Annotated in this window: 52 protein-coding genes and 2 pseudogenes (2 of these 54 cut by a window edge); 22 read left to right on the top strand and 32 right to left on the bottom strand. The window is 64.3% G+C overall.

Annotation, left to right across the window (positions count from 1 at the left end):
• On the top strand, window positions 1-408 hold the 3' portion of the coding sequence (locus N5I32_RS18995) for a DeoR/GlpR family DNA-binding transcription regulator (RefSeq protein ID WP_261497523.1). Its footprint begins 396 nt before the window's first position; the window shows 408 of its 804 coding nt (coding positions 397-804); its start codon lies beyond the left edge, outside the window; its stop codon occupies window positions 406-408.
• A gap of 56 nt (window positions 409-464) precedes the next feature.
• On the opposite strand, the gene N5I32_RS19000 is transcribed toward N5I32_RS18995, so the two are convergent.
• Genes N5I32_RS19000 through N5I32_RS19030 form a run of 7 tightly spaced genes read right to left on the bottom strand, consistent with a single transcriptional unit; the run spans window position 465 to window position 11,403 of the window.
• On the bottom strand, window positions 465-1,454 hold the full coding sequence (locus tag N5I32_RS19000; RefSeq protein WP_261497525.1) for a choline kinase family protein: 990 nt from the start codon (window positions 1,452-1,454) through the stop codon (window positions 465-467).
• An 18-nt stretch (window positions 1,455-1,472) separates the two neighbouring features.
• The gene (locus tag N5I32_RS19005) at window positions 1,473-3,887 is read right to left on the bottom strand and encodes a GcvT family protein (protein WP_261497526.1); all 2,415 of its coding nucleotides are present in this window, start codon (window positions 3,885-3,887) and stop codon (window positions 1,473-1,475) included.
• Between the two features lie 52 nt (window positions 3,888-3,939).
• Complete coding sequence (locus N5I32_RS19010) at window positions 3,940-5,877, bottom strand: ABC transporter permease (protein ID WP_261497527.1); 1,938 nt, start codon at window positions 5,875-5,877, stop codon at window positions 3,940-3,942.
• On the bottom strand, window positions 5,874-6,929 hold the full coding sequence (locus N5I32_RS19015) for an ATP-binding cassette domain-containing protein (protein ID WP_261497528.1): 1,056 nt from the start codon (window positions 6,927-6,929) through the stop codon (window positions 5,874-5,876). Before N5I32_RS19015 ends, N5I32_RS19010 begins: the two co-directional genes overlap by 4 nt.
• Before the next feature lie 57 nt (window positions 6,930-6,986).
• Window positions 6,987-7,916, bottom strand: a complete 930-nt coding sequence (locus N5I32_RS19020; protein ID WP_261497529.1) for an ABC transporter substrate-binding protein — start codon at window positions 7,914-7,916, stop codon at window positions 6,987-6,989.
• Between the two features lie 53 nt (window positions 7,917-7,969).
• Complete coding sequence (locus tag N5I32_RS19025) at window positions 7,970-10,417, bottom strand: GcvT family protein (protein ID WP_261497530.1); 2,448 nt, start codon at window positions 10,415-10,417, stop codon at window positions 7,970-7,972.
• A 41-nt stretch (window positions 10,418-10,458) separates the two neighbouring features.
• Window positions 10,459-11,403 carry a choline kinase family protein gene (locus tag N5I32_RS19030; protein WP_197647685.1) on the bottom strand — a complete coding sequence of 315 codons (945 nt, stop codon included), beginning with the start codon at window positions 11,401-11,403 and terminating at the stop codon, window positions 10,459-10,461.
• Window positions 11,404-11,625: 222 nt separating this feature from the next.
• Here N5I32_RS19030 and N5I32_RS19035 point away from each other — a divergent pair, with 222 nt between their 5' ends.
• The 3 genes from N5I32_RS19035 (at window position 11,626) to N5I32_RS19045 (ending at window position 14,247) form a co-directional block, all read left to right on the top strand.
• The gene (locus N5I32_RS19035; RefSeq protein WP_261497531.1) at window positions 11,626-12,408 is read left to right on the top strand and encodes a DeoR/GlpR family DNA-binding transcription regulator; all 783 of its coding nucleotides are present in this window, start codon (window positions 11,626-11,628) and stop codon (window positions 12,406-12,408) included.
• 151 nt (window positions 12,409-12,559) lie between these two features.
• Window positions 12,560-13,321, top strand: a complete 762-nt coding sequence (locus N5I32_RS19040; protein ID WP_261497532.1) for an electron transfer flavoprotein subunit beta/FixA family protein — start codon at window positions 12,560-12,562, stop codon at window positions 13,319-13,321.
• Window positions 13,321-14,247, top strand: coding sequence for an electron transfer flavoprotein subunit alpha/FixB family protein (locus tag N5I32_RS19045; protein ID WP_261497533.1), 927 nt, complete (start codon window positions 13,321-13,323; stop codon window positions 14,245-14,247). The genes N5I32_RS19040 and N5I32_RS19045 overlap by 1 nt, the downstream gene beginning before the upstream one ends.
• Window positions 14,248-15,148: 901 nt before the next feature.
• Here N5I32_RS19045 and N5I32_RS19050 read toward each other — a convergent pair.
• Window positions 15,149-15,477: pseudogene (locus N5I32_RS19050) on the bottom strand (IS110 family transposase); the annotation flags it as partial.
• A 388-nt stretch (window positions 15,478-15,865) separates the two neighbouring features.
• Here N5I32_RS19050 and N5I32_RS19055 point away from each other — a divergent pair.
• Window positions 15,866-17,239, top strand: coding sequence for an efflux transporter outer membrane subunit (locus tag N5I32_RS19055; RefSeq protein WP_261497534.1), 1,374 nt, complete (start codon window positions 15,866-15,868; stop codon window positions 17,237-17,239).
• Window positions 17,240-17,245: 6 nt separating this feature from the next.
• Here the strand turns inward: N5I32_RS19055 and N5I32_RS19060 are convergent, their stop codons facing one another.
• From N5I32_RS19060 to N5I32_RS19100, 9 genes are all read right to left on the bottom strand, one after another.
• Window positions 17,246-18,589, bottom strand: a complete 1,344-nt coding sequence (locus N5I32_RS19060; RefSeq protein ID WP_261497535.1) for an HlyD family type I secretion periplasmic adaptor subunit — start codon at window positions 18,587-18,589, stop codon at window positions 17,246-17,248.
• Window positions 18,582-20,351 (bottom strand): type I secretion system permease/ATPase, encoded by a 1,770-nt coding sequence (locus tag N5I32_RS19065; RefSeq protein ID WP_261497536.1) that lies wholly within the window; start codon window positions 20,349-20,351, stop codon window positions 18,582-18,584. The genes N5I32_RS19060 and N5I32_RS19065 overlap by 8 nt, the downstream gene beginning before the upstream one ends.
• A 290-nt stretch (window positions 20,352-20,641) precedes the next feature.
• Window positions 20,642-21,331, bottom strand: coding sequence for a hypothetical protein (locus N5I32_RS19070; protein WP_261497537.1), 690 nt, complete (start codon window positions 21,329-21,331; stop codon window positions 20,642-20,644).
• 98 nt (window positions 21,332-21,429) lie between these two features.
• On the bottom strand, window positions 21,430-22,281 hold the full coding sequence (locus N5I32_RS19075; RefSeq protein ID WP_261497490.1) for a TniQ family protein: 852 nt from the start codon (window positions 22,279-22,281) through the stop codon (window positions 21,430-21,432).
• Window positions 22,218-23,141 (bottom strand): TniB family NTP-binding protein, encoded by a 924-nt coding sequence (locus N5I32_RS19080; protein ID WP_369414360.1) that lies wholly within the window; start codon window positions 23,139-23,141, stop codon window positions 22,218-22,220. The genes N5I32_RS19075 and N5I32_RS19080 overlap by 64 nt, the downstream gene beginning before the upstream one ends.
• A complete protein-coding gene (locus tag N5I32_RS19085) occupies window positions 23,101-24,732 on the bottom strand; it encodes a TnsB C-terminal domain-containing protein (protein ID WP_261497492.1) in 1,632 nt (543 codons plus the stop codon). The genes N5I32_RS19080 and N5I32_RS19085 overlap by 41 nt, the downstream gene beginning before the upstream one ends.
• Window positions 24,733-24,923: 191 nt before the next feature.
• Entirely contained in the window at window positions 24,924-27,248 is a 2,325-nt protein-coding gene (locus tag N5I32_RS19090) for a heavy metal translocating P-type ATPase (RefSeq protein WP_261497588.1), read from the bottom strand.
• A gap of 162 nt (window positions 27,249-27,410) precedes the next feature.
• Complete coding sequence (locus N5I32_RS19095) at window positions 27,411-27,797, bottom strand: DUF302 domain-containing protein (protein WP_261497538.1); 387 nt, start codon at window positions 27,795-27,797, stop codon at window positions 27,411-27,413.
• A gap of 208 nt (window positions 27,798-28,005) precedes the next feature.
• The gene (locus tag N5I32_RS19100) at window positions 28,006-28,509 is read right to left on the bottom strand and encodes an EF-hand domain-containing protein (protein WP_261497539.1); all 504 of its coding nucleotides are present in this window, start codon (window positions 28,507-28,509) and stop codon (window positions 28,006-28,008) included.
• A gap of 181 nt (window positions 28,510-28,690) precedes the next feature.
• Here N5I32_RS19100 and N5I32_RS19105 point away from each other — a divergent pair, with 181 nt between their 5' ends.
• Both N5I32_RS19105 and N5I32_RS19110 read left to right on the top strand, forming a co-directional pair.
• Window positions 28,691-29,416, top strand: coding sequence for a response regulator (locus N5I32_RS19105; RefSeq protein ID WP_439648225.1), 726 nt, complete (start codon window positions 28,691-28,693; stop codon window positions 29,414-29,416).
• Window positions 29,413-30,816: an ATP-binding protein gene (locus N5I32_RS19110; RefSeq protein ID WP_261497541.1), complete on the top strand. Its 1,404-nt coding sequence runs from the start codon at window positions 29,413-29,415 to the stop codon at window positions 30,814-30,816. The genes N5I32_RS19105 and N5I32_RS19110 overlap by 4 nt, the downstream gene beginning before the upstream one ends.
• A 78-nt stretch (window positions 30,817-30,894) precedes the next feature.
• Here N5I32_RS19110 and N5I32_RS19115 read toward each other — a convergent pair whose 3' ends face one another.
• Window positions 30,895-31,854, bottom strand: a complete 960-nt coding sequence (locus tag N5I32_RS19115; protein WP_261497589.1) for a hypothetical protein — start codon at window positions 31,852-31,854, stop codon at window positions 30,895-30,897.
• A 155-nt stretch (window positions 31,855-32,009) separates the two neighbouring features.
• Here N5I32_RS19115 and N5I32_RS19120 point away from each other — a divergent pair, with 155 nt between their 5' ends.
• From N5I32_RS19120 to N5I32_RS19130, 3 genes are read left to right on the top strand one after another with little or no spacing between them, the layout of a single operon-like run.
• A complete protein-coding gene (locus tag N5I32_RS19120; protein WP_261497542.1) occupies window positions 32,010-33,671 on the top strand; it encodes a TnsB C-terminal domain-containing protein in 1,662 nt (553 codons plus the stop codon).
• Between the two features lies 1 nt (window position 33,672).
• Window positions 33,673-34,554 carry a TniB family NTP-binding protein gene (locus N5I32_RS19125; protein WP_035714025.1) on the top strand — a complete coding sequence of 294 codons (882 nt, stop codon included), beginning with the start codon at window positions 33,673-33,675 and terminating at the stop codon, window positions 34,552-34,554.
• Window positions 34,551-35,552 carry a TniQ family protein gene (locus N5I32_RS19130; RefSeq protein WP_261497543.1) on the top strand — a complete coding sequence of 334 codons (1,002 nt, stop codon included), beginning with the start codon at window positions 34,551-34,553 and terminating at the stop codon, window positions 35,550-35,552. The genes N5I32_RS19125 and N5I32_RS19130 overlap by 4 nt, the downstream gene beginning before the upstream one ends.
• A 26-nt stretch (window positions 35,553-35,578) precedes the next feature.
• Here the strand turns inward: N5I32_RS19130 and scpB are convergent, their stop codons facing one another.
• From scpB to N5I32_RS19155, 5 genes are all read right to left on the bottom strand, one after another.
• Window positions 35,579-36,187: an SMC-Scp complex subunit ScpB gene (scpB, locus tag N5I32_RS19135; protein WP_261497544.1), complete on the bottom strand. Its 609-nt coding sequence runs from the start codon at window positions 36,185-36,187 to the stop codon at window positions 35,579-35,581.
• 2 nt (window positions 36,188-36,189) lie between these two features.
• On the bottom strand, window positions 36,190-37,077 hold the full coding sequence (locus N5I32_RS19140) for a DUF1403 family protein (protein ID WP_035714019.1): 888 nt from the start codon (window positions 37,075-37,077) through the stop codon (window positions 36,190-36,192).
• Window positions 37,078-37,234: 157 nt separating this feature from the next.
• Window positions 37,235-38,290, bottom strand: a complete 1,056-nt coding sequence (locus tag N5I32_RS19145; RefSeq protein ID WP_261497545.1) for a TniQ family protein — start codon at window positions 38,288-38,290, stop codon at window positions 37,235-37,237.
• Entirely contained in the window at window positions 38,287-39,222 is a 936-nt protein-coding gene (locus N5I32_RS19150) for a TniB family NTP-binding protein (protein WP_261497546.1), read from the bottom strand. The genes N5I32_RS19145 and N5I32_RS19150 overlap by 4 nt, the downstream gene beginning before the upstream one ends.
• A complete protein-coding gene (locus N5I32_RS19155) occupies window positions 39,219-40,598 on the bottom strand; it encodes a TnsB C-terminal domain-containing protein (RefSeq protein ID WP_261497548.1) in 1,380 nt (459 codons plus the stop codon). The genes N5I32_RS19150 and N5I32_RS19155 overlap by 4 nt, the downstream gene beginning before the upstream one ends.
• Before the next feature lie 368 nt (window positions 40,599-40,966).
• On the opposite strand from N5I32_RS19155, the gene N5I32_RS19160 reads away from it, so the two are divergent.
• On the top strand, window positions 40,967-42,079 hold the full coding sequence (locus N5I32_RS19160) for a tyrosine-type recombinase/integrase (protein WP_261497549.1): 1,113 nt from the start codon (window positions 40,967-40,969) through the stop codon (window positions 42,077-42,079).
• A 499-nt stretch (window positions 42,080-42,578) separates the two neighbouring features.
• Here N5I32_RS19160 and N5I32_RS19165 read toward each other — a convergent pair whose 3' ends face one another.
• From N5I32_RS19165 to N5I32_RS19190, 6 genes are all read right to left on the bottom strand, one after another.
• On the bottom strand, window positions 42,579-43,307 hold the full coding sequence (locus N5I32_RS19165) for an MOSC domain-containing protein (RefSeq protein WP_261497550.1): 729 nt from the start codon (window positions 43,305-43,307) through the stop codon (window positions 42,579-42,581).
• Entirely contained in the window at window positions 43,304-43,999 is a 696-nt protein-coding gene (locus tag N5I32_RS19170; protein ID WP_261497551.1) for a glutamine amidotransferase, read from the bottom strand. The genes N5I32_RS19165 and N5I32_RS19170 overlap by 4 nt, the downstream gene beginning before the upstream one ends.
• Window positions 43,996-44,460 carry a thioredoxin domain-containing protein gene (locus tag N5I32_RS19175; RefSeq protein ID WP_261497552.1) on the bottom strand — a complete coding sequence of 155 codons (465 nt, stop codon included), beginning with the start codon at window positions 44,458-44,460 and terminating at the stop codon, window positions 43,996-43,998. The genes N5I32_RS19170 and N5I32_RS19175 overlap by 4 nt, the downstream gene beginning before the upstream one ends.
• A 54-nt stretch (window positions 44,461-44,514) precedes the next feature.
• The gene (locus N5I32_RS19180) at window positions 44,515-45,264 is read right to left on the bottom strand and encodes a hypothetical protein (RefSeq protein ID WP_261497553.1); all 750 of its coding nucleotides are present in this window, start codon (window positions 45,262-45,264) and stop codon (window positions 44,515-44,517) included.
• Complete coding sequence (locus tag N5I32_RS19185; protein WP_261497554.1) at window positions 45,264-45,509, bottom strand: hypothetical protein; 246 nt, start codon at window positions 45,507-45,509, stop codon at window positions 45,264-45,266. Before N5I32_RS19185 ends, N5I32_RS19180 begins: the two co-directional genes overlap by 1 nt.
• 89 nt (window positions 45,510-45,598) lie before the next feature.
• On the bottom strand, window positions 45,599-46,123 hold the full coding sequence (locus N5I32_RS19190) for a MarR family winged helix-turn-helix transcriptional regulator (RefSeq protein ID WP_261497555.1): 525 nt from the start codon (window positions 46,121-46,123) through the stop codon (window positions 45,599-45,601).
• A gap of 239 nt (window positions 46,124-46,362) precedes the next feature.
• Here N5I32_RS19190 and N5I32_RS19195 point away from each other — a divergent pair, with 239 nt between their 5' ends.
• Both N5I32_RS19195 and N5I32_RS19200 read left to right on the top strand, forming a co-directional pair.
• Window positions 46,363-46,956, top strand: a complete 594-nt coding sequence (locus N5I32_RS19195; RefSeq protein WP_261497556.1) for a TetR/AcrR family transcriptional regulator — start codon at window positions 46,363-46,365, stop codon at window positions 46,954-46,956.
• A gap of 73 nt (window positions 46,957-47,029) precedes the next feature.
• Window positions 47,030-47,347 (top strand): DMT family transporter, encoded by a 318-nt coding sequence (locus tag N5I32_RS19200; protein ID WP_261497557.1) that lies wholly within the window; start codon window positions 47,030-47,032, stop codon window positions 47,345-47,347.
• Between the two features lie 30 nt (window positions 47,348-47,377).
• On the opposite strand, the gene N5I32_RS19205 is transcribed toward N5I32_RS19200, so the two are convergent.
• Window positions 47,378-47,968, bottom strand: a complete 591-nt coding sequence (locus N5I32_RS19205; protein WP_261497558.1) for a TetR/AcrR family transcriptional regulator — start codon at window positions 47,966-47,968, stop codon at window positions 47,378-47,380.
• Between the two features lie 152 nt (window positions 47,969-48,120).
• On the opposite strand from N5I32_RS19205, the gene N5I32_RS19210 reads away from it, so the two are divergent.
• The 3 genes and pseudogenes from N5I32_RS19210 to N5I32_RS19220 all read left to right on the top strand — a co-directional run bounded on the left by N5I32_RS19210 (window position 48,121) and on the right by N5I32_RS19220 (window position 49,228).
• Window positions 48,121-48,267, top strand: coding sequence for a hypothetical protein (locus tag N5I32_RS19210; RefSeq protein WP_261497559.1), 147 nt, complete (start codon window positions 48,121-48,123; stop codon window positions 48,265-48,267).
• Between the two features lie 15 nt (window positions 48,268-48,282).
• Window positions 48,283-48,606, top strand: a pseudogene (locus tag N5I32_RS19215) (DUF417 family protein); the annotation flags it as partial.
• A 70-nt stretch (window positions 48,607-48,676) separates the two neighbouring features.
• The gene (locus N5I32_RS19220) at window positions 48,677-49,228 is read left to right on the top strand and encodes a carboxymuconolactone decarboxylase family protein (RefSeq protein WP_261497560.1); all 552 of its coding nucleotides are present in this window, start codon (window positions 48,677-48,679) and stop codon (window positions 49,226-49,228) included.
• A 328-nt stretch (window positions 49,229-49,556) separates the two neighbouring features.
• Here N5I32_RS19220 and N5I32_RS19225 read toward each other — a convergent pair whose 3' ends face one another.
• Both N5I32_RS19225 and N5I32_RS19230 read right to left on the bottom strand, forming a co-directional pair.
• Window positions 49,557-49,967 (bottom strand): type II toxin-antitoxin system VapC family toxin, encoded by a 411-nt coding sequence (locus N5I32_RS19225; RefSeq protein WP_261497561.1) that lies wholly within the window; start codon window positions 49,965-49,967, stop codon window positions 49,557-49,559.
• Window positions 49,968-49,987: 20 nt separating this feature from the next.
• Window positions 49,988-50,227, bottom strand: a complete 240-nt coding sequence (locus N5I32_RS19230) for an AbrB/MazE/SpoVT family DNA-binding domain-containing protein (protein ID WP_261497563.1) — start codon at window positions 50,225-50,227, stop codon at window positions 49,988-49,990.
• A gap of 72 nt (window positions 50,228-50,299) precedes the next feature.
• On the opposite strand from N5I32_RS19230, the gene N5I32_RS19235 reads away from it, so the two are divergent.
• From N5I32_RS19235 to N5I32_RS19260, 6 genes are all read left to right on the top strand, one after another.
• A complete protein-coding gene (locus tag N5I32_RS19235) occupies window positions 50,300-51,343 on the top strand; it encodes a tyrosine-type recombinase/integrase (protein ID WP_261497564.1) in 1,044 nt (347 codons plus the stop codon).
• A gap of 58 nt (window positions 51,344-51,401) precedes the next feature.
• The gene (locus N5I32_RS19240) at window positions 51,402-52,286 is read left to right on the top strand and encodes a recombinase family protein (protein ID WP_261497566.1); all 885 of its coding nucleotides are present in this window, start codon (window positions 51,402-51,404) and stop codon (window positions 52,284-52,286) included.
• A gap of 296 nt (window positions 52,287-52,582) precedes the next feature.
• Complete coding sequence (gene repA, locus N5I32_RS19245) at window positions 52,583-53,728, top strand: plasmid partitioning protein RepA (protein WP_261497567.1); 1,146 nt, start codon at window positions 52,583-52,585, stop codon at window positions 53,726-53,728.
• Window positions 53,718-54,647: a ParB/RepB/Spo0J family partition protein gene (locus N5I32_RS19250; RefSeq protein WP_261497569.1), complete on the top strand. Its 930-nt coding sequence runs from the start codon at window positions 53,718-53,720 to the stop codon at window positions 54,645-54,647. The genes repA and N5I32_RS19250 overlap by 11 nt, the downstream gene beginning before the upstream one ends.
• A gap of 203 nt (window positions 54,648-54,850) precedes the next feature.
• Entirely contained in the window at window positions 54,851-55,963 is a 1,113-nt protein-coding gene (locus N5I32_RS19255; protein ID WP_261497570.1) for a helix-turn-helix domain-containing protein, read from the top strand.
• Between the two features lie 127 nt (window positions 55,964-56,090).
• On the top strand, window positions 56,091-56,225 hold the 5' end (the start) of the coding sequence (locus N5I32_RS19260) for a ParB/RepB/Spo0J family partition protein (protein WP_261497571.1). 2,070 nt of this gene lie beyond the right edge of the window; 135 of the gene's 2,205 nt are visible here — the first part of the coding sequence; it begins with the start codon at window positions 56,091-56,093; its stop codon lies beyond the right edge, outside the window.

Consider the following 56,225-nt stretch of genomic DNA (forward strand, 5'->3'; position numbering starts at 1 on the left):
GTGGAGCTGTCCGCCAACCCGCTGATCGAGGTCATGCTTCTGCCCGGCATCTTCGAACCGCAGGAACGGGTGGTCTACGGTCCCGAAACGATCCGCGCGCTGGAGCGCTATCGCGCCGAGGTGGCAATCATCGGCGCCTCGGGCCTGGCCGCCGCCGGGATCAGCGAGGCGATGCTGCAGGTCGGCGAGATCTATGGCGCGCTGTTGCGGACGGCGGAACGCGTCGTCGTGCTTGCCGACCATTCCAAGTTCGGCAAGCGCGCCCTGACGCTGCTCAGCAGCTGGAGCAACCGGATCAGCCTTGTGACCGACCGGATGCCCGAAGGCGATCTGTACCTCACGATGCGCGAGGCCGGGGCGCAGATCATCCTGCCCGACAACTCTGGGTCCGACAGCACAGGCCGCTGAACAAAAAAGCCGCCCCCGCTCAGACCGGGGGCGGTTCCTTGGCAGATGCCACGGGATCAGGCCGTCGCGGGAACCGAGCGCCGCACGGCCTCCAGCAGGGCCGGGAACTCCGGGGCGCGCATGATGGCCTGGCACCGGGTGAAACGGTCCATGGCATAGTCCCAGTAGCTCTTGAACTGATAGGCCGGCCGGGGGTTCCTGTTGGCTTCCTGCAGGCAGCCCCACAGCGTCCACAGCAGGAAGGCCAGCGCCTTGTAGCACATGACCCGGCCATATTCGCCGTCGGTCGGCAACCGGCCCAGATAGGCCTCCAGGAACTGGCGGTCCTGCGCCTCGGTAAAGCCGGCCTCGACCGACAGGTCGGCGATGTCCCAGAAGGGATCGTTGTTGCCAGCGAATTCCCAGTCCAGGATATGGGCGCGCGTGCCGGTGTAGACCAGATTTTCGGGCGCCGGATCATTGTGGCAGGGCACAAGCTCCGGCGCCGTGGCACGCAGCGCGCTGCGGATCACCTCGGCCTCTTCCTGGACCTGGGCATAGCCATCGGGCATCCGCGCGTTGCGGGCCGACAGCAGGTCGAGATATTCCTGCGCCACGGTCTTTTCGTTGAAATCGTTGCGCAGCTTCTTGCCGCAGGTGTGCAGCGTGCGAAAGGCCAGGGCCGCCTCGGACACTGCGCGGGGATCGCGCAGGATCTCGGGGTTCATCGGCACCGCGCCCTCGACAAAACGCGTAATCTGCGCGCCGGTCGCCGGATCGTACCAGACCAGCGGTGCGTTCACCCCCAGCGAGGAGGTCAACCGCCCGGCCTCTTCGTCCGCCTTGCGGTCGATGTAATCCTCGGTGCCCGCGCCCGGGATGCGGACCACGAACCGCTGGCCGTTCACCGTGACCAGATAGTTGCGGTTCGTCATCCCGGCCAGCGGTTCGATCCCGATGGTGGACGGGTCGACGGGAGTCTCGAAGATGTGCCGCGAGGCAAGGTCCTGGGCGCGGATCTGGCGATCGCGCTCTTCCGCGTCGGTGTTTAGTCCCTGTTGTGTCATTTTCTTCTCCTTTTTGGCTCAGCCGCGCATCCGCAACCCCTCGGGGTCGTAGAGCGGGCCATCGACGCGGCGCGCGGCAATCCGCTCGCCGTAGACCTCGACCTCAAAGTCCGCATGACCCGCCTCAGCCGCGGGGACATAGCCAAAGACGATCGACTTTCCGACCGTATGGCCGAAGTCGCCCGAGGTGGTGACGCCGAGCACCTTGCCGTCGCGCAGGATGCATTCGCCTCCATGTACGGGGGATTTGACATCCAGCACAAAGGTGCACAGGCGGCGATCCGGGCCACCCGCATCGCGGATCCGTTCCAGCGCGGCGCGGCCGATGAAGTCGCCCTTCTTCCAGGACACCAGCCGGTCCAGCCCGGCATGGAACGGCGTGTAGTCCGGCGAGACATCGCCCGCCCAGACGATAAAGCCCTTCTCCATCCGCAGGCTGTTCAGGCTGCGATAGCCGATGTCGCGGATACCCTGCGGCTGGCCCGCCTCGGACAACACGCGATAGACATGCGCGGCATATTCGGTCGGGACATGCAGCTCATAGCCCAGTTCGCCGGTGAACGACACGCGCATGGCCCGGACCGGCGCGGCGCCCAGCGTCAGGTTGCGCATCTGCCCGTGACGGAAGGCAGCGCCCGACACATCCTCTTCGGCCACGGCGGCCAGCACGTCGCGCGACCTGGGGCCGCACAGGTTGATCACCGCCCAGCCCGAGGTGACGTCGATCGTATGGACCGGCCCGTCCTGCGGCAGGTGCTGCCGGATCCAGCCAAAATCATGCCCACCAAAGGCCGTGCCGGTCACGACATAGAAATGCTCCGCCCCCAGCCGGCAGAGGGTCAGGTCGGCCTCGATCCCACCCGTTTCGTTCAGCATCTGGGTGTAGATCACGCTGCCGACCGGACGGTCCACATTGGCGACCGCCAACCGTTGCAGCGCGGCCAGCGTGCCCGGCCCCATCACCTCCATCTTGGCGAAGGAGGACAGGTCGATCATCGCCACGCCCTCGCGCACGGCGCGGTGTTCCGCGGCGACATGGACATGCCAGTTCGGCCAGTCGAACGAGGGCTTATCCACCGGCTCGACACCCGCCGGGGCAAACCAGTTCGGCCGCTCCCAGCCCGCCCGCGACCCGAAGACCGCGCCCTTTTCCTTCAGCAGCGGATACAGCGGCGAGCTGCGGATGCGGCGGACCGACTCCAGCTCCTCGGTCGGCCATTTCATCTTGTAGTGATGGGCATAGATCTCGACCGCGCGGTCGTACATGAAATACCGCGTGTTGTGGTGGAACGAGAACCGGCGCACGTCCAGCGGCCAGAGCGCATTGGCGGGGCGCCCCTCCAGGATCCATTCCGCCATCACCGCGCCCGCGCCACCGGCGGCGGCGATGCCATATACGAAGCCGGCCGAGACAAAGACGTTGTCCAGTTCGGGCGCCTTGCCCATCACGAAATCGCCGTCCGCCGAAATCGGGATCGCGCCGTTGATCATCTGGCGCACGCCGACCGTACCCACGACCGGGGTGCGCCGGGCCGCATTGACGGCCAGCTGCTCGAACCGTTCGAAATTGTCGGGCAGCAGGCGCATGTCCCATCCGGACGGAATGCCGTTGCGGGCAAAGGCCAGGGTGTCGGGCTCATAGCCGCCGACGACGATGCCGCGGGTCTCCGGCTTCCAGTACAGCAGCAGGTCGGGGTCGCGCACCGTCGGCATGCCCTTCGGCAGGTCGGGGATCGGATCGGTGATCAGGTACTGGTGTTCGACGGCAAAGGCCGGAATCCGGCTGCCCATCATCTTGCCCAGCTCATGCCCCCACATCCCGGCGCAGTTCACCACCGTCTCGCAGGCGACATCGCCCTGCGCGGTGCGCACCTGGGTGATGCGGCGGTTCTCGATGCCAAAGCCGGTGACCTCGCAGCCCTGGATGAAGCGCACGCCCCGCGCCCGGGCACCGGCTGCCAGCGCCTGGCACAGGCTGGCCGGGTCGACATAGCCGTCCGAGGCGATGAAGGTCGCGCCCTCGACCCCGTCCAGCGACATGATGGGAAACATGTCCTGCGCCTCTTTCGGGGTCAGGATGTCCATCTCCATCCCGAAGGACCGCGCCGTGGTGGCCGAGCGGCGGAACTCTTTCATCCGGTCCTTGGACGAGGCGATTCGCAGCGAGCCCACCTGCTTGAAGTCGATGGCCTGCCCGGCTTCCTCTTGCAGGGTGGCGTACAGCGCCACGCTGCGGCGCAGCATCCGTGTGACGTTCTGGGAATTCCGCAGCTGTCCCACCACGCCGGCCGCATGCCAGGTCGCGCCATGCGTCAGCTGGAACTGTTCCAGCACGACCACATCGGTGACGCCCTCCTTTGCCAGATGATAGGCGATGGAGCAGCCGATGATTCCGCCGCCGACGATCACGATTTGCGCTGATTGAGGTAGCATTTCCTGTAGACCTGCCTTGTGAAGATGGGCCCGGGCCGCGCCGCGCGCGGCCTCAGGCATGAGAGTTGGGTTCCTGCGGGGCGATGCGGGCGGCTGCGGCCCGAAACAGCCGGTCGACCAGGATGCCGACCAGCCCAAGGCACAGCCCGGCCACCAGTCCCGATCCGACATCGGCCTTGGTCAGGGCGATATAGACCTTCTGGCCAAGGTCCCGCGTTCCGACCAGGGCGGTGATCACCACCATGGCCAGCGAGAACAGGAAGCATTGGTTGATGCCCAAAAGGATGGTGGGCAGCGCCACCGGCAGTTGCACATGGCGCAGCATCTGCCCCGAAGTGCAGCCCATCACCGTTCCGGCCTCGGTCAGGGCCGGGGGAACCGCCTCGAACGCCGCCATCGTGTAGCGGATCACCGGCGTCACCGCGAAGGCGACGATGGCGATCATGGCCGATACGTCGCCCACCCGTAACAGCATGACGACCGGGATCAGGTAGACAAAGCTGGGCATGGTCTGCAAAAGCTCGACTGCCAGGGTCAGCAGCTTGCCGAAACGCGGCCAGCGATGCCCGGCAATGCCCAGAGGAACGCCGAGCGAGACCGAAAGGATCGCCGCCGTCAGGCACAGGTAGATCGTCGTCATGGTCTCGTCCCACAGGCCGGTGACCAGACAGAAACCGCCGACCCCCAGACCCAGGACCGCCAGCCGCCAGCCACCCAGAACCCAGCCCAGCATCGCCACGATGGTCATCACCCCCAGCCAGGGCGCGCTGGCCAGGGCGATCCGGATCGGGTTCATCAGGTTCATCAGCAGAAAGACCCGGACCGCCTCGATCGTGTCGAAGAAGTTGACGTTCAGCCAGGCGACAAGGCTGTCCATCGTGGACCCCGTGGTGACCTGCCAGCTTTCCGGAAAGGCGCGCAACGGGGCATGGATCTGGCCAAGCAGCGTCGTGCCCAGCAGCGCGCCAAGGACCAGCACCAGCCCCAGGCCCCGCCGCCGGGACATGGCCTGCCCGCGGCTCCAGCCCGAGGCCAGGACACGCCCCTGACGGTCCAGCATGATCGCCAGCACCACGATTGCCGCACCGGCCTCCAGCCCGCGGCCGATGTCCAGCTGGCGCAGCGCCAGCAGCACGTCGAAGCCCAGCCCCCCTGCCCCGATCATCGAGGCGATGATGACCATGTTCAGCGTCATCATCACCGTCTGGTTCAGCCCGACCAGCAGCATCGGCATTGCGGCCGGCAGCAGCACCCGCCACAGCGCCTGTCCCCGTGTGCAGCCCATCATCGCGGCCAGATCGGTGATCGCACCCGGCAGCCGCGACAGGGCCAGCGTCGTGACCCGCGCCATCGGCGGCAGGGCAAAGATCACCGTCGCGATCAGCGCCGAAACCGGGCCAAAGCCGAACAGCACCAGCGTCGGCACCAGATAGGCAAAGGCGGGGACGGTCTGCATCAGGTCCAGCACCGGCGTGACCAGCCAGCGGTCCAGCCGCGGCATCCGCCAGGCAACGATCCCCAGCACGACCCCCGCACCCAGGGCAAAGGGCACCGCGATGACGACCGAGGCGAGCGTCAGCATCGCCGCCGACCACTGGCCGAAGAACAGCAGATAAGCGCATCCCAGCGCCTGCAGCAGCGCCAGCCCGGGGCCGCCGGTCCGCCAACCCGTCCAGACCACCGCCAGCGCAAGGCCGCTCCACGACAGCGGCGGCAGATCCAGTGCGAACCCGCCCAGCGTCAGCGCGCCGCCTTCGGACAGGAGGGCGACGACCAGGGTCATCGGCACTTCGATCGCCGTGGCGAACAGCCGGGTCAGCCAGCTCAGGTTGTCTGTCACCACCGCCGCGCTTTTCGACACGGTCTTCGCGACGGGTAGCTCCCAGGCCTTGGGAAAGCGCGTGGCCCAGGAAAACTGCTGCGCGATCCACAGCGCGGCCACGGCCGCCGGAAGAAGCAACCAGATCGCGCGAGGCCGAAAGCGGGTCATGCCGGCTCTCCGGCCAGGCTTTTGCCGGACACGGCGGCAAGCACGGCATGCAGGTCGATCTCGCCGATCAGAGACCCGTCCTCGCCCTGAACGGCGATGGGCCCGCCCCCGGCGGCCATCAGCGTTTCGGCGGCATCGGACAGGCGGCCTTGACCGGAAACGGCATGGGCATAGTCGCTCCGGCTGGCCGGGCGGGCCGCGGTGGCACAACGGATGACCCGGGTCAGGTCAACGCCGGCGACGAAATTGCGGACATAATCGTCGGCCGGCTGGCGAACGATATCCTCGGGCGTCCCGACCTGACGGAGCCTGCCGTCCTTCATGATCGCCACGCGGTCGCCGACGCGCACCGCTTCGGAGAAGTCGTGGGTGACAAAGACCATCGTCTTGTGCAACCCCGCCTGCAGCCGGATCAGCTCGTCCTGCAACTCGCGCCGGATCAGCGGGTCCAGCGCCGAGAACGGCTCGTCCAGGAACAGCAGACCCGGGCCGACGGCCAGTGCACGGGCCAGGCCGACGCGTTGCTGCTGCCCGCCGGACAACTGGGCCGGCAGGCGATCCGCCATCGCGGCAAGGCCGGTCAGCTCCAGCGCGGTTGCGACCGCATGGTCCCGGCTTTCGGCTTTTTCGCCACGGATCTTCAGCGGCAGGGCGACATTGCCCGCCACCGTCAGATGCGGCAGCAGGCCGAAATGCTGGAACACCATGCCCATGTCATGGCGGCGAACCTCGCGCAGTTCGGCCTGCCCCATGCGGGTCAGGGATCGGCCGTCCAGTTCGACATTGCCGAAGGTCGGTTCGACCAGTTGCGCCAGACAACGCAGCAGCGTCGACTTGCCCGACCCCGACAGGCCCATGACGACGAAGATCTCGCCTTCGCCGATATCCAGACTGACATCGCTCAGCGCGGCAAAGCAGCGGCCGTTGGCGGCGCGGCTTTCCACTTCGTCACGGCTGGCGGCGGGTCGGTCCGCGTTCGGCCCGTATAGCTTCCAGATCTCGCGGCAGGACAATTTGGTCCGGCGCTGCACTGGGGCGGTGGTCTTCGACATATCGGAACTCCTGTCATGCAGGGGCGGCCCGGACCCCAGGGCCCGGGCCGCGTGCCGTCACTGCATCCAGGCCTTCCAGCGCGCCTCATTGGCATCAAGCCATTCGGCAACGACCTTTTCCAAAGGCTCTTTCTCGACATCGACCCTGCGGATCAGCTCGTTGCTTTCCTCGGAAGACAGCTGGAAGTTCCTGATCGCCGTATGCGCCTTCGGCCATTTCTCGGCCAGGCCGGTCCAGGCAGCCTTCCAGATCGGTCCGGTCGGCTTGCCGCAATCGTAGCGCTCTTCCGAATAGCATTCCGGGGTGAAGGGCGGGAACTCGACATACTCGCCCTCATAGACTGCCGGCACCCAGTGCGGCGTATAGATCCACAGGATGATCGGCGCACTGCGCTGGTAGGCGGATTCCAGCTCGGCGAACAGGGCGGCATCCGTTCCGGCGTGGATCACCTCGAAGTCCAGGCCCAAGGCTTCCACCCGTTCTTCGTCGAACCCGCCCCAGGTCACGGGGGCGCCAAGATACCTGCCTTTCGGCGCAGTTTCCGGCGTCGAGAAGGCCGCCACGCAGTCAGGCTCCAGCAGGGCCTCCCAATTCGGCAGGCCGGGACAGGCCTCTTTCATGTACAGCGGATACCACCATTCCTCCTTGGCCTGCATCCCGCTTTCACCCAGGTTCTCGACCTGGCCCGAGGCCACCGCCTCGTTCAGCACATCCGACTGCGTCGTCGCCCAGACCTCCATCGCCACATGCAGATCGCCGGACTTCATGCCCACGAACTGGGCCATGGCATCCGCCTGGACATATTCGACGTTCAGGCCCTCGCGTTTCAGCGCCTCGCCCATGATCTGGGCCGAGATCAGCTGCCCGGTCCAGTCGTTCAGGACGAACTTGATCGGATCGGCGGAATCCTCGGCCAAAGCGGGTATCGTTCCGGCCACGAATGTGCCCAGAAACAGTGCCGACAGTGTGGTCAGTCCTCTCTTCATCGCGATATTCCCTGTTGTGATCCGTTTTTTGTTGGTGGTCTGACTGGTCGTCCCTAGCCCCGGACGCGTACGCCTGCCGGGTCGTAGAGCGGTTCGAGATGCAGTGTCGCGGGCAGGCGTCGGGTGCGGACCTCAAGCTCGTAGGTTCCGGCCAGCAGGGCCGCATCGTCGTCCAGCCCGTCGTTCGTTCGCAGGTATCCCAGCCCGATCGCACGCCCGACCGTGTGGCCCAGCCCGCCCGAGGACAGCCAGCCGATGCGCTGGCCGTCGCGATAGATCGTCTCGCGCCCCAGCAGCACGACCGAGGGGTCGGCGCTCAGAGTGACAAGGCGGCGGGACAGCGGCCGATCCCGGGCGGCCAGCAGGGCGTCACGGCCCAGGAAATCGCTGCCCTTGTCCAGCCGGACGGCAAAGCCAAGCCCGGCCTCATAGGGGGTGAAATCGGGGCCGATGTCGGCGGACCAGATGCGATAGGCCTTTTCCAGACGCAGCGAGTCGATCGCGCGGTAGCCTGCATTCGCCAGGCCATGGCCTTCGCCTTGCCGGCGGATCGCTTCGTACAGGGTCAGGGCATATTCGGTCGGAACGTGCAGCTCCCAGCCCAGTTCGCCCACGAAGGTGACGCGGACCGCGATCACCGGCGCGCCGGCGACAAAGATCTGCCGGCAGGTGGCAAAGGGGAAGGCCGCGTTCGACAGGTCGCCCTCGGCCAGGGGTTGCAGGATGTCGCGGGACGCCGGGCCCATGACCGACAGGGTGGAATAGGCCGAGGTCACCTCGGCCACCGTCACCCGCGCATCCGGCCGCAGGTTGCGGCGCAGATGCGTCGCGTCATGCGTGCCATAGCCGGTGCCCGTCACCATGTAATAGCGGTTCGGCCCCAGACGGCAGAAGGTCACGTCGGCCTCGATCCCGCCGCGCCTGTTCAGCATCTGGGTATAGATGACCGCCCCGGTCTTGCGCGCCATGTTGCTGGCGCAGAGCCGTTGCAGCTCTGCCTCGGCGTCGGGGCCCTCGATCATGAACTTGGCGAAAGAGCTCTGGTCGAACAGGCCCGCCCGCTCGCGCACGGCGCGATGCTCGGCCGCGACATGCGGTACCCAGTTCGGGTGGTCGAAGGTCAGCTCGTCCTGTGGGGCCACCCCTTTCGGCGCAAACCAGTTCGGCCGTTCCCAGCCCAGTTTCGCACCGAAGACCGCACCTTCCTCTTTCAGCACCCCGTAAAGCGGGCTGCGCCGCAGCGGACGGGCGGCCGTCGTCTCAAGATGGGGCCAACCCATCGCATAATGCCCCGCCTGCCCCTCCAGCGACCGCGCCATGACCGTCCGGCGCGAGCGGTGATGACCGCCGAAGCGGCGGATGTCCGCGCTCCACAGGTCAAAGGACGGCTCGCCCTCCAGCACCCATTCCGCCAGCGCCCGGCCGGCGCCGCCGCCCGAGGCGATGCCGAATGCGTTGAACCCCGCCCCGACAAAATAGTTCCGCACCTCGGGCGCTTCGCCCAGGATGAACATCCCGTCCTCGGTAAAGGCCTCGATCCCGTTGAACCAAGTCTTGACCCCGACCTCGCCCAAGGCGGGAACCAGCTTCATCGCGTTCAGCAGCAGCGGCTCGAAATGCTCGGTGTCCGGCTCCATCAGCTTGAACTCGTGACCGTCGGGGATGCGCGGCACGTCAAACGGGATGGGGTTGAACTCGTATCCGCCGATCTGCAACCCGCCCACATCCTCCTTGAAATAGGTCAGGAAGTCGGGATCGCGGATCGTCGGGATGTGACGGGTCAGACCTTCGATCTTCTCGGTCACGAAATACTGGTGATAGGCGGGCTGCAGGGGCACGTTGACCCCGGCCATCCGGCCCAGCTCCGGTGCCCAGATGCCGCCGCAGTTCACCACCACCTCGCAGGCGATGCGCCCCTGTGCGGTGACGACGGCGGTGACCGTCTCGTTCGCGGTTTCGATCCCGGTGACCTGGCAATCCTCGATGACGCGCACCCCCTTCATCCGGGCGCCCTTGGCCAGAGCCATGGTGATGTCGCTGGGGTTGCCCACCCCGTCGCTCGGGACGAAGGCCGCCGACTTGATCCCCGCCAGATCCAGGATCGGCACCATCTTCTGCACGTCGTCCGGGCCGATCATGTCAAACCGCAATCCGAAGGACCGCGCCGTCGTCGCCGCGCGTTCGAATTCCGCCTGCCGCGCATCGGTCCGGGCCAATCGCAGCGAACCGTTGCGGACCCAGCCGGTAGCCTGGCCGGTCTCGGCCTCAAGCCGGTCGTACAGCTCGACCGAATAGCCCAGCAGCCGCGTGATGTTCGCGCTGGACCGCAGCTGCCCGATCGCGCCCGCCGCGTGCCAGGTCGACCCCGAGGTCAGCCTGTTCCGCTCCAGCAGGACGACATCCGTGACGCCCATGCTGGCCAGATGATAGGCGGTCGAACAGCCTATGATGCCGCCTCCGATGATGACGATCCTGGCCTGGGTGGGAAATTCGCTGGGCATTCCGTATGTTCCTGGATTGATGACGGGGCGCTTCGGGGCGCTCAGGGGTGACGGCGGCGATAGGCCTCGAGGCTGGCCTCGAACCGCCGGCGGTTCATGTCGGCATAGCCCGAGAAACCGGGCGTCTCGCCGGGGTAGAGGGCGCTCATCCCCGCGCTGACGATGGCGGCGTCGAGGCTGGACGACAGGTCCTGGACGATGCCCCACAGGTATTCGCGCAGGTTGACGATGACCTTGAACAGCCGGAACCGCTCGCGCAGGGCCTCCGTCACCTCGCCCGCGTAAAGCTCGATGATCCGGTCCTCATGATCAGGCGTGGCGTCGGCATTGGTGGCAAGGCCCGCGACGTCGAACCAGGGATGGCCAAAGCCGCCATAGTCCCAGTCGATCAGATGCACTCGACCCGCCGTGTCGACCATCGTGTTCTGCGGCACCACGTCGTTGTGGGTAAAGACCGGGACATAGGGGCCGACCCGCGCCTCCAGCGCGTCGATCACGGGGCCGAGCGCATCCAGCCCGCCGACGGTGCTGCCATGCTGCCGGCAGAAGCGCAGATAGTGGCGCGAGGCCTGGATCCCGGAGAAGTGCACGATCGCCCCCGAAACGGCCTGTCCGCCCGTGTGCAGCTCGCGCAGGCGCGCCACCCAGCCGCCGAGAATTGCCTCGTCGTCGATATCCGCCGCGACCAGCGGCCGCCCGTGGATGAAGTCGGTGACGACCAGCCCCGGCTCGGCGTACACTAGGTGCGGCGTGACGCCGATATCGCCGGCCGCCCGCATCGCATTCTGGACCGAGGCCTGGACGATCCCGTGCACCCAGATGTCGCCGCCGATCCGCACGACATACTCGCCCCTGTCGTCGGCGACCACGAAGTTCGTGTTGCACAATCCGCCGATCAGGGGGCGCGTCCGCACCTCGCCGGCAAAGCAGGCCAGCCTGGCGATGCGGGCGAGAGTCGCGGCGTTCTCCAACAGCTGGTCAACCATGGCGCATATCCCCGGATGCTGTTTCTGGTGCGATTCGCAACATCAATGAAGCCGATTATTGTTGCTCTTAGCAATAGATAATGTTGCATATGCCACAATTTCTGCGAAGATAGGTCGGGACGTGACATGGTCAAACCAACGCAATCCCGCCCGGCGACCGGCCTTGCGTCGTGGGGCCAATCATGAAAGTTAGCCATGGAACGGGCGGAAAGGATCGGATCTTTGTCTAAGAAGCCTTTGCGTCACAAGGAGATACTTGCGCTGCTGAGCGAACAGCCGACGCTCCGCATCAGCGAGATCGCGGCCACGCTGAACGTCACGCGCGAAACGATCCGCCGCGACTTTCAGGAACTGACCGACCTCGGTCTGGTCGACCGGCTTTATGGCGGCGCGCTGTTGCGCCACGGGCCGGAAACCAACGTCGACCAGCGCAACGACCTGCTGGTCGAGGAACGCAAACTGATCGCGCGTCTCGCCCGGGATCTGCTGGGCGACGCCCAGACGATCATGCTGGGGTCGGGTGCCACCACCGTTCACGCGGCGCGGCAGATCGCCAACGAATGCCAGGACCTCACGGTAATCGTGCATTCCCTCGGCGTGATCCCCGCGCTTGAAACCAACCCAAGCCTGACCATCGTGATGGCTCCAGGCGTCTTCCACCCCGGCGAGCGGGCGATGCACGGGGTTCAGACCGTCGAATTCCTTCAACATTACAGCGCCGACTGGTGCATCCTGGGCGCCAGCGGCATCGGGGCCGAGGGCGCGAGCGATGCCCTGCTCGAAGGGTCGGACGTCTATCGCTGCATGATCCGGCGATCCGAGAAATGCATGATCCTGGCCGACGGCTCCAAGTTCAACCGCCGCTTTCCGTCGCGCTATGCCGACTGGTCGCAGGTCAGCGCGCTGGTGTCGGACCGGATGCCGGAAAAGGATCTGGCCGGGGCCATCCGCGCCCGCGGCGCCGAGATCGTCGTGCCGCAACCCTCAAGACCCGGCGCAGCGTAAGGGAAATGCGGCCTCTCAACGCAGATTGTGTCAAGTGCAACATTGCCGGCTGTGGCACTGCACAGACCCGGCCAAGCTCGCGCAGGTGGCATGGTCGCAACGGCGCAGCCACGGCCGTGCCCGAAAGGTTCAAAGTCAGGGAGATCGTTTCATGAAGGTGCTGGTCCCGGTCAAGCGGGTGATCGACTACAACGTGAAGGTTCGGGTGAAGGCGGACGGGTCTGGAGTTGACCTGGCGAACGTGAAGATGTCGATGAACCCTTTCGACGAGATCGCGGTGGAAGAGGCGATCCGGCTGAAGGAGAAGGGCGTGGCGACCGAGGTCGTCGTGGTCTCGATCGGCGTCAAGCAGGCGCAGGAGACGCTGCGCAACGCGCTGGCGATGGGCGCGGACCGGGCGATCCTGATCGAGGCGGCCTCGGACGTGCACACCGACATCGAGCCGCTGGCGGTGGCCAAGCTGCTGGCCGCGGTCGTCAGGGAAGAAGCTCCGGGCCTCGTCCTGTGCGGCAAGCAGGCGATCGACAACGACATGAACGCGACCGGGCAGATGCTGGCGGCGCTGCTGGGCTGGTCGCAGGGCACCTTCGCCTCGGAGGTCGCCATCGAGGGCGACCATGCGAAAGTCACCCGCGAGGTCGACGGCGGGCTGCAGACGATCACCGTCAGGATGCCGACGATCATCACCGTCGACCTGCGCCTGAACGAGCCGCGCTATGCGAGCCTCCCGAACATCATGAAGGCCAAGGCCAAGCCCTTGGCGACCAGGACCCCGGCCGACTACGGCGTCGACGTGAGCCCTCGTCTCTCGGTCGTGAAGACCGTGGAGCCGGCGGGCCGCAAGGCGGGGGTGAAGGTGGGGTCGGTGGACGAGCTCATCGCGAAACTGAAAGACGAAGCGGGGGTGCTCTGATGGCCGTTCTTCTTCTTGCCGATGTCGTGGCTGGCGCGCTTGCCACCGATCAGGTCGCCAAGGCGCTGACCGCGGTGAAATCGCTCGGCCCGGTGACGGTGCTGGTCGCCGGTCCGGATGCTGCTGCGGCGGCGGCCGAAGCGGCGACGCTCTCGGGCGTGGCCAAGGTGCTGCTGGCCGAGGATGCGGCCTATGCGCATGGCCTGTCGGAACCCACCGCCGCGCTGGTCGTCTCGCTGGCCGGCGACTACGAGCATATCGTGGCCGCCTCGGGCGCGCTGTCGAAGTCGGTGCTGCCCCGCGTGGCGGCGCTTCTGGACGTGATGGTGATCTCGGAAGTCCTCGCGGTGCATGACGCGACGACCTTCGACCGGCCGATCTATGCCGGCAACGCGATCCAGACGGTGAAGACCTCGGACGCGAAGAAGGTGCTGACGATCCGCACCGCGACCTTCGACGCCGCCGGCGAGGGCGGCGCGGCCCCGGTCGAGACGGTTTCGGCCTCCGTCGACGGCAGCCTGTCCTCCTGGGTCGAGGACAGGGTCGCCTCCTCCGACCGGCCCGAGCTGACCTCGGCCGGGATCGTGGTCTCGGGCGGCCGTGGGGTCGGCTCGCAGGCCGACTTCGCGCTGATCGAGAAGCTGGCCGACAAGCTGAACGCCGCCGTGGGTGCGTCCCGCGCGGCGGTGGACAGTGGCTACGCGCCGAACGACTGGCAGGTCGGCCAAACCGGCAAGGTCGTGGCGCCCGAGCTTTACGTCGCCGTCGGCATCTCGGGCGCGATCCAGCATCTCGCCGGGATGAAGGACTCCAAGGTCATCGTCGCCATCAACAAGGACGAAGAGGCCCCGATCTTCCAGGTCGCAGACTACGGCCTCGTCGCCGACCTCTTCTCCGCAGTGCCGGAAATGATCGAAAAACTCTGACCCTGTCCGACTGCACTCCCTGCGGCGGACTGACTGGCGCCGGACTGCATTCTGCACCCGGCGCCATTTTTCATTCGCAGGACCCCTCGGCTGCATGGCCACGATCCGGCATCCATCCCGGCCCCGGCTCGCCGACCAAAGCCGCGCGACCTCGGCCGGAACGTCGCCTGCACATGCATAACCGCCCCTTGCGCAACAGGTATTTTCGGAGCTCATCTTGGTGCGTCATCGGGGCCGACATGTGTCCGGCCTCATGATGCGGCGTCACGCATGTCGCAGGCCCGTATGGTGTTCGAAGGTCGGGTCCAGATCAAAGTCGCGTGCTCGAAGGCACTCTGTTGCACAATGGTTCTCCCGATCTTTCTCAAGATTATTGCGCCAAACCGCTCCTTGTCCTCTTCCGCTCCGACGTCCTCGCGACCGACGGTCGGCTTATGCCGCCGTGGCCGGAGACTGGTAGACGCCGCCCCGGGCCATCAGGGCCCAGACGATGCGCGCCATGTGTGGATGCCTCCCGTGTGCAAGGAGCGTTTGGACCATTCGAGCCTGTGGTCGGGTGCGGTCATGCGTCAGGCCTCTCGTTGCGGCCATTCCCATGCCGCGGGCCGGTATGGTGATGCGCGGACCAGAACCAGATCACCTTGGCGGGCTTGTGTGCCCCGTGGGTCTGCCTGGTTCTTCTGGCCTGGATCTGTCCGATCATTTGCCCATGCTGGTCCTTGCCCTTCTCACATCCTGATGGTCCGCCGGTGCCCGCTCTCTCAGGCGGTGCGGATCGGCGAACTCCGGTATTCCTCGTTTCTTGTCATCATCGCCCAGAGGCCCCGAGCCATCTTGTTTGCCAGCGCGATCGCCACGAGCATCTTTGGTTCCTGGCCAGCAGCTGGGTCAGCCATGCGTTCAGCATGCAGCGGGCTTGAGCAGCTTCGTCCTTTACCTCCAAGAACCGCATGGTCGGGCGCAGCGCAGCCTCGACGATCGCTTCCGCGTCGGCCATGTCGTTTTTTTGGCGCTTCACGAATGGCCTGACATAGCCAGGCGCGATCAGCGCGAGTCATGGCCCTGCAGCTTCATCTTCCGAGCCCGGTGATGGGCAGCACCCCATGCCTCCCTGGCCACGACATACGTTGGCTAAGACGCCATGAAGCGTTGGAACTGAGGCCGGGTCAGCTTCTTGCGAAAAACAACAGAGCCATCGGACGCCGCACCGTGGAGATGGAAGACATGGATGCCTCCTTCCGTTTCCTTGAGCCTCTACCGCCAAAGTTTGGCACAATGCGATGCCGTCAGGGAGGGAGGCCCACCCCATCACCTTGGCACATCGATACCGTCGGGGGGCGGTCACATCATCAAAGCCGTAGTCGGTGACCCATCGTATTCTACGGGATCCTGCGTGAGCCTCTGACTGATTTTCCGCAAAGAACCTGCGAGCGCACTCGATCTGGATCGTGCTGTGCCCCCTCGGCGACGGGCCAAATCTGGCGTCGCCCTGCGCGCAGGATTGTTGCCCGATTGCATCAATCCACTTCCGAACGATCCTACCCCCGCCGTTTCTCGCATCACAGACGAGCGAGGCTGCTAGAAATCACAGAAAAACAACCAAGGATCGAGGCAGGTGATGAAACGGACATTCACCATTGCGGTGCCCGCCGTGATGCTCGCTTCCTGTGCAGCGGTCGGGCCGGACTATGTCCGCCCGGAGATGCCGCTGCCGACGCAGTTCGTCAATGGCAGCAATGCCGCGCTGACCGAGGCCGCGACTGAACGTTGGTGGGGCGGGCTCGGCGATCCGCTCCTTGACGAACTCGCCGACCGCGGCCTGTCGCAGAATCTTGACATCCGCACGGCGCAGTCCCGCATCCGCCAAGCCGAGGCCGCGCTGCGTCGTACCGGCATGCCATCGCAGATCCGCGGCGACCTGACCGCGCAGGCCGGTCGCGAGGGTGACGGCGACGGTAATGCCGACGACGTGAGCAGTGGGGCGGCCGATGCGGCCTTCGTGTTCGACCTTGCCGGCGGTGCCCGCCGCGGGCGCGAGGTGGCGACCGCAGGCCTTGCCGCCGCCGGTTTCGATGCGGGCACGGTCCGGCTCGCCTATCTCGCCGATCTGGCAGATGCCTATGTCGATGCCCGCTATTTCCAGAACGCCGCCTGGATCACCCGAAAGGCGATCGAATCCCGCCGCGCCGCGCTCGATCTCGTGACCCGCCAGATCGAGGCCGGAAGCGCGACCGCGCTCGACGAGGCGCAGGCGCGGGCGTTGCTGCGCAGTGCCGAGGCCGCCCTGCCGACGCTGCAATCCAACTTCGAGGCCAGCGTCTTCCGCATCGCCACGCTGCTGGCCGAACCGGCGGCACCGATCCTTGATCGGATGACGCAGGGTGCCGGGCAGCCCACGCCGAAGCGGGGCTCGGCCACCGGCACACCGGCCGACCTCTTGCGCAACCGCCCCGACATCCGGGCGGCCGAGCAGGATCTGGTGGCCGCGACGGCGGCGATCGGCGTCGCCGAGGCCGATCTCCATCCCTCGCTGACACTGTCGGGTTCGGTCGGCGCAGGCGACGACGACGACTGGTTCTTCGGACCGACGCTGCGGCTGCCGGTCCTGAACCGGGGTGTGCTGACCGCGCGGCGCGACGAGGCCGTGGCGCGGGCGTCCGAGGCGGAACTGGTCTGGCGCGGGGCGGTGCTGGGCGCGGTCGAGGAAGTCCAGGTGGCGGCTTCCGCCACGCGGTACTGGCGCCGCCAGGTCGCTGCGCAGCGGGCGGCAACCGAGGCCAACGACGAAGTACGCGACCTGACGACGCAGGCCTACGAAGGCGGCGAGACGGTGCTGACCGACGTGCTCGACGCCGAACGCCGGTCACTCGACAACCGCCTCGCACTCGCCGCCAGCCTGCGCGAACTGAGCAAGAGCTGGATCCAGCTGCAGGTCGCGACGGGGCGCGGTTGGTCGTACGGGGCGCCTCTTGCCGACCTCCCGCAGGAGTGACCCCGGCTACTGCTCGCGGAAGGCGCGCGCCATACTGTCGACGATCGGCCTGGCGATGTACTGGGCGAAGGTGCGATCCTCGGTCTTGATCATGATCTCGACCGGCATCCCGGGCTTCGGCACGAAGCGCAGAACACGCGCCAGTTCCTCGTTCGAGAGCGACACGCGGACGACATAGACCTCGCGCGCGGCGGGCTTTTCGGTGGCTTGTGCGACCGCGTCGGCCGAGATGTATTCGACCCTGCCGTTGAGGATCGGCGTGGTGCGCTGGTTGAGTGCGACGAGCCTCACGGTCGCCGTCTGGCCCACCTTGACGCTGTCGATGTCGCCGCGCGGCACTACCGTCTCGATGATCAGCGGTGCATCGTCGGGCAGGATCTCGGCGATCGGCAGGCCGGTCTCGATGACGCCGCCCGCGGTGTGGTAGTAGAGCCGCACCACCGCGCCCGAGACGGGCGCCAGCACCTCGGTCCGCGCCAGCACGTTCTCGGCCTTGCGCATCTGTTCGCGCACACTTTCCAGTTCAGCCTGCACCGCCTCGAGTTCGGTCAGCGCGGCGCGGCTATACTCGTCGCGTGTCTTCTCAAGCTGAGTGTGGAACTTTGCCCGCATTTCGTCCAGCTCGGCCCCCTCTGCGGCGAGCCGCGCCAGCTGGCCAAGCGCGTCAAGCCGCATCCGCTTGAGTGCAGTCACCGTGTCGCGCTTAGTGAGCCCGGCCTCAAGCAGACCGTCCTTCGCCTTCAACTCTTCGTCAAAGAGCTGCAACTGGCCGTCGAAGGTGACGATCTGCTGTTCTATCCCGCGCTGGCGGGCATTGAGCGCGTCGATGTTGCGCTCGATCAGCATGAGGTCGTTGGCAAGGCCGGACACCGCCACCGAGAACGAAAGCCGCTGGCCGTCGACGATGGTCTTCACTTCGGGATCGTCATCGTAGGCCGCGATTTCCGCGGGCATCGTCAGCACCCGAAGCTCGCGGTGCTGGGCGAGAAGCCGCGCCTCGGTCGCCACGAGGCGGACCTGCCGCAGGAATAGCTCGCGCTTGTTGGCCAGGGCCAGCGTTTCGTCCAGCCGCAGGATCGGCTCTCCGGCGACCACCGGATCGCCCTCGCGGACGAGGATTTCGTGAATGATCCCGCCTTCCAGGTGCTGGACGATCTTGTTCTGGCCAGTCGCCACGAAACTGCCCTGTGAGATGACCGCAGCGGCGAGCGGCGCGCGGAAGGCCCAGAAGCCGAAGCCACCCAACGCGACGGACAACAGCAGGAATCCGAACGCCACCTGACCCCTGATCGAGCGCGGCACATCGGCATACCACTCGGCGGCGTCTGGAATGCGTGCCACGTCAGCCATCCTTGCCTCCCTGCGTCTGCACCGCCGCCTGCGCCTCGGCGGCGACCTGGCCGCCGGGGGGCGACCGGTCGGCCTGCAGCTTGGTCAGCACCGCATCGCGCTTGCCGAACAGCGCGATACCGCCATTGGCGATCAGCATGATCTTGTCGACCACGTTCAGGAGCGCCGGCTTCTGGGTGATGATCACCGTGGTCATGCCATTGGCGCGGGCATGTTCGATCGCCTTGGCCAGCGCCCTGTCGCCCGCCACGTCGAGGTTCGAGTTCGGCTCGTCCAGCACGAGAAAACGCGGCTCGCCGAAGAAGGCGCGGGCAAGGGCGATGCGCTGCTTCTGCCCGCCCGACAGTGGCGCGCCATCGGCCGCCACCATCGTCTCGTAGCCCTGCGGCAGCTGCGCGATCATGTCGTGGACATCGGCCAGCACTGCGGCACGGTGAATCTGGTCGTCGGTCGCATCCTCGCGCATCCTGGCGATGTTCTGCTTGATCGTGCCGGGGAAGAGCTGCACGTCCTGCGGCAGGTAGCCGATGTTCTCGCCCATCTGGCGGGGATCCCAGTTCCTGAGATCCATCAGGTCTAGCCGGACATTGCCCGAGGTCGGCAGGATCGAGCCCACCAGCATCTTGCCGAGCGTCGTCTTGCCGGCGCCGGAGTTGCCGATCACCGCCAGCGCATCACCGGGATCGAGCGAGAAACTCAGCCCGTTCAGCACGACCTGCTTGGTGCCGCCCGGCACATAGAGCAGCCGCTCGACGTCGAGCCGCCCCTCGGGGCGCGGCAGGCGCAGCCGCTCGAACTGATACTTCGACGTGGTGAGCAGGCGGTGGATGCGATCATAGGCGGCGCGGGTCAGCAGGAAGGTGTGCCAGCCCTCGATCGCGCCCTCGATCGGGGCCAGCGCCCGGCCGGCGATGATCGAGGCGGCGATCACCATGCCGCCGGTCAGCTCGCCATCAAGCGCCAGATAGGCGCCCCAGCCGAGGAGTCCGACCTGGGTCAGGAGGCGCACCGCCCGCGACACCGCGGCCGCGATGATGTTGCGGTCCTGCGCCCGCACCTGCGCGGTAAGCGAGGCGGCGGTATCGCGGCCCCAGATCGACACCGCCTCGGGGATCATCGCCATCGCGTTGATCACCTGGCTGTTGCGCGACATCGAATCGAGATGGAGGTTGGCGCGCGACTGCGCCGCAGTCGCCACGCCGAACGGCCCGGAAGTCACCCGCTGGTTGACGACCGCGATCACGAACAGCACGAGCGCCGTCGCCATCACGATCAGGCCGAGATCGGGGTGGACGAGATAGATCGCCAGCATGAAGAGCGGCGCGAAGGGCACGTCGAGAAACGACAGCAGCGTGCCCGAGACAAGGAAGCCGCGCAGTTGCTGAAGATCGCCGAGCGTCTGGTATTCGCGCCCCAACCCGCTGAGCGAGGCATGCGCGGCCGCACTGAGGATCGGTGCGCCGAGCCGGGCCGCGACCTCGACCGCAGTCCGCATCAGCATGAAGCGCCGCACCGCGTCGAGAATCGCCTGCAGCACGACCGCACCGACGATCACGATGGTAAGCATGATCAGCGTGTCGATCGAACGGCTGGTCAGCACCCGGTCGGAGATCTGGAACAGATAGATCGGGATCGACAGGATCAGCAGGTTGGTCGCGCAGGTCAGGACGAAGACGAAGCCGAGGTTGCGCCTGACGGCGGCGATCCCCTTCTTCATGCTGGCGCCGAAATCCTCGGGCCCCGTCCGGCGGTGGAAGATCATACCCCGACCGCTCCCGCCACCATCCGCCTTGCCGGGCACGCGGTCAGGTCGGCGTGGGATCGGGCCGGTCGAACCTTCGACCGTCGCGCCGACGCCCGCCGGCCGGTCGGGCGCGCGTGCCTCTGCAACTGGTGTCGCCGTCCGCATCTCCGGCCCCAGTATCAGGCGGTCCAATGTCCCGGGCGGCGCGCTACGCCTTGTCGAAAAGACCGGCACCCTCGGGTTCGCGCCGGGAAGATCCTGTTCATCGATGTGATCCTTCAAGAAACACTCCAGATTGCTTGGGCCGGTCACGCCAGAACCGATTGCATGACATCGAGACTGCCACCTTCGCCGGCGACCGGCGGCAGATGTCCGCCCTCCTCATGGGGGGCTGGCGGGTCGATCATGTCGCTGGCGAGAAAGGCCGCGACCGCCTCGCTGGTGAGCGCGGCGAGCGTGACGCCGTCGGGCACCGCGTCGCTGTCGATCAGTCCCGCCTGGTAGATCAGCGCGTCGCTGTAGACCTCGCCGCCCGCGAGCACGGTCGAATCGATCCCCATGTCGGTGATCCGCGCGTCATTCAGAAGCGCGTTCGACCCGGTGGTGACGGTGACCTCGTCGCCGACGCCGGCGACGAAATCCTCCAGCGCGAGATGGACCTGGTCGGCATCGCCGACATAGCTGCGCTGGTCGATCACGTTCATCTCGATCAGGTCGCCGGTGATGTAGAGTACCGACAGCACTTCCGTGCCGGTGAACAGCGGATCGGCGGCAAGCTGCGCCGTGATCGAGGCAGCGCCATGGGCCAGCGCCTCGCCCGCTGCGCGGAAGGTATCGGTCATCGCGGTGATGCTGTCGATGCCGGTGGTCGAGATCGCGGCGCTGTTCTGCAGATAGTTGTCGCCGCCGCCGAGCCAGTCCTCCGCCCCGAGCGAGCCGGTGATGGCATCGCTGTCGAGCAGCACGCTGATCTGCTGGATCAGGTTCATCGTGATCATGCTGCCGCCGACGATGATCAGGTCGTAGTGGAAGCCGAGTTCGGTGTCGCGTTGCCGTTAAATATGAGACGCGGTGCGTTGGGCGACATTTCTTGCCCTTAATTGTGAGATTCTGCTGCCAGTGGGGAGGTCCGTTGTCGGGTGCGTTCCACGATCCGATCAACGGCGACTAACAGGCGCGGTTCCTTTTCGAATGCCGCCAGCAACGCAACCCTTGCAAAACCGTCGATGCCGGCGCTGAACATCACCGCCTTAACCAGCGGGCGCTTCCGGGCCACGGCGATCGCAGCGAGGCAGAACAGTCTCACGTCCGGTCTGGGGCCCTGAAGTGCGAAGGCCGGATCCCCGCGGACCTTCTTGAGACCCATTGCAAAACGGGCGGCCCGCATCGCGCGACGGAGATCGACGCTGCCGCTGGACGTGGCTGCTTGCTCGAGCAGCCCTGCCCCGCTCCGGGCACGACGCAGCAACTTTTCTGGCTGGACCTCGACTTCGGATCTACCAAGGATCGGAAGGAGCCTCTCTCCGCACTTCTGGCAGTCGAATGCCCAAGCCCGCCGCCAATGCTTCAGCGCGAGGCCAAGTCGTGAGCACCTGGGACAACGCTGGAACGGAACCTGCGCCGTCAGTAGCGCTTCGTTCTGGGGCAGTGCCGGAAAGATCAGCGACTGGACAAGCGCGGGAGAGACGCGCGCCGCCGCGGCGATCCGTCCAGCGGCTTCGGCGTTGAGTTCGAAGTTAAGCGTGTCGGCATGTCGGCTGTCCAGACCGACATGCGCCAGAAGTTCGCTGATTTCACAATAATTACTGGCCGCCAGCCGCGCCAGCCAACCGGAGAGGAGCTCATCCCGGAGTGGCGCGACGGTCTTCGGGAGCGGGCGCAGCGTTACGCTCCCGACTGCTCGAGCCGCCGCTGAGCGGTTGCGTGGCGCGACCAGACCGGGGTCCACTTCGTGATTGCGTCATCGGTGATGCATTCCTCGCCGGAGAGAATGGCATCGATAGACAGATCTTTGACCAGAGCGAAGATCCGCGAGGTCACCCCGCCGGTCAGTGCAAGGATCTGCTTGAGCGATTTAACCTTCAGATTGGATTTCTTCCCTAGCGGCATCGCCGCGATAAGGGTCTGGATCATGTCCGAGAACTCGGCGTCATCGCGCCAGTTCGGCAGGTGGTGCTCGTCCAGCCGCCGGGCAAGCTGCACGTCGCAACGGATTGCATCCACTGCTTCGCTGACCCCGAAGCAGACCAGAGACGCCTCGAGTTCGTTGCTGAGATAGCGCAGGACATTGAGGAAGCGGCGCTGCTCGCGGTGGGTTCCGGCCAACAGGTTGTGGACCTCGTCGATCATGATCATGCGAAGCCCGAGATCACGCAGCAGGGCAATCACTCGGACTTCGAGGGCGGCAACGCTCTGTGCGCGGACGCCCAGCGTCGTTGCCGGCGCGCCGACCGCCGCGAGGATATGCAGATAGAACCGCCGTTCGTCAGGAGCGGGCGGCGCCTGCAGCAAGAGCAGTGGGGTGTGGGTTATGCCCACGGCCGGGTCATATTCCGGCGCGTATCTGCGCGAGAGGTTCCGGGCGATCATCGTCTTGCCGATGCCCGAAGCACCATGGACGAGAAGGCCTGGCATCCGGGTTTGCCGCGGCGCGTCGATCAGGCTCTGCAACCTGTCCAGCACCCGCTCTGCGCGGGGAAAGCCGATCCAGATGTCCGATTGAATGAGGGCGATACGACCGTCTTGCCCAGTTCCCCCTGCCCTCACGTTACCATCGCTCCACCTTGAACAACGGGCGCGACGTATCACCGGTGTCGACCGGGCGCAGCCCCTCGGACGAGAAATCTGCTGGGGTTGGCCCTTTCGACGCACTGCGTCTTTCGCGGGATCGGCGTTCGGCCTTGGTCAGGATCCGGCTTTCCCCCTCGATCTGCCGTTGCTGTCGGATCAACTCTGCCAGGACCAGCTCATTAGACCCCGTCTTGCCTAAGGTCCGCGCCATCCTCATGGCCTCGCGATACTCCCACAACGACACCGGCGGGATTTCCAGGTTTCGGTAGCGCGCCTCCACGCACCGTCCGCCGTCGAGCTCGACCCAGATCGCGGAGATGTCACGCGGATCGTAGCGCACGACCACCTTCCCGTCCTTTCGGGCAGCCCGCCCCGCCAGGGCATCCGACCAGTAGCGGATGTCGAACAGATGAATGCCATCCCGCCGAATCTGGCGCTTCTCGCTTGGCAGGAAGCTCACCCGGAACGCCTCCATGTCGAAGGGAATGTCGCTCGACATTTCCGCGGCCAGCGCCTCCCATTTGGCGACGGGCGTGCAGCCAAGGCTCGAGTGAACGCTGTTGTTGTAGCGACAGATTTCCAGAACGAACCAGCTGTCAAACTCACTCAGACTCATCGCGGCCTTGGCTTCGGCATCATAGCTGCCCTTGGCGGCAATGGAGGACTCGGTCGTTCCAGGCAGCAGGTGCACGGCCCCCATCATCGTGCCGATCAGCCGCTCGATGTGACCGCCGAAGTGCGGGCGCGCCAGGGGCCGGTACGTGAGATCGATCCCCCATTCGGCACAGGCCCCTTGGAAGGTGTTCGACCGGAAATCGCTGCCGTTGTCGACGTGAATGCTGCGCGGCCGGCCCTGTGCGGGCCAGGGTGCACTACTGCCCAGATCGGCCAGAAGCGCCGCCTTCGGCGCGACGGCCCGGGTCAGACAAAGCGCCACCGAGAGGCGAGACGGCGCCTCAAGGCTAACGTAGTATCCGGTCACCATCCGCGTGGCGATGTCGATCGTGAGCGTCACCCAGGGTCGGCCGATGGGTTTGCGCTCGAAACTGTCGACAAGAATGATGTCAGCCAGCGTGTGGTCGACCTGCACGACATCGAGGGGAAGGCCCACCTTCTTCCTGCCGGGCACCGGGCCAAACCTCTGGCGCGCCGCCTTTGCGCCCTCCCTTGCCCTCATGAGTTCGCGTTCGTCCAGCGCGTCCAGTCGCCGCTGCACCGTCCGGCGCGTTGGCGACTGAAGGCCACGTTCACGACAAGCGATGCCGATCTCCTTGACTACGCGCGCCAGGCTGGCTCGCTCCCGCCGCAAATAGTACCGGCGCAGATGGCCTTCGATGAGCGCCTCGACATCGCCGGAGATAACCGTCGTGCCCGAGCGCCGACCGCGCTTTCGTGCGGCCAGCGCGCTGGTCCGCCCACCATCCTCTGCCAGCCGCCTGATCCAGCGCCACACCGTCGCCCGGCTGACGCCGAGCTCCCAGACAGCATCCCGAACACCACTTTCCAGACTGCCGGCGCCCGCAAGATAGGCTTCCACGAGCGGGCGCAGGACCGTGGCCCTGCGATGGGTTTCGGCGCCAACCGCTTCGCCAGGATCCCCGTCCTCCATCTTCTCCGACCGCTGCTTGCCCGCTTGAACGTTGTCTCAGCTTTAGGGGCAAGAATGTCGGAGTTAAAGGCAAAATCTCACATTTAACAGCAAAGCATCGCCATTGATTTTGTTGGGTTTGTCATCTCGCCTTTAAGGGCAACGCGACAGCAAATCGTTCGGTTCCATATCGGCAATCGCTGCAATGCTGCTTACAGATCGACCCGGCGCAACCGCAAGGCATTGGTGATCACCGAGACCGATGACAGGCTCATCGCGGCGGCAGCGATCATGGGTGACAGCAACATGCCCGTGACCGGGTAAAGCAGGCCAGCCGCGACCGGTACGCCAAGCACATTGTAAGCAAATGCAAAGAATAGGTTCTGTTTGATGTTGCGCAAGGTTGCGCGTGCCAGCTTGCGCGCGCGGACGATGCCCATCAGGTCGCCACCCAAAAGAGTGATGCCCGCGCTTTCCATCGCGACGTCAGCCCCGGTACCCATGGCAATGCCAACATCAGCAGCCGCCAGCGCAGGCGCGTCATTGACGCCGTCGCCGGCCATGGCGATCTTGTGACCTTCACGGCGCAACTGATCGATCAGGTCTTTCTTAGCGTCAGGCAACACTCCCGCGCGCACCTCATCTATGCCGAGCTTGCCCGCGACCGCTTGCGCCGTGCGTTCGTTGTCGCCGGTTGCCATGATGACGCGCAGCCCCTGAGCATGAAGTTCCTTAATCGCTTGTGCGGTCGACTCCTTGATCGGATCTGCGACGGCGACGATGCCTGCGAGCACACCGTCGACAGCGATGAACATCGCGGTCTTGCCTTCGGCGCGCAAAGTGTCCGCCTGTGCCTCCGCGCGCGCGGTGTCCAGGCCCATTTCCTGCATCATGGCCGCGTTTCCAAGCGCAACCGCGCGGCCTGTGACCTTGCCACGCACACCCTTGCCGGTGACCGCCTCGAATCCCGTAGCCTCTTGCCGGGACGCGCCCTGCGCGTCGGCCCCCTCGACAATGGCTTCGGCCAGCGGGTGTTCCGACCCACGTTCCAGCGCCGCAGCAAGGGACAACAGGTCGGCAACTACCACGTCCCCCAGCGTCACCGTATCGGTGAGCTTGGGCTTGCCCATGGTCAGCGTGCCCGTCTTGTCGACGATCAGCGTATCAACCCCTGCCATCCGCTCCAGCGCCTCAGCGTCTTTGATCAGCACGCCCGCCTGCGCGCCGCGTCCGGCCGCTGTTGTGATCGAGATCGGGGTAGCAAGACCCAACGCGCAGGGACATGCGATGATCAGCACCGAAACCGCCGAGGCGATGGCAAAGACCAGGGCTGGCTCGGGGCCAAAGATCATCCAAGCCGCGAAGGCCAGTAGTGCGATCCCAACCACGGTCGGAACAAAGATTGCGGACACCCGATCCGCCAGTCCTTGGATTGGTGCGCGCGATTGGCGCGCGTTCGACACCATGGCCACGATCTGAGCCAGAACGGTGTCTGCGCCGACCTTGCCTGCCTCGATAACAAGACTTCCGTTCTTGTTGATCGTGGCCCCGGTCACCGCATCTCCCGGCCCTTTTTCGACCGGCATCGACTCGCCGGTCAGCATGCTTTCGTCCAAAGATGAATGACCCTCGATCACCACGCCGTCGACTGGCACAGCGTCTCCGGGGCGCACACGCAGCCGGTCGCCCTCCATGATGTTCTCCAAAGGCGCATCATATTCGGTGCCGTCCGGCAAAATGCGCCGCGCGGTCTTTGGCGCGAGGTCGAGAAGCGCGCGGATTGCATCGCCGGTGCGTTCGCGTGCGCGCAGTTCCAAGACCTGGCCAACAAAGACCAAAGCCACAATCACCACCGCAGCTTCATAGTAGGTGCCAACGCCGTGACCCATCCGGTAGACTTCGGGGAACACGCCAGGCAGGAATGTCGCGACCAGCGAGTAAAGGTAGGCCGCCGCCACTCCAAGACTGATCAGCGTCCACATGTTGGGCGACCGGTTCACCAGCGAATCCCAGCCGCGTTTGAAGAAGGGAAGTGCCGCCCAAAGGATGATCGGAGTTGCCAGCGCGAACTCCAGGTAACTTGCCACCTGGTGCCCAATCCAGTTGCGCACCGGCAGAGCCACGAACTCGCCCATCGTCAACACAATCAACGGTACCGCTGCCGCCGCCGAAATCCACATGCGGCGGGTGAAATCGGTCAACTCATGGCTGGGCTCGTCAGAGGGCAACACCGGCTCCAGCGCCATGCCGCAGATCGGGCAAGAGCCGGGCGCATCGCGGATGATCTCGGGGTGCATCGGGCAGGTGTACTGGACATTGGCCGGGGCAACTTTCTTACGCCCCGCCGCCCGGCCGGAGGCATAGAACCATGGATCGGCCTGAAACTTCGTCTGGCACTTGCCGGAGCAGAAATGGAAGTCCTTTCCGCCAAACGCCTCGGTCCGCGTGTCGGGTTTCAGCGTGACGGTCATGCCGCAGACTGGGTCGATGGACGTTAGCCCGGTACCACTTTCTGGAACGCCTTGGCCCTCGGGCATATCCGGGTCTGGATGGGCGTGGCTGCTGTGCAGATCGGTGGGTTTCATAGCGTTCTCCTATCGCGGTCGGCGCCGCGCGAAGGCAGATGCAAAGGCCTACCGACTCACGATGCGCCTTCCCATCATTGGAAGGTCAAGCGAAGATTGCAGTTGCGGGTGCAATCAAATTGCCGCAACAAGTTTGGCCAGTAGGTCGCGCACCTGACCTGCGACGGCATGCATTGCGGGATTGTCGATGGCCTGCATCGACGCCACCGGATCAATCGCACTCACCTCGACCCCGTCTTCGACCTCGCGCAGGATAACGTTGCAGGGCAACATCGCACCGACGCGCGGTTCCATCCTGATGGCTTCCATTGCCATCTTCGGGTTGCAGGCCCCTAGAATGCGGTAGGCTGGGATATCCACGTCCAGCTTCTTCTTCATCGTTGCCTTGACGTCGATCTCTGTCAGCACGCCAAAGCCGTTATGAGCCAGCGCAGCACGGGTTCTGGCGTCGACCACGTCAAATTCCGCACCTGTGATCAGCCGGTTGATCGTATAGTCCATCGGGTTTCCTTTCGACTATTTGCGCAGGTATTTGACCAGCGCCGCAATCGCGAGGCCGACCAGCACAAGGGTGACGATCATCCAGAGCCAGCCGAAGCCCATTCCAAATCCCATACCGTAGCCGTTCATCTTCATGGCCTCCTGATCTATGTTGGGATTTCTCCCGCTAACGGGGGCTTTGCCCAGTTAGCGGGAGAAAAAAGGCGGGTCAGTTGTTGTCCATCATGCCTTGACCCATGCCCTGCATGTTGCCCTGCTGTCCGCCCATGTGGCTCTGCATCATTTCTGCCATGGCGGCCATTTCAGCCTCCGTCACCTGCGCATCTCCATCGGCGTCGTGCATCTGAAAGGCACGCACGGTCATCGGTCGGGTGTGGGCCGCATGCATCACCTCGAATTCCTCCAGCGACAAAGTCCCGTTGACGTCGGTGTCGTAGGTCTTGAGTTCAGACTGAACCCCGGCTGTCATTTCCTCGGGGCTGAGCGTGCCGTCTTTGTTGGTATCGAATGTGGCCATGGCATAGCTCTGGCCGCCGGCCATCATTCCCATAGCGCCACCCATCATCCCGCCATGCTGACCCATCATGCCCATGCTTCCGCCCATCATGCCATCATGCTGCACCTGGCCCTGCTGGGCGACGACCGGTACGGCGACAGCGGCCACGCCAAGGGCTGCAACGGCTGCGAGGGCGAATTTTGTCGAACGTTTCATTCTGTCTCTCCTGGATCAGATTGCGATGGGTCCAATCTGGGAGCGAGGTGTCCCACAGGTTTGTCAGGACGATACCTGTTTTGTATCAAACTGTCGCAAGCCAAGGTCCTGAGAGAGGTTTGCGACAATCTTCTGTCCGCAGCACCACCGCGTTCAGCTAGGGTCGACATCAGGAGACAAGATGATGACCCAGCCGCCGCATATTCTGATCGTCGATGACCACCGCGATATCCGCGATGCGCTGGTGAAGTATTTGGAAAAGAACGGCATGCGCGCGACTTCAGCCGCCAACGCCGTCGCAATGGATGCGGCGATGAAGGTGGGTCAATTCGATCTGATCGTGCTGGATGTGATGATGCCGGGCGAAGATGGTCTGTCGGTCTGCCGACGTTTGCGCGCACAGGGCGACATTCCGATCTTGATGCTGACAGCCCTGGGTGATGAAACTGACCGTATCGTGGGGTTGGAGGTCGGGGCGGACGACTATCTGCCCAAACCCTTCAATCCGCGTGAGTTGCTGGCCCGGATCAAGGCGATCCTGCGGAGGTCGGACCGTGGGGGCGTCGTTGGTGGCAGCCTTGCCGGGCACAGATTGGCCTTCGACCGATGGGTGCTTGATACCGACCGCCGGACCCTGACCGACGACAATGGCACGGAGGTCGCGCTGACAACTGCGGAATTCCGCCTGCTGACGGTGTTTCTGGAACGGCCGCGCTTCGTGCTCAGCCGCGAACAACTTCTCGATCTCACATCGGGTCGCGCCTCACAGGTGTTCGATCGCACCATCGACAACCAGATTAGCCGCCTGCGCCGCAAGATCGAGGCCGATTCGGCCAAGCCTGTGCTGATCGCAACCGTCTGGGGTGGTGGCTACAGCCTTGCCGCAGATGTCAGTGCACTGCCATGAGCGTACGGTTCCCGACGCTCCGCAAGCTGTTCCCGCAATCTCTTGGCGGGCAGTTGCTGGTCATGCTGCTTTTGGCGTTGGCCATCACACAAGGGCTAGGCCTGTTGCTGCTGACAGACGAGCGGAACCGGGCGGTTCGCGCTGCACTCGGGCTGGAAGCGGCAGGGCGCGCCGCGAATGTTGTCTTGCTTCTGGACGGCGCCCCCACTGATCTGCGCATGTCGATACTCCGCGCGGCAAATTCTCCGCTTGTCCGGTTTGAAGTCGGGCCCGAGCCTGCAGCGTCCCACGACAGCGCCGAGGCGGACATGGTTCTGCGCCAGATCCGCCAGATCCTTGGCGAGCCGGAACGGGAAGTTCGCGCCGATGTTCATGCGCTTTCTCTCGCGTCCTTGCCATTGCCAGAGGGAGTGCCAGCCAGCATGCGCCCGATGCATGAGGCGATGATGGCGGGGCGAACCGACCCCATTGAACTGACGCTGTCGATCCGTCTTGCGGCGGGCGATTGGCTGAACGTGCGCACGATGTTTTACCGCCCTGCCCTGCAATTGACTCCGCAGGCTCTGCTGCCGGTGGTGTTGATGGCGGTCGCGGTAGCTTTGGTGGCCTGGTGGACTGCGCGGCGCGTCGTCGGCCCGATGCGTGCTCTTGCTGTTGGCGCCGACCGCTTGGGCCGTGGACTTGATGCCGATCCGCTGCCGATGACGGGGCCATCCGAGGTGCGCGAGACCACGCAGGCCTTCAACCGGATGAAAGCCCGACTGACCCGCTTCGTGAACGAGCGCACGCACATGCTCGCCGCCCTGAGTCATGATTTGCGCTCGCCGCTTACAGCAATGCGGCTCAGGATCGAAATGCTGGACGAAACCGAGGATAGCGTACGCCTGAAGGCACTGGTCGAGGAAATGCAGGCCATGGTCGAGGCGACCCTGGAATTCGCACGCGGGGTTGCGCGGGCAGAACCCGCCGCTGAAGTCGATCTTGCCGCCCTGCTCGCTGATCTGGTCAACGATGTAGGAGGAGATCGGGCCAATCTTGCCCCGTCGTCGCCTCTGCCCATTGCCATCCGCCCGCACGCCTTGAACCGCGCTCTAAGGAACCTGATCGACAATGCTGTCCGCTATGGCGGGGTGGCGATGGTTAAGTTGGACCGAACGCCGGGATTGGCCGTCATCACCATCGCGGACAAGGGCCAGGGATTGCCCGAAGACCAGCTTGAAGCGGTATTTGAGCCGTTCGTAAGATTGGAAGGGTCTCGCAGCCGAGAAACCGGCGGCGTCGGCCTCGGCCTGGCAATCGCCCGCACGATCATTCAGGCGCACGGCGGGACAGTCGTGCTCCGCAATGTGCCTGCAGGTGGACTGGAAGCAGTTGTGTGTTTGCCACTCGGTGATGCGTGATCACACCTCACAAGAGCGCTGAACATTTCCAGGCTATCGAATCCGACCCATAGAAAAACCTGTGGTCACATCGGGCCGCTAGACCGCTGCACGCCACATTCTGAAACGCCCTTGGCCGGTCACCTCGCAGATCAGCCCGTGCTCCTCCATCCAAGCCAGGTTTCGCTGAACAGCCGCACGACTGGCGCCGCTCAGAGTCTCGGCCATCGGCGCAGAGACCAAGGGCCATTCGGTCAATGCAGCGCGCAAAGCCGGAGGCGTACGGCCAGACAAAACTGACATGGCCGTCTCCACCCGAGTGGACCATATTTCGAGATCGTCGAGGTGCCGCATCGCTGCGAGGCATGCGTTGTCCATTCCGTCCAGCCAGCGGATCAACCGCTCTGCCGGAGGTCCGCCGGCCCGAAGCCCCCCTGCCCCACCCATTGCTACTGGTGCGAAAATCGCACCCTTCCCTTCGGCTGCAGCAGCTCGGCCTGCCGTGACCGCAGCCTCCATCCGGTCACCATGCTGACCGAGACCTGCCAAGCTCCAAAGGTGAAAGCCCAGACAAGCCCGGGTGATAGGGTGAAAGTGTCGGGCGGCTCCCATCAAGGCGAGCCAACCATCGGCGCGATCAGTGAAACGCTCGGCGTCATCCGCTATGTTCTCAGGGTCCCGCCGGTCGAGAAAATCGGCTAGCCCAGCTTCGGGGCCAGGCCCTCCAGTGAGACGTCGAACGGCCCATCCAACACGAGACAGCGCCCCAGAGTCTTCCTGAGCGCCAGACAGACGAAGCGCGATCCAGAGTGCAAGGCGGTCAGGGCTGACCCGGTCGCCAACGAACCAGCTTAGCTCTGCAGCCTCGATCAGTGCTAATCTGTGCCGCCAACCCGATGGCCCGCGTCGCAGACGGTCGTCAAGCGCGCCCAGTCTCCCGGCTACTCGTGCAAGGCGGGCCGCACAACCCGCTTCGGCCCGGGCCCATGCCGCAACGACTGAGGTTTCGCTGGGTTCAGATCTTGGGCCTGGAAGCAGATAATCAGGTTCCTTATCCATCGGTCCTGGCAGGAACCACTGTCGCTTTTCCTTCACGATTTCACTGCGTGGTTTTCACATGATTTCCGCAAGGTACCTCCGGAAGTGGCGCGGGTTTCTGCTTTGCGATTTCAATTTCATTATGGACTTCAATAGGTTTTGAAGGGCACGGCGGCATGACAGCACTCAGCAAAGATCGGCCTTTGGAGCGGGCAGCTTACCGCGCTTCAGACGAGGCTTGGTCGAAGGCGGTTCGGATCGCTCGCGAACTTGACCGGGTTCTCGATGGCGACTTGCCGATGCGGGAGGCTGTCAGCCGGGCAGCGGTGGAACTGCGCCTTTCGACGCGTCAGGTCTACAATCACCTCGCCCGGTATCGGGAGGACCGCCGTGTCTCGTCGCTTCTTCCTCGGACGAATGGCGCGCGGCGTGCGAGGATATCGGCCAGCGTGGAAGCCATCATTTCCGACACTTTGCGAAAGATGTGGCTGCAGCCAGAGCAACCCGATCTCGCGCCCATCGTCGACGAAATCCGTGCGCGCTGTGACAGCGAAGGGTACAAGCCCCCGTCCTATGTCACTGTGGCCAAGCGGATCCGGCGCGTGTTCACCCCAGAGGAGATCGCGCGGCGGCGGCTTTCCGGTGGCAAGCATCTTCACCGCCTGAAGCCGCGTCCGGGATACATCCGTGCCGCCCACGCCCTTGAGGTCGTCCAGATCGATCATACCCCGGCCGACATCCAGTTCGTCGAGGTGATCGACGATCATGGCATCTTCGTTGGCAGACCTTATCTGACCATCGCCGCCGATGTGGCGACGAGTGCCATCATCGGCTTCTGTCTGACCCTCGAGCGTCCGTCCCGGCTCTCGGTCGCCTTGTGCCTTGCCCACGCGATATGCAGCAAGGATAACTGGCTGGCCGAACGCGGGATCGCGCACCCGTGGGTGATGCATGGCCGCCCTAAGCAGATCGTCGTGGACTCCGCCAAGGAATTTCAGAGCAGTACCTTTACGAAAGGATGCGCCGACTTCGGGATCACCGTCCGAACCCGGAACAAGGGCACAGTTCACCGAGGTGGGGTTGTCGAGCGCCTCCTTGGAAAAGTGAACACGGTGCTTCGCTCTCTTCCTGGCAAGACCGGACGGTCGATCGCGGATCGCGGCGACTATTCGTCCGATGAGAGGGCAAGTCTGACCTTCGCGGCCCTCGAGCGTTGCATCGCCCTGGCAATCGTCGATCACAACCAGACCCAGAACGCGCGCAAGCTGACTGTGCCTCGCCTCGAATGGGAGCTGCGACTTCCACCGACGGACCGGCCGATCGATGATCCTGACCAAGTCCTGCTCAACTTTCTCCCCCGCACAACACGCCGCATCTCTCCCCAAGGCGTCAGCCTGTTCGCCATCGACTACTTCGAGCAATGGCTTGGGCCTCTCGTCGCCCGCCGTGACCGGTTGCCACCTCTGGATCTATGCTACGACCCCCGGGACATCAGCCGGATCTACATCGCCGATCCCGACACGCGGATCTGGCGTCCGGTAAAGCGGCGGGATGGGGTGACCATGCCAATCACCCTTTGGCAGCATGAAGCCGACCGAGCGCGCACGCGAGAGAGCCAACAACGACCGGCGCAGGAAAAGACGCTTCTGCGCCGGGAAATCGCGGCGACCGTCGCCGGGGCCAAATCCAAGAAGGCTCACCTGCGGGAAATGACCAGGGCCCGACACGCCGCAGACGCGCCGAAGGCGTATCAAAATGTCGGGCAGGTTTCGGAGGCGACCCATACCGGACCAGAACCTGACCGACCCCGCCGCGTCTTTCCTGTGGAGACCTGGTAGCATGGCCGACCATCTCCTACCATCAACCTCAGCGTTGCTCGATGCGGATGCTGCCACCCGCATTGCTCATATTCGGGCGCCACGCTGGATAGGCCATCCCGGTGCCTCTGCGGCACATGATGCGATGCGGCAGCTGTTGGAACGCCCGCCATCACTCCGTCCACGCGGCTTGTTGATTGCTGGTCCCTATCACAACGGCAAGACCATGATCGCCGAACGCTTCGCCGTCGAACATCTGCGCCGTGCCGACCGGCAAAGGGTCTGGGTGATCCAGACCCGGGAGGGGGCAGGCCTGTCGCATTTCTACGCCAGCATTCTGTCCGGACTGCGCGCCCCGCAAGCTGCCGGCTGGCGTAGCCTGTCCCGCGCCAGCGAACAGGTCGATCATCTTCTCGACAGCGTCAAGCCGCGCCTGCTCATCTTCGACGAATTCCACAGTGTTCTGCGCGGACGCCGACAGGATGTGAAGGCAATCTTCTCGTTCCTGCGGCGGATCGCACGCGTGCATGACATCTCGCCCGTGCTTGTCGGCGAAATCGCTGTCTATGATGCATTGCACGACACTGAAGAAATGGGCTCGCGGTTCGATACGGTCGCAGTGTCACGGTGGGGATTCGACGAAGACTTCGCCACGCTTCTCGACAGTCTCGAGGCCAGCATGCCGCTTGCGCATGCCTCAAACCTCTCACGACCTCCCCTGGCCAAAATGATCCATGATCTGTCGGAAGGGCTGATTGGCGAGGTGGTCGACATCGTCACCCGGACGGCGGTGGCAGCTGTTGAGAGCGGTGAGGAAAGGATCACGTCCAGCACCGTCATGGCCCTCGGCTATGTACCGCTGTCACGGCGACGGAACTCGGCCTTGCGCCATTCAATGACATGACCAGCAGTGCGCAGAGGATCACCGTCTCCCCGGCCCGCCGCTATAGAGTGGCCGCGGGGCATCGCTGGCCGGTGGACGTCCGGCCAGCTCCTGGGGAGCTTTTGTCAAGCTGGCTGCATCGGCTTGCACATGCCAATGGTGTGCCGCCGCGCTATTTTGGAGCGGTGCTCGGGGTGGCCGGCGAGACATGGTCGGCGCAACTTGACCGGCATCTGCCGGATTCTGTTCGTCGCTTGCTGCTCGACCATACGGCGATCTGCCCCGACGAGATCGACGGTCTTTGTCTGGCCAACAGTCCACTCTCGACCCTGCGCTTGCGGCTGCGGACCCGGCCGCAAGATGCAGGGACATCGACGGCGCAGTCCTGTTGGTTGCAGTTCTGTCCCTCCTGCCTGGGGGAAGACGAGGTGCCCTATTTCCGGCGGAGCTGGACCTTGGCAACCCGCGTGTCCTGCTTTCGCCATGGCTGCCGCTTGCGCGACCGTTGCCCGTCTTGTGGGCAGAGCCTTGCGCCATTTCGTCAGGCTCGCCTCGTGCCACAACAGTACTGCGCCTTCTGCGACGCCCCTCTCGCAAAACCGACTGGCCCGGCAAGCACGGGCGCCCGGCGCCTCGAGCGGCTGATCGACGATCTGCTGCGCCTTGATTCCGCTGAGCGCGCGCAGGACGACCGGAAGTCTCTTGCCGTGCAGCTTATGAAACACCCAGTGCCCGTCAGAACGGCGACATCAACGGTCCCATTCTTGTCGCATCGGGTTCGCTACAATTTCTTCCAGCGGTTGTCAGAGCGGCAGATCGAGGTAAGAGACCCCACAGAACGCGGCCCGCTGACCTTCTGGCTCGGGCTGGCCCGCGCCTCCGAAAACCACAAGGGGTTGGTCGGGACGCTCAGAGATCGGCTTGGCGAAACTGTCGGGCCGGGGCCGGCCTCCTCCTCCAGAGAGCCTGATCTGGCCGCCTTGCTGCGGGCAGCAATCCGGCTTCACCAAAGTCGCTGATTTCCTGCTGAAGCCTGGCCGGTCGCCTAACCTTCCATGGCCCCCGATGGGCCTGCCAGGCCTGCATCGTCCAATTGCTCGGGGTCTGGCAGGTCGCGCAAGGACTCCATCCCGAAGGCAGCCAAGAACGCCTCGGTGGTGACGAAGGTATGAGGCGCGCCACGGCGGGGTTCGCGAGGGCCGGTGCCGATCAGGTCCCGCTCGGCAAGTCGGCCGATCAGGTCACGGCTGATCCCTTTTCCGAAGATGTCCTTCAACCCGTCGCGGCTGATCGGCTGGTGATACGCAATCGCCGCCAGCACGGCCAGATCGTATTCCGACAGGTTCAGCGCTTGGCCGTCCACATCCGCCGCGGCGCGGATCGCCGGGGCATAGGCCGCGCGCGTGCGCAGCATCCACGCCTTTCCCACCTGTGCCACCTCATAGGGTCGGCCTTCCAGATCCACAGCCAGATCCTCGATCAACAGATCGACTGAGGCCCCCTGCCCCACGACCCGCGCCAGATCCTCGCGCGCCACCGGGGTCGTGCTTGCGAACAGCACCGCCTCGATCCGACGCATCCATTCCCGCCAGCGCAGCTCAGGGGGAAGAACGGCCAATTCGCGGTCAAGTTCTGTGTCCTCGCGCCGCCCCATGCTCAGACCCCGTAAAGTCGGAACGTGTCCCGCCCTGTCAGTTCGCGCACGGCGCCGAGCGCCACCAGTCGGTCGCAGAGCCGTCGCGCGGCCCGATCCGACATGAAGGCCAATGCCCCCGGCACCAGCGCATCGCGCGACAGGAACAGATCGACCGCCCGGCCCGCCGCCTTGGCGCGCAGCTTCGGGGCCACTGCCCGAAGGCGGGCCGCCGCACGGGCCAGATCGCCGGCCAGCGGCAGCGCCTGCCGAACGGCAGAGACAACGGCGCGGTGACAGGCCAGCCGCAGATCATCGCCCCGCAAGCGTATATCGCGGGGCTTGAGCGTCAGCGCCAGAAGCGGCAGCACATGCGTTGCCCCCAACGCTTTTGCCAACGCGGCATCGGACAGGATCAGGGCGGCGGCCTCGGCTCGCGGACTATCGGTCAGCACCGCCTCGACGACCTGCGCCGCGCGGTCCACTGGGGTCGGTCCGGTGGCATCAAGGCAAAGCGCGATCCGCTCTGCCGTTACTCCGTCCAGCGTATTGACCAGATGCGCGACCGAAACCGGCCGCGCCGCCGCGCGTGACCACTGCCGTGCGATCCGCCCCGCCGGGCCGGGGTCGTCGCCCGGTCCCGTCAGGTGCAGGGCATCGCGCAAGGCGCCCTGCCCTTCCCTTCGCCCCGCCATCGCAGCGCAGTTCTCGGCCGCCGTCAGGGCCAGACGATCGCGCCACAGCGCCAGAGGCACATCCCCCGACGCCATTGCCTGACCCAGATGCGCCAGCGCGGCCCCGGACCGGAAGGCCGCAGCCTCCGGCGGCTCGGACGGCGCAGAGACGATCCAGCCCGGCAGCGGGGGCAGCATCGGCAAGGTTTCCAAAGGCTCGGCGCGCGGTTTTCCCATGTCGGCAGCTTATATTGTGACGGCGCTTTCTGCCAGAGAAATGCACCTATAGCGCCGCAGCTTTGTCGGCTCCACAATGTCCAATAAGATTGCATTATCGGACGTAAAGACGATAGGGTCACAAGCATGACCTGTCGTTTTAGTTTCATGGGTGGATTCACCCGAAATCAGCCCTCTCGCCTTCAAAGTTTCCACTTAATCGGTGGACCGGGCTCTTGCTCAATCTCTGGACTCCTCGTTTGCCCCGGTCAGCATGGGGCATTCCTTTGCAGATCGCTGACGCCCGTTCCTGGCTCAGATATCGTGTCGGCGCGACGCGCCTGAACAATCTGGAGGCCGCCTCCGGCATCGTGCCGTCTGAAACAAGCGCAGCTCCAAACAAGTCCTGCAGCACAACTAGCGTCAGCGCACGCCACCGAACCGGAAGGCGCCTCAGCGGCGCGGGTGTGCCCACGACGGCCCGGACCTCGAAAGGGCAATGCCATCCGGGTTGGTCGAACCAGAGCGCCAAGACCGGGCGGGCCGCGTCCACACGATCAAGCGGCGCCCACAAAGTGCGAATTGCCTGCTCGAGAGGTGCGCGAAGATCCGCGCACCCTCTGACGATCCGTCCGGCCTGCCGTTGCAGACCGAAGACTGTTTTGGCGAATTCGGCGGCCGAACGAACCGCCGCCGCCCCTCCCCTTCCGGTGAGTTGACCATCGCATTTACGGCAGAATGGGCGCAACCGGCCGTCGCGTATTCTGAACGAGATCCGCAGATGGCATCCACAGCCGGGGCAGCGATCCCGCAGCATTTCTGTGTGCGCCGGGCAGACGATCTGTTCCGCCAGCCGCCATTCCGCCCGTACGTAGGCGTCGCGCCCTGCCGCTAAATCGGCATCGAAACAGGCAAGGCAAGCCGGAACTGTTCCCCTCGCCCCCTCGAAGAACCAGTCCGGCGGGCGTTCGGTGTATCTGGATTTCAGAGACAGGCGTTCAAGACGCGCGGAATCGATCCGACAACCCCGCGCCCAAAGCCTGAGCAAACCGCGATCGGGGCATATATCGTCGATCTTCCGCAAATCCGGGGCGCGGCCCCCCTGCCCTACCAGATAGGCTGTTAGCCCCGGCACCTCCAGATCATAGCGGGCGGCGACCCGTGCCATCCAGGAGGAGAGCAATTCATCCCGAAACGGGCGCGGTGCAACGGGAAGCCGGATCGCCGCTGTCATGCCGAAACCTGGGGTTGCAGAGTTTGACGCGAGCGACGGCGATTGCTTTGCGTCATCGACACCAGCGGCAGCACCAGATCATCCCCGAAACTCTCGGCGTCGAGTCTCTCCCGGCCAGAGTGAACGGCTGCTTCCGCCGCGGTCTCGATCAAACGGAGTATGCGCGCCGTTACACCAGAGGTCAGCGCATGGACCCGTGCCCTGGTCGCGGGGCCCGTCAAATCGGACGGCTCGCGCAGCGGCAGGATGTGCCCGAGGCTTTTCAGCAGTCCGGCAAAGGCGGCATCGTTCTTCCAGGGCTTGAGGTGAAACGCTTCGAACCGTTCCGCCAATTGCGCATCCGTCAGCAGCGCCTGACGGGCAAGGTCGGTCCCTGCGCAGACCAGGGGAATCCGCAGATCGTTAGCGAGGAACCTTATGGCATTAAGGAAAATTCGCTGCTGCCTGTATGTGCCGGCCAGCATGCCGTTCACCTCGTCGAGAATGATCATCTTCGCCCCGACCGTGCGCAGCAGCGCGCGGCAGACATCCTTCTCGCGGGCCAGTGTGCCCCCGGCCATTGCCGGCGCGCCCATGCTGGACAGCAATTCGCGGTAAAGGTCCCGTTCGAGCGGTTCGGATGGCACTTGAGCAACCACCACTGGACGACGATCAACACCGGTCACCTGACAGAACTTTGGCGGGTGAGCGCGCTCGAACTTGCGGACAATCTTGGTCTTTCCCATGCCCGTGTCGCCATAGATCAGCAAACAGGGCATCCGGTCACGGGCTGGGTAGGTCAGCAGGTTTTCCAGGCGCGCGAGCGCCAGGCCAGCCTGATCGAAGCCGATCCAGCGGTCGGCCCGGATCCAGGCGATACGCTCGTCATCCGGGAGCCCCGCGAACTTCCGATACGCCGGATCGAGATGCGGGCACCCCCCTGCTCCGCTCATGACCATTCCTCCACTTCGAACGTGGGCACATCGAGGATGTCGCAGGCTTCCGCGTGATCGGGGATACTTTCTTCGATCGCGGCGAGCTCGACGCCGGACAGCGCCCTGTCGCGCCGTTCTGTGAGCCGTCTGGCCTCCCGGGTTTTGCCGGTTGCGGCATCGACAAGGGCCCTTTGCTCTTCGATCACTGCGAAAATCAGCGTTTCGTCCTCAAGCGACCGCCCCCGCTCCCTCAAAACCACCTGTGCGCGGCGATGCTCGGCCAAGGTGATCGGAGGATGGCGCAGATCGGCAAACCGCACCGGGTATCGCTGACCATCCGGCAATCGCACGAACACCCTCGAGAGATCGCGCGGATCGTAGGACACACGCAACTGCCGGTCGCCTCTGCCCGCCCAAAGGCTCAGGATATCGTCCCAGTACCGTAGGCCGAAGAGATGGATGCCATCGCGACGCACCATGCGTTCGACACTGGGCAGAAAATCGATCCGGAACCCTTCCAGGTCGTATGGCTGCCGCAGAGATGTGTCACGCCGCGCATAGGCCTCCTGCCAGGCCGCAAGGGGCGGAATGCCGAGGGACCGATGGCGCTCAGCATGGTAGCGGGTGATTTCCAAGGCGAGCCAGCGCTCCAACTCGTCCAGCGTCATGGCCGATCTGGCGGCCGAGTCATACTCGCCGCGATCCTGAGTGTTGCTGAAGGTCGATCCGGGTAGCAAATGCACGGCCCCCATCATCGTGCCGATCAACCGTTCGATATGGCCACCGTAATGTGGCGCGCCGATCGGACGATATTGTAGCGAAATCCCATGTTCTTCAGCACCGCGCCGCAGTGCCTTGGAACGAAACTCCTTGGCATTGTCGACATGAATGGTCTCGGGCATTCCCGCTGCGGGCCAGCTCGCATCGATGCCCAGGCTTTCAAGCCAATCCAGCTTCGGTTGAACCAGGTGCTGGATGACAAGTGAGACAGACAAAGCGGACGGTGGCTCCAGTGTCAGATAGAACCCTGCAACCATGCGGCTCGCGACATCGATGGCCAACGTCAGCCAGGGCCGCTGCAAGGGCTGACGTTGCGCCCGATCCACGATGATGACATCGACCAGCGTGTGATCAATCTGGACCACCTCGAATATCCCGTCGACCTGATAGGTGCCAGGAACCGGCCGATAAAAATGGCGCGCAGCCTTCGCCCCTTCTCGGGCGGCAACCAGCTCGGCCGGATCCAATGCCGCCACACGGTCCCGCAGCGTGGTCCAGGACGGGGCACGCAGGCCCCGCTGACAGCAAAGCCTGCGCACCTCTTTTTGCAGGGCATGGATGCTCGGCTTCTGACGTGATTTGAAGAAGCTCGCGATCGCCTCAGAAATCAGCACTTCGATCTCGTCCGGCAGCCGGCGGCGGCCCGCTGGGGATCCCGCTTGAGCCGTCAGCAAAGAACTGGTGGCTGGGCGCGCCTTATAAGCACGGATCAGTTCGTAGATGCGTGATCGCTTAAGCCCAAGGTCCCGGCAGGCTGCGAGGACGTCCGCTCGGCTTGGGCTAGCTTTGCACGCAAGTCGGCGAACCACAGCCTCCCGTGCAACTGCCCGTTCCCATGCGGCATCGCCAACGCCGAAGATGTCTGTTCGGTCCGACATGGCTAAAACCAAGAAAATGGTATCTTGTGTCCGATAATGAAATTAGAATCCAGAAATGAAACAAGAACATGAATACAATGATATCAGTGCGTTAGAGTCCATCAATGGAACAAGAACGACAGACCGAAACGCCCGAGAAATCGCCTTCAGAACCCCCGGAACGTCCCGATCGCCATGAGCGGGACGACAGCGCTGATACGGAGCGCGACACGATCGCCCCGCCCTCCCATGTCGCTGGCTCGGGCACGCTCGACCGCCTGGTCGAAACGGCGCGTGACTATGCGCGTCAGGCGGCGTCGGAGAACACGCTGAAGGCCTACACCAAGGATTGGGCCCACTTCGCGCGCTGGTGCCGGATGCGTGGCGCGGACCCTCTCCCCTCGTCGTCCCAGCTGATCGGCCTCTACATCGCCGATCTGGCAGCGCCGAGCGGCAAAGCACCTGCCCTCTCGGCCTCCTCTATAGAACGGCGGCTGTCTGGCCTGACCTGGGGCTATGCGCAGCGCGGAGAGCGGCTCGACCGCAAAGATCGGCACATTGCCAGCGTCCTGGCTGGCATCCGCCGCAAGCACGCACGGCCACCAGCACAGAAAGAGGCCATTCTGCCGGAAGACCTGCGCGACATGCTGGCAACCCTCCCCCACGATTTGCGCGGCCTGCGCGACCGGGCGATCCTGCTGATCGGCTTTGCTGGTGGCCTGCGTCGGTCCGAAATTGTCAGCCTCGACCACGGCAAGGATGACACGCCTGACTCCGGCGGCTGGGTCGAGATCTTGGAGGACGGCGTGCTCCTCACCCTGCGCGGCAAGACCGGTTGGCGCGAGGTCGAAATCGCCCGCGGCTCATCAGATCAGACCTGCCCGGTCCATGCCCTGACGCAGTGGCTGCATTACGCAAGGATCGACTTCGGCCCGATCTTCGTCGCCACGTCACGCAACGGCCTGAAAGCTACGAGCGAGCGGTTGTCCGACAAGCACGTCGCCCGGCTGATCAAGTCCTGCGCCCGCGAGGCCGGGCTACGCCCTGATCTGCCTGAAGCCGAGCGCGTGCGGCTGTTCTCGGGCCATTCCCTGCGCGCAGGCCTTGCCAGCAGCGCGGAAGTTGATGAGCGCTACGTTCAAAAGCAGCTTGGTCATGCCAGCGCAGAGATGACCCGCCGATACCAGCGACGCCGCGACAGGTTCCGGGTGAACCTGACCAAGGCCGCAGGCCTGTAAGCCCCCTGCCCTTCCGTCGAGCCTTTGCTGAAATGCCAAGCTCCAACCAGACCGCTCAGGTTTCAGCTAATCGCTTCAATTGAAATCGGGAACCAAACGCGACAACCACAGGTCGTCTTCGGACGCCTGTTCTCTTCCCTCGGGATCGCCGAGGGCTTCGTCAGGACTATCAGGCAGAACAGTGAGGTAGGGCTTCATATGTGCAAAATACGACTATTATGCAAACTACCCAAGGGTTTTCTGTGGGGCTGCATTTGCTCCTTATATAGTACGCGCGCGCGGTGTCCGTGGAGAGCGCTCTAGTCGCGTACAGCGCATGGAAACGAAGGGGTTTCCAGCGATCAGCACCACACAGCGTACCCTTGCATTCGTTTACAAACGGTGGTTTACAATCAGCACGTATTGCAAGAAAATACTAAATGAAAACAATATATTGTACAAGTTCCGCCGCACGCTGACTGAAAGGATTGGTCGCTCATCTAACCTATGCCGGGAGTATTTATGCTGCGGTCCCAACTGTCGTGGGTCCGGTCAGGGGCACGGGCGGGCTGTCGAGGCGTGCGGACCAGTCCTCGACCCGCCGCACCTCGATCCGGCGCGCTGCGAGCCGCCTCCAGCTTTCGGGCAGGCCCTCAAGCGCAGCAAGGCCGCCAAGGGATGCGAGATCGAGGGTGTCGCGGTAAAGCACCTGTGCCACACGGGCGAGTGGCCAGGCGGGGTTCGACCGGGCGGTCAGACGCGCCTCAAGGCCTGCATGAAGGCTCCCGGCTTCGATCACGCGGAAGTACCAGCCGGTCCGGCCGGTGTCCTGTACGCGGCGCGCCATATCGGGCACTCCAAAGCGCAGGTTCAGCTTCCAGCAGGGCTGCCGCCCCTGGCTGACCTCGAGCAGAACATCGCCCAGTCGCCACCGGTCGCCGAGGCAGATGTCGGCCTCTGTCGCGCCCTCGACCACCAGGTTCTCGCCGAACGCCCCGGGCCGAAAGCGCTCGGCGCGCTCGGGCTGTTCCTCTGCCCAGACCGGGTAATGAGCCACGGCATAGGCGTGAATCGCCTTGTCCGGCCCGCCGTGATGGCGCGGGTCGCCCTGCGTGTCTCCTGCAAGGCCCGTCGTGGAGGCCATGGTCGGACCCTCGACCACGCGCTTGTCGATGGCCGAGGGCTGGCCCTGAGGTCCAAAGGGGCGCGCAGGACCGATGCGGACTTCTCGAACGCGAAAGACGGTCATGCGCCCACCCCGGTCTCGGCCAGCCAGCGATGGAACATTGCGCGCGCCGCCGTTTCCAGCCGCAGGCCATGGCGCGCCGTGTCTGCGCGCAGACCGGTGACCCCGATCCCGGACGTGGCCGCGATTTCCAACGTATGTCCGACGAGCCAGGGCTCGATCCCCTGCGCGCCAGCCTCGGCGTGAAACTGGAGCGCGAGGGCGCGCGGGCCGGGCGCAAAGGCCTGGGTTGCGCAGGCCGCGGTCGCGGCAAGGCTCGGAATTTGCGGCGGCAGATGGCAGACCTCGCCGTGCCAGTGCAGGACGGGAATGCCATCAAGTGCCTCAAGCGCGCTGGCCCGGCCCGCTGCCGTCAGCTCAACCGGCGCCCAGCCGATCTCTTTCGCCGGACCGGAGCCGACCGTGCCGCCGATGGCGCAGGCCATGATCTGCGCTCCGAGACAGATCCCGATGGTCGGTCGGCCCATCGCGATCCGGGTCCGGGCGAGGTCAATCTCGCGCCGCAGGAAGGGGTAATCGGCGGCGTCGTTCACGCTGATCGGCCCGCCGAGCAAGATCACCAGATCGGCGTATTCCGCCTCATCAGGAATTGCCCAGGCTGGGCAGGTGCGCAGGGCAATGCCACGCTCGGCAAGGACCGGCTGCAGCAATCCGGCGTCCTCGAAGGCCACATGGGTGATTGCGATCGCGGTCATTCCAGGCTCTCCTTCACTAACGCCATCAGTTCCGCACCAAGTGCAAGGTCGCCGATCTGTCCGAAGTGGCGCGCGCGCATACGGCCCGCGCGGTCGAACAGCACCAACGAAGGTGTGCCTTGCAGGCCCCAGGCCTCCATTGTGCGCGGAAGCGCGCCCGTCCCGGGGGCATCGATGGCCACGGGGAAACGGATGCGCCATTCGTGCAGGAAGGCGGCCAGCGCTTCGGCACTGTTCGCCGCATGGTGCTCGAACACTGCATGCAGGCCGATCACGGCGATCTCGGCGGGGTCGAAGGTGGCGGCGATCCGGCCTGCCTGCGGCAGACCGTGCATCACGCAGCCTGGGCAAAGCATCTGGAACACCTCGACTGCCAGCACCCGGCCGCGGAAATCCGCCAGCGACAGGGGGCCGTCGGTGTTCAGCCAGCGCGCAACGTGGAAAGAGGGGTCTTCGGTCATGATCCTGGCCCTGTCGGATGGGATCGGGGCGACGGCAGGCGCCGCCCCGACGACTTACTGGTTCACACGCCCCGGCAGGCTCAGATCGCCCGAGGCCACATCGAAGACGTCCGTGACGCACAGGAGCGGCGCATGGACGTTTGCGTTGACGCGCAGGCCGGCCGTCACCCCGTCGAAGCTCGCCGCCTCGACCAGGCCGACCTCGGCGAAGGGCACGCGCACCTCGATCGTCTCGGCGCTGACAACGGGTTGCCAGCCGGGGCTGTCGATCAGAAGCGGCAGCCCGGGCCAGGTCAGTGGCAGGCGCGGCGACGCGCCTTCGGGGATGTCGATCACCTTCAGCGCGCCCGGACCGCAGGCCTCGTCGGGGCCGAGCACGACCCAGTGGCTGTGCCAGAGGTCGCCGTCGTTGCCGCGGTCGCCATCGCCGTTCTCGTCGAAGAGCGGCGTGTCGTCGAAGTCGGGATGCGCCGTCGCCGCCAGCGCGAGGATCCCCGCGCCGGGATCGAAGCCCACCGTGCCGGCATCGAGGCTGGTCGGCCAGACATAGGCAAAGACTTCCGACCCCGCCAGCACGCCGGTGGGCGCCGGCCGCGCCTCGCCCGCGACACCCGAGACCGCCATGTGGAAGACGGCGACGTTGCCCTCGGTCGTGATCCGGGTGTGGACGATGTCGAAGGGAGCAAGCGTGGCGTTGCCGCCGTCGGCCGCGAAGCCCCCGCTGTGGTCGTGGCTGCCGTCGGCCAGCGCGGCAAGGGGAAGGGCGACGATCAGCGCCGCGGTGCGTAGCGTGGTCCGGGCCATCATGCCGCCCCCTTCACGTCGGTCAGCGCGGCGCCGAAGTTGATGTGCAGGGGCACGCCCCCGATCACGAGCGCGGGCACCGAGGCGACGCCTGCGGCCTCGGCCTCGGCTATGCGGGCGCGGTCGGTGCCGAGGTGGACGATCTCGACTGCGAAGCGTGACGGGTCGAGCGCCGTGGCGAGATGCCGTTCTGCGTCAAGGCAGACGCTGCATCCGGCGTGGTAGAATGTGGCTTTCTGTGGCATGGTCAGGTGTCTCCTGTCTTTTCCATAGGCGGAGTGGACAACAAGGACGCCTCGCCCGTTGCCGCGGGCGGGGCGTCCGGCTTTGTGGCTCAGGCCGCGTCAAACCGCCGCCACAACGCGGCGGCCTCCTCGGCCAGGGCCGCTTCGTGTTCGCCGCAGTCGAGGCGCAGGCTTGCGTCCCCGAAGGCGGCATCCACAAATGCGCAGTGATGGGGGTGGTCCGCATTGGCATGCACGCGCGGCCGGAAATGGCGGCAGGTCACGCACATCCGCTGCACCGGGATCGCCCGGGCCTCTTGCAAGGTGCGGATGATCAGGGTCAGCGCCCGCAAAAGCGCGGCCTGATCTTGCGACGGCAAAGCGGCCAGTGCGCCCTGAACCGCCGTCGGTGCGGCAGTCAGTTTTTCGGCGAGGCACAACCCCGCTTCGGTCGGCAGCAGCCGTTGCGCGCGCCCGTCCTCCGGGTCGGGCAGGCGCAGGGCCAGACCCTTCGCGACCAGCGAGGAAATGGAATCGCTTGCACTGGCGGCGGACACGCCAAGATGCGCTGCAATGTCGGCGGGGCGCGCCGATTGCCGGGCGATGCGGGTCAGGATCTCGGCCTGGGCCGGCACAAGCCCCAGCTCGCCGGCCGATTGCCAGAGCCCGGCTCGCAAAGCGGATGTTATCCGGCCCAAGGCGAAAAGGATCTGCGTGTCAGGGGTTTCCATGGTGCCGCTATCGATTCAATTAGGAATCCTAATTATATTAGACATGGCGCTTTGACAACCTCCATTCCTGCGCCAGGCCCTTTTTCGGAACATATCACCGTGTCGTGACTTGTTTTGTGTATGTGCGTGCATAATATGGCAGTATGACAAAGAGGCAGATCTCTATCGGTCGCCCGCGCAGCTTTGAAAAGGACGAAACGCTTGACCGCGTTATCGCCCTGTTCTGGTGCCGCGGGTTCGAGACCACCAGCTACAGCGATCTCGAGGCCGCGACCGGGTTGCACCGGCAGAGCCTGCGCTATGCCTTTGGCGACAAGGCGGAGCTGTTCCGGCGGGCGCTTGATCGCTACGCGCGCCGCAAGACAGCAGAGATTCTGTCCGCTCTCGAAGGCGGAGAGACACCCCTTGCAGGCTTGGCGGAAGCTTTCCGTATCTGGGCTCGGGATGCCGGGACCAACGGTTGCCTTGTCGTCAATACCCTGGCCGAAAAGGGACCCTCCGACCTCGCTGCGCTCGACGCAGCGCGGCTTGCAACCTCACGGCTGCACGAAGGATTCGAGGCAGCTTTTCGCAAGGCCCAATCCCGGGGCGAGATACGGTCTGACGTGCCCCCTGCCCTGCTCGCGGCACAGGCCGTTGCCATCGGGGACGGGATGATGGTCCACAGCCGCGGCCTCGCCTGCACAGTTTCTCCGGATGGCCTGCTCATGGCCTTTCTCCGCCTCCTGAAACCCTGACTCCCGGAACGGTCATGCCCCGGGCTACACGCGCATGCCATTCTTGCACGATCAGTCACAAAAGGAACACACCATGGCCTGGATCTATCTTGGAATTGCCGCCGCCTTCGAAGTCACCTTCGCACTCAGCATGAAGTATTCCGAGGGGTTCACACGGCCCGTCCCCACCGTCGTCACCATCATAGCGGTCATCGGCGGCATCACCTTCCTGACGCTGGCGATGAAGACGCTTCCGGTCAGCGTGGCCTATCCGATCTGGACGGCGGTCGGTGCCTTGGGCACCGTGGCGCTTGGCGCGGCCCTGCTGGGGGAATCGCTAAGCCTTCTGAAGGTTGCATCCGTCGCGGCCATCGCCGTCGGCGTGGCAGGTTTGAAGGTCAGCACCCTGTGACCTAAAACCCTGTCGGGGCGTCGCACCGTGTCAAGGCCCCGACAGCGTTTCGATATGGGTTGCCGTGATGAGGTCGATGGTGTCGCGCGGAAATCCGGCGCGAACCAGGACGCGAAGCCCGACATAGGCCGCCAGCGTCGCCTTCGCCTTCTTGTCGACGGTGCTGACGCTCCACCCCCGGTCCGCCGCCGCATCGGCCAATGCCACCTGCAGGCCCTGCTCGATGGCCATGAACATGGCAAGGACACGTTCGCGCGTGTTGCCGTCACTAGCGGCCCTGTCCACCGCCGCATTGCACAGAAAACAGCCCCGCCGGTCATCGCCATCGCGCAACGCCGCAGCCGGGGCTTCGAGGAAGTGGGTGACCCGGGCCAGACCCGGGCCAGTTCCGGCATCCGCCAAAGCCTGCGCGGCAGGCTGGACGACCCGGTTGTCGTAAAGGTCGAGCGCTGCAAGCCAGACCCCCTGTTTCTCGCCATAGGCCTTGTAAAGGCTGCCACGCGACAGCCGCATGGCGTCCAGAAGGTCGGCAAGCGACACCTCCTCATACCCGCCCGACCAGAACAGCGCCATCGCGCGTTCGGTTGCCTCGTCCATCTGAAATTCGCGCGGTCGTGCCATCGGAAGGCCTCCTTGGGTCAGCCTACAGGTAAGAAACCGGTTGGTCCAGAACTCACGGAAACGTGCGCGACAGGTTGTAGACCGAATGGTTCCTAATCTCTATATCCCGTTCATCGCCACCGAGCGACCGCTTCGAAATCAGGGAGTTTCAGATGACCGACCAATCCGTTCCATCTCTTGCCGCCTACGGGCAATCCTTCAGCAGTTCCGGCCGGACCATCGCCGTCTTCGGGCTGGCCTTTGTCTTTGCCGCGATCGGCCTGATGAAGTTCACCGCCTACGAGGCCGAGGCGATCTAGGGTCTTGTCGCGTCGAGCCCGCTGCTGTCCTGGCTCTATGGCCTGTTCGGAGTCCGAGGGCTGGCCGCGGCCATCGGTGTCGTCGAGGTTTCGGCCGCTATCCTCTTGGCACTCCGCCCCTGGTCGGCCCTTGCCGGTGCCGCCGGGGCGGCGGCGATCTCTGCCACGCTGGTCACGACCCTGACATTCCTCTTCACCGCCCCGGGCTGGGAGCCGAGCCTTGGCGGATTTCCCTTCCTGTCCGTCGTGCCCGGTCAGTTCCTGATCAAGGACCTGCCGCTTCTGGGCATCGCGCTCTGGGCGCTTGGCGATGCGCTCTCAGACCTGCGGCGCGGCTGACCTGCGCCCCGTTCCATCGCCCTGATCCGAACCGTTCTTCAACCCCCAACACACCAGAAGGAAACCAGACATGTCCCGTATTTCCCCCGTCGATCCCGCAACTGCAACCGGTCGCGCCAAGGACCTGCTCGATGGCGTTCGCAAGAGCATCGGCATGACACCGAACCTGATGCGCGTCATGGCGCAGGAACCTGCCGTCCTTGATACCTATCTCCAGATCGGCGCAGCCCTGGGCAAGGGCAGCTTCGACGCCCCGACCCGCGAGGCCATCGCCCTTGCAACCGCCGGAGCCAACGCCTGCGGCTACTGCGCCTCGGCCCATGTCGCGATCTCCAAAGGGATGAAGGTGCCGCACGACGAAATCCTTGCCCGTCTTGGCGGTTCGTCCTCGGATTCCAAACTTGCGGCCCTGCTTGCCTTTGCGCGCAATATCGTCGCCACACGGGGCGAGGTGGCAGATGCCGACCTAGCGGCTGTGCGCGCCGCTGGTGCGACGGATGGCGAGATTGTCGAGACGGTGGCGAACGTCGTCGCGAACATCCTGACCAACTACATCAACCACGTCGCCAGGACCGAGATCGATTTTCCGCAGATCGACCCCTCAGTCCATCGCGTCGGCTGACGCCGTCTGCGCCTGATACCCGGGGCCGACCAAGTCGGTCGGCCCGGGCTTCCAGTTGCGCGCAAGAATGAAAGTTCTGCCGCATGGTCGGGACATCACCTTACTGGGCTATCCCTGGTCCGAAGTGTCTGCAAAATCGTGCCGAAAATATTTCATGCTTTTCAATTTATTAGCATCATTAACGCGCAAAATATTGCACTAATGCACACTACTGGCAGTTTCAAGTTTCTGGATGTACACCCGCGATAAGTTCGCCTTATCATGGGTGTTGATCTGGGCGCAGAAAGGGGGCATTCTGGCTTGAGAAATCTGTGCGAGATACCCCGGATCAATGGTCGGAAACAGCGCCCAGCAGCGACATCCCGGGGAGGCCTGCCGCCTTGCGGTCAAAGGTGACCGTTGCCTGGCAACCGGCCCCCTGCCCTGCCAGCGCGATCATCTGGTCGGCAAAGCCGGGACCGCCCTTGCGATAGCGATCCACGGCAATCGCGGCACGATCTGCGGCCTCGATCACCACCTCGCGCGCCTCCATCAGACCGTCGAGAGCCCGGGCGATGTCTGGTCGCAGCAAAGCGTAAGCGCGCTCCAAGACCCAGACCAACTCGATCAGCACCTCGCGGCAGATAAAGCCTGGTGCCCCTTCGGTAAAGGTCGCCATCAGGTCTTGCGCGGCCTTGGCCTGTGCGACATCGTCCTGCACCAAAAAACGAACCAGGACATTTGTATCAAGCCCGGTCATAGGCACCGAAGTTTGGGACGTCATTGGCCAGAAGCGCCATTGGCAATCGCCTCTTCGATCTCTTCAAGTGTCGCCCGCTTGTCGGTCCGGTCCTTCAGCAAGCCTGCCAATTGCATGACGGGCCTGCTGCGCACCAGTCGGACTTCCCCACCGTCGAGGATCATGTACCGAACCCGGTCACCCGGGTGCAGTTTGAGGGCCGTACGCACGTCCTTCGGCAGGGTGGTCTGGCCCTTGGTCGTGACGGTCGATTCCTGCATGGTGTCCTCCAAGGAGAATTATTTGAGCTCCTTACAGATAGCGATTTCGCCTTACTTCTGCAAGGTGCAGGCATGAGTGTGCTCGCCTTGCCTGCCTATGCGCAACTCTCCGACGCGGATGAGGCGGCGCTCACCGATCTCTACCGTCGCGGCACACCCGCCAACACGCTGCGCGCCTGGGAACGGGATCTGGCCTATATCGCGGCCTGGAAGATGGCCTCCTTCGGCAGGCCGCTGAATTGGCCCGAGGATGAGAAGGTCGCGCTGCGATTCATCCTTGATCACGCGCAGGACCTGACGGAAAAGCAGGGGGTTGCGCAGGATGTGGCGATGGAGTTGATCGCCATCGGGTTGCGGCGCGAGCTGACCTGCCCTTCCCCGGCGACGCTGGACCGCCGGATCGCAAGCTGGCAGGCGTTCCATCGGATGCGCAATCTGCCCTCGCCATTCTCGTCGCCTCTGGTGCAGCAGGCGCGACAGAAAGCCCGGCGCGCCAATGCCCGGCCCCGTGTCCCGAAATCTCCCAAGCCAGTGACCCGCGACATTCTGGAAGCGCTGCTGGCCTCGTGCGACGACAGCCATCGCGGTATCCGCGACCGTGCCATGTTGATGTTGGCCTTTGCGTCCGGCGGCCGGCGGCGGTCGGAGGTGACGGCTCTGAACGTCGAAGATGTCGGACTTGAAGATTTCGCCGCCAAAGGTCTTGTCTGGCTGCGCCTGCTGGAGACCAAGACCACAAATAGGGATCAGGCTCCGCGCCTGCCGATGAAGGGACGAGCAGCCCGTGCTCTGGTGCATTGGCTGGACGTGACAAAGCTGACCAGCGGCCCGCTGTTTCGTCCCGTCTCCCTTTCCGACCGCCCCCTCCCCCGCCGCCTTGCCTCTGACGCGCTGCGGACGATCCTGCGACGCCGGTTGGTCTTAGCGGGTCTGCCGGCGGACTTCGCCACACCGCACGGCCTGCGTGCCGGATTCCTCACTCAAGCCGCTCTTGACGGAGCCCCTCTGGCCGCCGCGATGAAGCTCTCCTTGCACCGCTCTGCCGTGCAGGCCCAGAAGTACTATGCCGATGTGGAGATCAGCGAGAACCCCGCGACCGACCTTCTAGGTGACTGACTTTGCAGGGAAACGGTCGTTTATTGGCGCTATCCGAAACTGCAAACGGCCTGTTTTGATGCCCCTGATCGGCTATGCGCGCGTCTCGACCGAAGATCAGACCACCCTGCCCCAGTCACAGGCCCTGAAATCGGCAGGCTGCGCGGATATCCATGAGGAACAAGCCTCGGGCGGAAACCGCGCGCGGCCGGTGCTGGCCCGCGTGCTGGAGCGGATCGGCAAGGGCGACACGCTGGTCGTTGTGCGCATCGACCGCCTGGCGCGGTCGCTGTCGCATCTGCTGGAGGTGATTGAACGGCTGGAAGCCAAGGGCGCTTTCTTCCGCTCGCTGACCGATCCGATCGACACGTCCTCGCCGCAGGGCAAGTTCACCTTGCAGGTCCTGGGTGCTGCGGCCGAGTTCGAGCGCGCCCTCATCCGCGAACGCACCAAGGCGGGGCTGGCATCGGCGCGCAGCAAGGGGCGGATCGGTGGCAATCCAGGCTTGCGCGCCCGCGATCCCGCGGCGCTGCGCAAGGTGCGGCTGGCGCGACACGACGGCTATATGGAACGGCTACATGAAACCGCACTGGACTGGGTGCCGCACGTGCGCCGCCTGCGGCCCGACATGCCTTGGGAAGACGTGCTTCGCATCATCAACGCCCCCCTGCCCCGTGAACGCCAATGGACGCAAAGCCGCCTCCTGCGCGCCGTGAATGCGTATGTCCGCGACAGCTTCTTGCCCGAAACCGTCGTGGGCCGTGCCGGTCGCCGCGAAACCGACGACCGCCTGCCCGCCATCGTCGCCGCCATCAAGGGCGCGGATCCCGACATCACGCTTCAGGCGATCTGCACCCGGCTGGAAGCGATGCGCGAGCGTACGCCCCGTGGGCGAACAAGCTGGCAGCCCTCGTCAGTGAAGATGCTGTTGGAGCGGGCTGAGAGGTTGGGGCTGCTTGAGTGATGAAGTTGTTGGAATCGACCGCGCGATTCTGAAGATCGTCGTTACGCAGGCGTCCATAATACATGTTGTGGCCACGACATCACAGGCCACGAACTGTTGAAGTTACCTGCGAACACGGCTACCCAAGGTATTGATACTTAACGACTTTATCTCGTCAGAAATAGGCCATCTCAACGCTTCTAGGCCGCTCAACAGTTCGGGCTGGATTTAATCGCGAAAACTGTTAAGGTCTACAAAACAATAAAGACTTGAGGGCAGTGATGAGCGGGATACGGGCCTCTCAAAGATTCGACGTCATGTCCAAGCGGCTAGGTAGCCGGTTGCGTGAACATGCGCAGGAAACCTTCCCACCGGATGCCCAGAAGGGTCTCCGTCGTTTCACGATGCGTGAAGCGGCCGATCTCCTTCGGATCAACCAGAACACCTTCCGCCACCATGTGTCAAACCTCGAGGGCTTTCCCGAAGGCATCCTTGAGGGTGGCAACCGCCGCAGCTTCTCTGCCGAAGAAATGGTCGAGGCCCAACGCGTCCTTCTTGAGACGGGCAGGATCAAGCCCGATGAGCACCCTCACAGAAGAGCCGGCGAAGCGTGCCAGGTCGTGACAATCTTCAACCTGAAGGGCGGGTCCGCAAAAACGTCGACCGTAGCTCATGTTGGTCAGCTACTGGGCCTTCGCGGCTATCGGGTCTTGCTGATCGACCTCGACAGCCAGGCAAGTCTGACAAACCTGTTCGGGGTGACCCCTGAACTCGATCCGGACATGCCGACCTCCTATGATCTGATCCGGTCGGAAGGGCCCCTGCCCGCCTCAGATATCATTCGCAAGACGAACTTCCCGACCGTGGATCTGATCCCGGCCTCCATGGACATCATGGAGTACGAATTCGAAGTCGCATTAAGCTTCCGACACGGTGCAACCACCTTCCACAGCCGGATCCGCGAAGCGCTTGAGCCTGTCCTGGACCGATATGACGTAGTGATCTTCGACACCCCGCCTCAGCTGAATTTCTCGGTGATCTCCGCCCTCTTTGCTTCCACCGGGGTCCTGATCCCGCTCAACGCGTCCATGCTCGATGTCATGTCCCTTGCGAGCTTCCTCGGCATGGCGAGCAACCTGATGGGCGTCGTCGAGGCGCATGCCCCTGAACACGGCCTCAACTTCGTGAGGGTCCTGATCACGCGCTACGAGAACACTGACGGTCCACAGGTCCAAATCTCGTCTCTGCTTCGGACGGTTCTTGGCGATGCGGTCCTGCCGGCCGAGTTCCTGAAGTCGACTGCCGTAGGTGATGCCGCAAACACTCAACAGAGCATCTTTGAGGTCGAACCTCGCGACGTGAACCGCAGAACCTACGAGCGTGCGATCGAGTCCGTTTCGCGCGTGACCGACGAAGTCGAACGCGAAATCCTCAAGGCATGGGGGCGTAGCCATGGCGCGTAAGGTCTTTGGAGACTCACTCAAAAACGCGATGGGCAATGCTGCAACGCCGGACGAAGGTGTCGATCTGGATCTGAGGCGCACGAGCCCGACGGTTGCTCGTGCGCAAGCATCTGTGCTCGAGGAAGACAAGCACGCCACGCGCCTGATCGACCCGAGCACTGTTCGGATGTCCGCGGTCATGGATCGTATCGATCCGAGCGATGGCCTCGAGGAACTTGTGTCCTCGATCCGGGAGCATGGGCAAAAGGTTCCCATTCTTGTCCGCCGAACCCAGGATGGCGCACTTGAGATCGTCTATGGACGCCGCAGGCTTCTCGCCTGTCGTGAGCTTGGTCAGAAGGTGCGGGCCACGGTCATGGAAATGACCGAAGAGGAAGCTCTGATCGCCCAAGGCGTTGAAAACAATGCCCGCCAAGACCCCTCGTTTATCGAGAGGGCTCTGTTCGTCGCCGGGATCATTCGAGAACTTGGGAAAACAGACGAAACGCGCAAGAACGCCCAGACCATCGCCTATCGGGCGCTCCAGATCGATGAGTCTCTCGTCTCTCGGATGAACCGTATCGCGACGGGTATTCCAATGGAGATGATTCAGGCCATCGGACCTGCACATGGCGTTGGTCGGAGGGTCTGGGAGAAGCTTTTCAGGCTGTGCGAGAAGGACGTCTCGAGAGCCAAGGAAGTCGCCCGCGGAATCCCCCGTACCTTGCCTGGCCCAGACCGACTTGACGCAGCGGTTACGCTGCTTACGGCCACCAAGGCAACTCCGCCCAAGGCTGAGTCAGATGAGCGCGTGAAGATCGGCCGCAAGGGCAACCGCATCACCATCGATGTGGACGCTGACCTTGCCCCGCGCGTCGAAGATGCCATCCGAAAGCTGATCGGCGAGCTTCTTGACCGCGGTCAAGACGGCCCAACCTGACAACCCCGTGTCTTGACCGCGGTCAAGACATCAAGAGCAACGAGCAGAAAACGAAAGGAGGACCGGCTAGAAAAGGAAAGACCCCCCGAAAGCGGTGCTTCCGAAGGGCCTCAATCAGTCTCGACACCTGATTGATACCCCCAAAACGAATCGAGTTCAACACCGCTCGCGGTGACCGGGGAAGCTTTTTCTTCCGAAACACCATGAGACATGTCACTCAAGCACGAACCGCCTTGGCGGAACAGTCAGCTATTGCCTGCCCTAACCCCTACGACATCCTGGGACCAGTACGGGTTCTTCGGAAAGACCTGAGCCTGGCGAGCAACGACATCACCGTACTGACAGCGCTCATCAGCTTTCTCCCGCGCGCCCAGAGTCCCAACGGAGGTGAAACACAGTGCAAGCTGACCGTTGTGTTCCCCTCCAACGCCTCCTTATCAGAGCGCGCAAACGGCATAGATGAGAGAACGCTTCGTCGCTGCCTGGGGCGCCTTGAGGCTGCGGGACTCATCCAGCGGAAGAGTTCGGCGAACGGCAAACGTTTTCCCCTCCGCTACAGGGGCATCATCAGGGATGCGTTTGGGATCGACTTGGGTCCGCTATTGCAGAGCCACGACGCTCTTGCAGCCAGAGCATCGAAGGTCACGGAAGAACGTGAACACCTTCGCTCCCTCAGGGCAGAAGCGCTTGCGCTGCGCGCATCCCTCCTTGATGACGAGCACATCGATGAAGCACGGCTGTCTGCACTGGGAACGATCAGAAACCTGCTTCGTCGAGCAACCCTGACTGCCGACACAGTCTTGCAAATCATCGCTGGCCTCCGCGAGCTCCGAGCCAACGCCGCGCAGAGCTACGGAGAGTGCCACGGTTCAAGCGCTCATGCGGACCAAATACAATCACACGGCCAAGCCTTCAGCGGTGGGTGCGCGAGCGAAATGTCCGCCAGGAACGGACAAAATGACCGGCAGATAGAGTCTGTAAAAAAAGAACATATAAAGAAAGACACGCACGTGAAGCAGACCAACGCTTGCCAAAGCGTTCGGGGACCGACCATGAACCGAGACCCTGCAAAAATGGCCTGGACGGACTTTTCACATGTCGCGGACTTCTTTCCAGACCCCCCGCGAACAAGCGAAGCACTGAACCGCATTCTCTTCGATATCGGTCGATTGCTTAGAATACACCAAGAAAAGCTGATGCGTGGTCTCGAGAGGGCTGGGGCTGGACGACTTCTACTGATCTTGGATTACCTGTTGGGGAAGGGAGAAGAGATCAGGCAGCCCGAGGCATACTTTGAAACGGTCATGCGGGCATAGAACAACCAGCTTGCACTTCTTGACCGCGGTCAAGATCGACGAAGAGAGGAAAAGGTTGGGGGTTTGAGGGGTGACGGTGAGTGAGATCGGGAGAGTGGCTTCCGGCGCCCGTCGTGGAGAAGATCTGATGACGAAAGTTGTCCAGAACGTCGTCCTGTCCCCATCGCGGGACATCCCCTTCGACAAGCTCGTGCTGAGCCAGTCCAACGTGCGGCGCATCAAGGCGGGTGTGTCTGTCGAAGAACTGGCCGAGGACATCGCC

This window comes from Albidovulum sediminis (genome assembly GCF_025380365.1).
GTDB lineage: Bacteria > Pseudomonadota > Alphaproteobacteria > Rhodobacterales > Rhodobacteraceae > Albidovulum > Albidovulum sediminis.

Excerpts from the sequence above, each read along its gene's own strand:
- N5I32_RS19010 (WP_261497527.1), bottom strand. The coding sequence starts at position 5,877 with ATGACCCGCTTTCGGCCTCGCGCGATCTGGTTGCTTCTTCCGGCGGCC.
- N5I32_RS19060 (WP_261497535.1), bottom strand. The coding sequence starts at position 18,589 with ATGGCTGACGTGGCACGCATTCCAGACGCCGCCGAGTGGTATGCCGAT.
- N5I32_RS19165 (WP_261497550.1), bottom strand. The coding sequence starts at position 43,307 with ATGACCGTCTTTCGCGTTCGAGAAGTCCGCATCGGTCCTGCGCGCCCC.
- repA (WP_261497567.1), top strand. The coding sequence starts at position 52,583 with ATGTCCAAGCGGCTAGGTAGCCGGTTGCGTGAACATGCGCAGGAAACC.
- N5I32_RS19015 (WP_261497528.1), bottom strand. The coding sequence starts at position 6,929 with ATGTCGAAGACCACCGCCCCAGTGCAGCGCCGGACCAAATTGTCCTGC.
- N5I32_RS19185 (WP_261497554.1), bottom strand. The coding sequence starts at position 45,509 with ATGCCACAGAAAGCCACATTCTACCACGCCGGATGCAGCGTCTGCCTT.
- N5I32_RS19255 (WP_261497570.1), top strand. The coding sequence starts at position 54,851 with ATGAGACATGTCACTCAAGCACGAACCGCCTTGGCGGAACAGTCAGCT.
- N5I32_RS19200 (WP_261497557.1), top strand. The coding sequence starts at position 47,030 with ATGGCCTGGATCTATCTTGGAATTGCCGCCGCCTTCGAAGTCACCTTC.
- N5I32_RS19045 (WP_261497533.1), top strand. The coding sequence starts at position 13,321 with ATGGCCGTTCTTCTTCTTGCCGATGTCGTGGCTGGCGCGCTTGCCACC.
- N5I32_RS19030 (WP_197647685.1), bottom strand. The coding sequence starts at position 11,403 with ATGGTTGACCAGCTGTTGGAGAACGCCGCGACTCTCGCCCGCATCGCC.
- N5I32_RS19195 (WP_261497556.1), top strand. The coding sequence starts at position 46,363 with ATGACAAAGAGGCAGATCTCTATCGGTCGCCCGCGCAGCTTTGAAAAG.
- N5I32_RS19125 (WP_035714025.1), top strand. The coding sequence starts at position 33,673 with ATGGCCGACCATCTCCTACCATCAACCTCAGCGTTGCTCGATGCGGAT.
- N5I32_RS19250 (WP_261497569.1), top strand. The coding sequence starts at position 53,718 with ATGGCGCGTAAGGTCTTTGGAGACTCACTCAAAAACGCGATGGGCAAT.
- N5I32_RS19055 (WP_261497534.1), top strand. The coding sequence starts at position 15,866 with ATGAAACGGACATTCACCATTGCGGTGCCCGCCGTGATGCTCGCTTCC.
- N5I32_RS19175 (WP_261497552.1), bottom strand. The coding sequence starts at position 44,460 with ATGACCGAAGACCCCTCTTTCCACGTTGCGCGCTGGCTGAACACCGAC.
- N5I32_RS19205 (WP_261497558.1), bottom strand. The coding sequence starts at position 47,968 with ATGGCACGACCGCGCGAATTTCAGATGGACGAGGCAACCGAACGCGCG.
- N5I32_RS19065 (WP_261497536.1), bottom strand. The coding sequence starts at position 20,351 with ATGATCTTCCACCGCCGGACGGGGCCCGAGGATTTCGGCGCCAGCATG.
- N5I32_RS19100 (WP_261497539.1), bottom strand. The coding sequence starts at position 28,509 with ATGAAACGTTCGACAAAATTCGCCCTCGCAGCCGTTGCAGCCCTTGGC.
- N5I32_RS19090 (WP_261497588.1), bottom strand. The coding sequence starts at position 27,248 with ATGCCCGAGGGCCAAGGCGTTCCAGAAAGTGGTACCGGGCTAACGTCC.
- N5I32_RS19210 (WP_261497559.1), top strand. The coding sequence starts at position 48,121 with ATGACCGACCAATCCGTTCCATCTCTTGCCGCCTACGGGCAATCCTTC.
- N5I32_RS19110 (WP_261497541.1), top strand. The coding sequence starts at position 29,413 with ATGAGCGTACGGTTCCCGACGCTCCGCAAGCTGTTCCCGCAATCTCTT.
- N5I32_RS19020 (WP_261497529.1), bottom strand. The coding sequence starts at position 7,916 with ATGAAGAGAGGACTGACCACACTGTCGGCACTGTTTCTGGGCACATTC.
- N5I32_RS19235 (WP_261497564.1), top strand. The coding sequence starts at position 50,300 with ATGAGTGTGCTCGCCTTGCCTGCCTATGCGCAACTCTCCGACGCGGAT.
- N5I32_RS19140 (WP_035714019.1), bottom strand. The coding sequence starts at position 37,077 with ATGGGAAAACCGCGCGCCGAGCCTTTGGAAACCTTGCCGATGCTGCCC.
- N5I32_RS19170 (WP_261497551.1), bottom strand. The coding sequence starts at position 43,999 with ATGACCGCGATCGCAATCACCCATGTGGCCTTCGAGGACGCCGGATTG.
- N5I32_RS19115 (WP_261497589.1), bottom strand. The coding sequence starts at position 31,854 with ATGGATAAGGAACCTGATTATCTGCTTCCAGGCCCAAGATCTGAACCC.
- N5I32_RS19105 (WP_439648225.1), top strand. The coding sequence starts at position 28,691 with ATGATGACCCAGCCGCCGCATATTCTGATCGTCGATGACCACCGCGAT.
- N5I32_RS19230 (WP_261497563.1), bottom strand. The coding sequence starts at position 50,227 with ATGCAGGAATCGACCGTCACGACCAAGGGCCAGACCACCCTGCCGAAG.
- N5I32_RS19180 (WP_261497553.1), bottom strand. The coding sequence starts at position 45,264 with ATGGCCCGGACCACGCTACGCACCGCGGCGCTGATCGTCGCCCTTCCC.
- N5I32_RS19130 (WP_261497543.1), top strand. The coding sequence starts at position 34,551 with ATGACCAGCAGTGCGCAGAGGATCACCGTCTCCCCGGCCCGCCGCTAT.
- N5I32_RS19150 (WP_261497546.1), bottom strand. The coding sequence starts at position 39,222 with ATGAGCGGAGCAGGGGGGTGCCCGCATCTCGATCCGGCGTATCGGAAG.
- N5I32_RS19160 (WP_261497549.1), top strand. The coding sequence starts at position 40,967 with ATGGAACAAGAACGACAGACCGAAACGCCCGAGAAATCGCCTTCAGAA.
- N5I32_RS19240 (WP_261497566.1), top strand. The coding sequence starts at position 51,402 with ATGCCCCTGATCGGCTATGCGCGCGTCTCGACCGAAGATCAGACCACC.
- N5I32_RS19095 (WP_261497538.1), bottom strand. The coding sequence starts at position 27,797 with ATGGACTATACGATCAACCGGCTGATCACAGGTGCGGAATTTGACGTG.
- N5I32_RS19000 (WP_261497525.1), bottom strand. The coding sequence starts at position 1,454 with ATGACACAACAGGGACTAAACACCGACGCGGAAGAGCGCGATCGCCAG.
- N5I32_RS19220 (WP_261497560.1), top strand. The coding sequence starts at position 48,677 with ATGTCCCGTATTTCCCCCGTCGATCCCGCAACTGCAACCGGTCGCGCC.
- N5I32_RS19005 (WP_261497526.1), bottom strand. The coding sequence starts at position 3,887 with ATGCTACCTCAATCAGCGCAAATCGTGATCGTCGGCGGCGGAATCATC.
- N5I32_RS19040 (WP_261497532.1), top strand. The coding sequence starts at position 12,560 with ATGAAGGTGCTGGTCCCGGTCAAGCGGGTGATCGACTACAACGTGAAG.
- N5I32_RS19085 (WP_261497492.1), bottom strand. The coding sequence starts at position 24,732 with ATGGAGGACGGGGATCCTGGCGAAGCGGTTGGCGCCGAAACCCATCGC.
- N5I32_RS19145 (WP_261497545.1), bottom strand. The coding sequence starts at position 38,290 with ATGACAGCGGCGATCCGGCTTCCCGTTGCACCGCGCCCGTTTCGGGAT.
- scpB (WP_261497544.1), bottom strand. The coding sequence starts at position 36,187 with ATGGGGCGGCGCGAGGACACAGAACTTGACCGCGAATTGGCCGTTCTT.
- N5I32_RS19120 (WP_261497542.1), top strand. The coding sequence starts at position 32,010 with ATGACAGCACTCAGCAAAGATCGGCCTTTGGAGCGGGCAGCTTACCGC.
- N5I32_RS19070 (WP_261497537.1), bottom strand. The coding sequence starts at position 21,331 with ATGATCACGATGAACCTGATCCAGCAGATCAGCGTGCTGCTCGACAGC.
- N5I32_RS19225 (WP_261497561.1), bottom strand. The coding sequence starts at position 49,967 with ATGACCGGGCTTGATACAAATGTCCTGGTTCGTTTTTTGGTGCAGGAC.
- N5I32_RS19025 (WP_261497530.1), bottom strand. The coding sequence starts at position 10,417 with ATGCCCAGCGAATTTCCCACCCAGGCCAGGATCGTCATCATCGGAGGC.